Annotated in this window: 35 protein-coding genes, 1 pseudogene and 1 riboswitch; of the genes and pseudogenes, 25 read left to right on the forward strand and 11 right to left on the reverse strand. The window is 72.9% G+C overall.

The features are described from left to right. Together ACQRUO_RS19685 and ACQRUO_RS19690 are read right to left on the reverse strand one after the other, a co-directional pair. Nucleotides 1-241, reverse strand: a pseudogene (locus tag ACQRUO_RS19685) (hypothetical protein); the annotation flags it as partial. Beyond that, nucleotides 238-1,218 (reverse strand): aldo/keto reductase, encoded by a 981-nt coding sequence (locus tag ACQRUO_RS19690; RefSeq protein WP_428317284.1) that lies wholly within the window; start codon nucleotides 1,216-1,218, stop codon nucleotides 238-240. The gene ACQRUO_RS19690 and the pseudogene ACQRUO_RS19685, both read right to left, overlap by 4 nt. Before the next feature lie 445 nt (nucleotides 1,219-1,663). On the opposite strand from ACQRUO_RS19690, the gene ACQRUO_RS19695 reads away from it, so the two are divergent. The 5 genes from ACQRUO_RS19695 (at nucleotide 1,664) to mshC (ending at nucleotide 6,842) form a co-directional block, all read left to right on the forward strand. After that, nucleotides 1,664-2,710, forward strand: coding sequence for an LLM class F420-dependent oxidoreductase (locus ACQRUO_RS19695; protein WP_428317285.1), 1,047 nt, complete (start codon nucleotides 1,664-1,666; stop codon nucleotides 2,708-2,710). A gap of 205 nt (nucleotides 2,711-2,915) precedes the next feature. Then, a complete protein-coding gene (locus ACQRUO_RS19700; protein WP_428317286.1) occupies nucleotides 2,916-3,626 on the forward strand; it encodes a histidine phosphatase family protein in 711 nt (236 codons plus the stop codon). 200 nt (nucleotides 3,627-3,826) lie between these two features. Beyond that, entirely contained in the window at nucleotides 3,827-4,393 is a 567-nt protein-coding gene (locus ACQRUO_RS19705) for a DUF3090 domain-containing protein (protein WP_428317287.1), read from the forward strand. 161 nt (nucleotides 4,394-4,554) lie between these two features. Beyond that, the gene (locus ACQRUO_RS19710) at nucleotides 4,555-5,385 is read left to right on the forward strand and encodes an SCO1664 family protein (protein WP_428317317.1); all 831 of its coding nucleotides are present in this window, start codon (nucleotides 4,555-4,557) and stop codon (nucleotides 5,383-5,385) included. A 227-nt stretch (nucleotides 5,386-5,612) separates the two neighbouring features. Then, nucleotides 5,613-6,842, forward strand: coding sequence for a cysteine--1-D-myo-inosityl 2-amino-2-deoxy-alpha-D-glucopyranoside ligase (gene mshC, locus ACQRUO_RS19715; protein WP_428317288.1), 1,230 nt, complete (start codon nucleotides 5,613-5,615; stop codon nucleotides 6,840-6,842). A 121-nt stretch (nucleotides 6,843-6,963) separates the two neighbouring features. Here mshC and ACQRUO_RS19720 read toward each other — a convergent pair whose 3' ends face one another. The 5 genes from ACQRUO_RS19720 to ACQRUO_RS19740 form a co-directional block, all read right to left on the reverse strand. Continuing rightward, on the reverse strand, nucleotides 6,964-7,911 hold the full coding sequence (locus ACQRUO_RS19720) for a slipin family protein (protein WP_428317289.1): 948 nt from the start codon (nucleotides 7,909-7,911) through the stop codon (nucleotides 6,964-6,966). 368 nt (nucleotides 7,912-8,279) lie between these two features. Further along, nucleotides 8,280-9,347 (reverse strand): PAC2 family protein, encoded by a 1,068-nt coding sequence (locus ACQRUO_RS19725; protein WP_428317290.1) that lies wholly within the window; start codon nucleotides 9,345-9,347, stop codon nucleotides 8,280-8,282. 403 nt (nucleotides 9,348-9,750) lie between these two features. Next, a complete protein-coding gene (locus tag ACQRUO_RS19730; RefSeq protein WP_428317291.1) occupies nucleotides 9,751-10,596 on the reverse strand; it encodes an SGNH/GDSL hydrolase family protein in 846 nt (281 codons plus the stop codon). Nucleotides 10,597-10,640: 44 nt separating this feature from the next. Beyond that, nucleotides 10,641-11,441, reverse strand: a complete 801-nt coding sequence (locus ACQRUO_RS19735; protein ID WP_428317292.1) for a GNAT family N-acetyltransferase — start codon at nucleotides 11,439-11,441, stop codon at nucleotides 10,641-10,643. 119 nt (nucleotides 11,442-11,560) lie between these two features. Beyond that, the gene (locus ACQRUO_RS19740) at nucleotides 11,561-12,277 is read right to left on the reverse strand and encodes an HAD family hydrolase (protein ID WP_428317293.1); all 717 of its coding nucleotides are present in this window, start codon (nucleotides 12,275-12,277) and stop codon (nucleotides 11,561-11,563) included. An 81-nt stretch (nucleotides 12,278-12,358) separates the two neighbouring features. Beyond that, a riboswitch (ZMP/ZTP riboswitch) is annotated at nucleotides 12,359-12,445 on the forward strand. 28 nt (nucleotides 12,446-12,473) lie between these two features. Between ACQRUO_RS19740 and ACQRUO_RS19745 the strand changes: the two genes are divergently transcribed. Both ACQRUO_RS19745 and ACQRUO_RS19750 read left to right on the forward strand, forming a co-directional pair. Beyond that, entirely contained in the window at nucleotides 12,474-13,625 is a 1,152-nt protein-coding gene (locus tag ACQRUO_RS19745) for a phosphoribosylaminoimidazolecarboxamide formyltransferase (protein ID WP_428317294.1), read from the forward strand. 352 nt (nucleotides 13,626-13,977) lie between these two features. Further along, entirely contained in the window at nucleotides 13,978-14,604 is a 627-nt protein-coding gene (locus ACQRUO_RS19750) for a disulfide bond formation protein DsbA (RefSeq protein WP_428317295.1), read from the forward strand. 93 nt (nucleotides 14,605-14,697) lie between these two features. Here the strand turns inward: ACQRUO_RS19750 and ACQRUO_RS19755 are convergent, their stop codons facing one another. Then, nucleotides 14,698-15,822 carry a hypothetical protein gene (locus tag ACQRUO_RS19755; protein WP_428317296.1) on the reverse strand — a complete coding sequence of 375 codons (1,125 nt, stop codon included), beginning with the start codon at nucleotides 15,820-15,822 and terminating at the stop codon, nucleotides 14,698-14,700. A 161-nt stretch (nucleotides 15,823-15,983) separates the two neighbouring features. Between ACQRUO_RS19755 and metH the strand changes: the two genes are divergently transcribed. From metH to ACQRUO_RS19770, 3 genes are all read left to right on the forward strand, one after another. After that, entirely contained in the window at nucleotides 15,984-19,517 is a 3,534-nt protein-coding gene (gene metH, locus ACQRUO_RS19760; protein WP_428317297.1) for a methionine synthase, read from the forward strand. 91 nt (nucleotides 19,518-19,608) lie between these two features. Beyond that, nucleotides 19,609-20,313 carry an HAD family hydrolase gene (locus ACQRUO_RS19765; RefSeq protein WP_428317298.1) on the forward strand — a complete coding sequence of 235 codons (705 nt, stop codon included), beginning with the start codon at nucleotides 19,609-19,611 and terminating at the stop codon, nucleotides 20,311-20,313. Between the two features lie 269 nt (nucleotides 20,314-20,582). Beyond that, on the forward strand, nucleotides 20,583-22,205 hold the full coding sequence (locus ACQRUO_RS19770; RefSeq protein ID WP_428317299.1) for an ABC transporter substrate-binding protein: 1,623 nt from the start codon (nucleotides 20,583-20,585) through the stop codon (nucleotides 22,203-22,205). A 99-nt stretch (nucleotides 22,206-22,304) separates the two neighbouring features. Here the strand turns inward: ACQRUO_RS19770 and ACQRUO_RS19775 are convergent, their stop codons facing one another. After that, a complete protein-coding gene (locus ACQRUO_RS19775; protein WP_428317300.1) occupies nucleotides 22,305-22,976 on the reverse strand; it encodes a response regulator in 672 nt (223 codons plus the stop codon). After that, complete coding sequence (locus tag ACQRUO_RS19780) at nucleotides 22,977-23,933, reverse strand: RecB family exonuclease (RefSeq protein ID WP_428317301.1); 957 nt, start codon at nucleotides 23,931-23,933, stop codon at nucleotides 22,977-22,979. A gap of 180 nt (nucleotides 23,934-24,113) precedes the next feature. On the opposite strand from ACQRUO_RS19780, the gene ACQRUO_RS19785 reads away from it, so the two are divergent. From ACQRUO_RS19785 to ACQRUO_RS19795, 3 genes are all read left to right on the forward strand, one after another. Beyond that, nucleotides 24,114-25,364, forward strand: a complete 1,251-nt coding sequence (locus ACQRUO_RS19785; protein WP_428317302.1) for a site-2 protease family protein — start codon at nucleotides 24,114-24,116, stop codon at nucleotides 25,362-25,364. Nucleotides 25,365-25,452: 88 nt separating this feature from the next. Then, nucleotides 25,453-26,409, forward strand: a complete 957-nt coding sequence (locus ACQRUO_RS19790; RefSeq protein WP_428317303.1) for a tRNA (adenine-N1)-methyltransferase — start codon at nucleotides 25,453-25,455, stop codon at nucleotides 26,407-26,409. Between the two features lie 363 nt (nucleotides 26,410-26,772). Then, nucleotides 26,773-27,441, forward strand: coding sequence for a hypothetical protein (locus ACQRUO_RS19795; protein WP_428317304.1), 669 nt, complete (start codon nucleotides 26,773-26,775; stop codon nucleotides 27,439-27,441). 7 nt (nucleotides 27,442-27,448) lie between these two features. Here ACQRUO_RS19795 and ACQRUO_RS19800 read toward each other — a convergent pair whose 3' ends face one another. Continuing rightward, entirely contained in the window at nucleotides 27,449-27,745 is a 297-nt protein-coding gene (locus ACQRUO_RS19800) for a ferredoxin (protein ID WP_428317305.1), read from the reverse strand. Nucleotides 27,746-27,973: 228 nt separating this feature from the next. Between ACQRUO_RS19800 and arc the strand changes: the two genes are divergently transcribed. The 12 genes from arc to ACQRUO_RS19860 all read left to right on the forward strand — a co-directional run bounded on the left by arc (nucleotide 27,974) and on the right by ACQRUO_RS19860 (nucleotide 40,851). Next, entirely contained in the window at nucleotides 27,974-29,740 is a 1,767-nt protein-coding gene (arc, locus tag ACQRUO_RS19805) for a proteasome ATPase (RefSeq protein WP_428317306.1), read from the forward strand. A gap of 119 nt (nucleotides 29,741-29,859) precedes the next feature. Beyond that, nucleotides 29,860-31,371 carry a depupylase/deamidase Dop gene (gene dop, locus ACQRUO_RS19810; protein ID WP_428317307.1) on the forward strand — a complete coding sequence of 504 codons (1,512 nt, stop codon included), beginning with the start codon at nucleotides 29,860-29,862 and terminating at the stop codon, nucleotides 31,369-31,371. Between the two features lie 177 nt (nucleotides 31,372-31,548). Beyond that, on the forward strand, nucleotides 31,549-31,767 hold the full coding sequence (locus ACQRUO_RS19815; RefSeq protein WP_428317308.1) for a ubiquitin-like protein Pup: 219 nt from the start codon (nucleotides 31,549-31,551) through the stop codon (nucleotides 31,765-31,767). A 3-nt stretch (nucleotides 31,768-31,770) separates the two neighbouring features. Continuing rightward, nucleotides 31,771-32,331: an endonuclease VII domain-containing protein gene (locus ACQRUO_RS19820; RefSeq protein WP_428317309.1), complete on the forward strand. Its 561-nt coding sequence runs from the start codon at nucleotides 31,771-31,773 to the stop codon at nucleotides 32,329-32,331. Next, the gene (gene prcB, locus ACQRUO_RS19825) at nucleotides 32,316-33,158 is read left to right on the forward strand and encodes a proteasome subunit beta (protein WP_428317310.1); all 843 of its coding nucleotides are present in this window, start codon (nucleotides 32,316-32,318) and stop codon (nucleotides 33,156-33,158) included. Before ACQRUO_RS19820 ends, prcB begins: the two co-directional genes overlap by 16 nt. A gap of 70 nt (nucleotides 33,159-33,228) precedes the next feature. Further along, the gene (gene prcA, locus ACQRUO_RS19830; RefSeq protein WP_428317311.1) at nucleotides 33,229-34,005 is read left to right on the forward strand and encodes a proteasome subunit alpha; all 777 of its coding nucleotides are present in this window, start codon (nucleotides 33,229-33,231) and stop codon (nucleotides 34,003-34,005) included. Nucleotides 34,006-34,149: 144 nt separating this feature from the next. Further along, complete coding sequence (gene pafA / locus ACQRUO_RS19835; protein WP_428317312.1) at nucleotides 34,150-35,511, forward strand: Pup--protein ligase; 1,362 nt, start codon at nucleotides 34,150-34,152, stop codon at nucleotides 35,509-35,511. 154 nt (nucleotides 35,512-35,665) lie between these two features. After that, nucleotides 35,666-36,646, forward strand: a complete 981-nt coding sequence (locus ACQRUO_RS19840) for an FKBP-type peptidyl-prolyl cis-trans isomerase (RefSeq protein WP_428317313.1) — start codon at nucleotides 35,666-35,668, stop codon at nucleotides 36,644-36,646. Between the two features lie 152 nt (nucleotides 36,647-36,798). Then, nucleotides 36,799-38,133: an FKBP-type peptidyl-prolyl cis-trans isomerase gene (locus ACQRUO_RS19845; protein ID WP_428317314.1), complete on the forward strand. Its 1,335-nt coding sequence runs from the start codon at nucleotides 36,799-36,801 to the stop codon at nucleotides 38,131-38,133. A 188-nt stretch (nucleotides 38,134-38,321) separates the two neighbouring features. Next, nucleotides 38,322-38,690, forward strand: coding sequence for an FKBP-type peptidyl-prolyl cis-trans isomerase (locus tag ACQRUO_RS19850; RefSeq protein WP_428317315.1), 369 nt, complete (start codon nucleotides 38,322-38,324; stop codon nucleotides 38,688-38,690). A gap of 221 nt (nucleotides 38,691-38,911) precedes the next feature. Next, on the forward strand, nucleotides 38,912-39,901 hold the full coding sequence (locus ACQRUO_RS19855) for a helix-turn-helix transcriptional regulator (protein ID WP_428317316.1): 990 nt from the start codon (nucleotides 38,912-38,914) through the stop codon (nucleotides 39,899-39,901). 26 nt (nucleotides 39,902-39,927) lie between these two features. Next, nucleotides 39,928-40,851: a helix-turn-helix transcriptional regulator gene (locus tag ACQRUO_RS19860; RefSeq protein ID WP_428317318.1), complete on the forward strand. Its 924-nt coding sequence runs from the start codon at nucleotides 39,928-39,930 to the stop codon at nucleotides 40,849-40,851. Nucleotides 40,852-40,945: the final 94 nt, after the last annotated feature.

Here is a 40,945-nt window from a genome sequence, read left to right on the forward strand (position 1 = left end):
CGGCGGCCCGGTCACCCCGGCCCGCGCCCGCGCCCGCGTTCCCGCCACCGTCCCCGCCGTGCGGCGCGCCGCCACCGGCCGCGCCGACAGCCCCGCCGCCGGCAGCCTCGTCACCAGGGGCCCCGGCGCCGCCGGCCACCGCATCCTGCGCTTCCGCGTCCTGCGCCCCGGGCGACTCCGTGCGCGGCTCCGGCAGCGCCGCCTCCTGCGGACCCGAGGCCGGGTCGTGCGTCTGACTCACAGTTCGTTCCAGTCCTGATCAGGGTAGCGACGCACCGGCGCCGAGATGTCGTCGAGCGCACCGCGGATCTCATCCGGAAGCGTAAGCGCCTCCACCGACAGCGCCGCCTGCAGCTGCCCCGCCGTCCGCGCCCCGACGATCGCGGACGCCACCCCGGGCCGGTCGCGCACCCAGGAGAGCGCCACCGCCAGCGGGCTGCTCGCCAGGCCGTCGGCGGCGGTGGCCACCGCGTCCACGATCCGGCGCGAGCGCTCGCCGAGGTAGGGCTGGACGAACCCGGCCAGGTAGGGCGAGGCGCCCCGGGAGTCCTGCGGCACCCCGTGCCGGTACTTGCCGGTGAGCACCCCGCGCCCGAGCGGGGAGGAGGCCAGTAGGCCCACCCCGGCGTCCAGCGCGGCCGGCAGCACCTCCCGCTCGATGCCGCGCTGCAGCAGCGAGTACTCCAGCTGCGCGCCGGCCAGCGGCACCCGGCCGGGCCCGGCCTGCTGCCAGGTGGCGGCCTTGGCCAGCTGCCAGCCGCTGAAGTTGGAGATCCCGACGTAGCGGGCCCGGCCGGAGCTGACGGCCAGGTCCAGGGCGTGCAGGGTCTCCTCGACCGGGGTGCTCGGGTCGAAGCCGTGCACCTGCCAGAGGTCGACGTGGTCGGTGCCGAGCCGGCGCAGCGAGGCGTCCAGCGCGGCGAGCAGCCGGCCGCGCGAGGTGTCGAAGCGGCGCGGGGCGTCGGGGGCGCTGCCCGCCTTGGTGGCGATCACCAGGTCGGAGCGCGGGACCAGGCTGTCCGTCAGCCGGGAGAGCAGGTACTCGGCGCCGCCGTCGGCGTACACGTCGGCGGTGTCGACCAGCGTGCCGCCGGCGTCCACGAACTCCTTGAGCTGCTCGGCGGCCTCGTGCTCGTCGGTGTCCCGGCCCCAGGTCATGGTGCCCAGGCCCAGCCGCGAGACCCGCAGGCCGGTGCGGCCGAGATGACGCTGCTCCATGGCAGGAAGACCCCCTCGATCGTGATCTGGCCGCCGTCGTGGCGGCGTGGTTGCGACCGCACTGCCGCCCGGGGCACCGGCCGCGGCACCGGACCGGGTCCGCCGCCGCGTCGGCATCCGGGGTCGGGGTCGGGGTGGCGGTGCCGGGTGGCGTGCCGGGCGAAGTCCCGGGTGGGACGCCCGGACGGACCGCCGAACGGTCGGCGGAGCCGGGCCCGGACGGTCGGCAGGGCCGAGCGTAACGGCCTGCCGGCGGCCAGCCCCGCAGACCCGCAGGAGCGCGGGCCGAGGTCGCCGGGCCGGCCCTGCGGCGTCCGGGCGATGTGACCCGCGCCACAACTACCGGCCGGTAGCCCCGGCGGCACCACCGCACTACGCTCGGGGCGGCATCCCCCGATCAGCGGCTCTCCCTTCCCCCGGCAGCTTCCGAAAGGCGTGGCACGCTATGCGACTCGGCATCAACCTCGGCTACTGGGGACTCGGCCTGGACGCCGACAACATCGCCGTCGCCCAGGAGGCCGACCGGCTCGGCTACGCGGTCTGCTGGGCCGCCGAGGCGTACGGCTCGGACGCCGCCACGGTGCTCGCCTACGTCGCGGCGAAGACCGAGCGGATCGACGTGGGCTCGGCGATCTTCCAGATCCCGGCCCGCACGCCCGCGATGACCGCGATGACCGCCGCCACCCTGGACGCGCTCTCCGGCGGGCGGTTCCGGCTGGGGCTCGGCGTCTCCGGGCCGCAGGTCTCGGAGGGCTGGTACGGCGTCAGGTTCGACAAGCCGCTGGCCCGCACCCGGGAGTACGTGGAGATCATCCGCAAGGCGATGTCCCGGGAGCGCCTGGTGCACCAGGGGACCAACTGGACCCTGCCGCTGCCCGCCGGGCCGGGCAAGGCGCTGAAGCTGACGGTGCATCCGGTCCGCGAGCGGATCCCGCTCTACCTCGCCGCGATCGGCCCGAAGAACGTGGAGCTGGCCGGCGAGATCGCGGACGGCTGGCTCGGCCTCTTCTTCGCGCCCGAGCAGGCCGCCGCCTCGGTCGACCGGCTGCGGGCCGGGCGCGCCAAGGCCGGGCTCACGCTGGACGGGTTCGACCTCTGCCCCACCGTCCCGATCGCGGTGGGCGAGGACCTGGCGGCCGCCGCCGACACCCAGCGCGACCACGCGGCGCTCTACATCGGCGGGATGGGCAGCAAGGAGCAGAACTTCTACAAGCAGCAGGCCGAGCGGCTGGGCTACGAGCGCGAGGCGGCCGAGATCCAGCAGCGCTACCTGGCCGGCGACAAGCAGGGCGCGGCGGCCGCGGTGCCGCAGGGCTTCATCGAGTCCACTGCGCTGCTCGGCACCCGGGAGCGGATCGCCGACCGGATGCAGGCCTACGCGGCGGCCGGGGTCACCACGCTGACCCTCTCTCCGGCGGGCTGGACGCTGGCGGAGCGGGTGACCGCGCTGCGCACCGGGGTGGAGGCGCTGGAGCTGGCCGGCCTGGCCTGAGCCGGTCCCGCCTGAGCCGGTCCCGCCCGAGCCGGTCCCGCCCGAGCTGGCCCGGCCCGAGCCGGTCTCGCCCGAGCCGGGCAGTTGGGCCGCCGGGCCGCCGGGCCCGCGTCCCAGCGGCCCGAGCCGCAGCGCCCCGGGTCCCGCGGAGGCGAGCCCCTGGCCGCCCGCTCGGTCCCGGTGATCGACCCCGTAGGCTGGGGGCATGCCCACACTGCTGTTGGTACGCCATGGCCGGTCGACCGCGAACTCTGCTGGGATCCTCGCCGGTTGGACGCCGGGCGTGGACCTGGACGAGACCGGCCGGGCGCAGGCCGAGGCCCTGGTCGGCCGGCTGGCGGAGGTCCCGCTCGCGCTGGCGGTGAGCAGCCCGCTGGAGCGCTGCCGCCAGACCCTCGCACCGCTGCTGGCGGCCCGCCCCGAGCTCGGTGAGCCGACCGTCGACGACCGGCTCGGCGAGTGCCACTACGGCGAGTGGACCGGCCGGCCGCTCCAGGAGCTCGCCCTGGAGCCGCTCTGGCGCACCGTGCAGGACCACGCCTCGGCCGCCGCCTTCCCGGGCGGCGAGTCGCTGCGCGCGCTGAGCCACCGCACCGTGGCCGCGGTCCGCGAGTGGGACGAGAAGATCGCCGCCGAGCACGGGCCGGACGCGGTCTGGATCGCCTGCACCCACGGCGACGTGATCAAGGCGATCGTGGCCGACGCGCTCGGCCTGCACCTGGACCACTTCCAGCGGATCAACGTGGACCCGTGCACGGTCACCGCGATCCGCTACACCCCGCTGCGCCCCTTCCTGCTGCGCCTCGGCGACACCGGCGACGCCCGCGGCCTGCGGCCCAGGGTGCACCCGGCCCCGGCGGGCGGCGAACCGGCGGCGGGCGACGCTGTGGTCGGCGGCGCCACCGGGACGGACTGACCGCACGGCCTGACCGCACAGAGCACGGACTGACCGCACGGCGGGCCCCACACGGCGGCCGGGCCGCCGTACCGGTGGGCCGGGCCGCCGCGCGGGGGGTCGCCCGCGCGGCGGCGCCGAAGCCGTAGGGTGAAAGTGCGCGCCACCGACCCATGATCCGTTTCACACCCCTGATCCGTTTCAAACCCCGGAGCGAGAGAGTGCCCCGACAGGTCTTCTTCTACGACCAGCCCGAGCGGTTCGTGGCCGGCACCGTCGGCCAGCCCGGCTCGCGGGCGTTCTTCCTGCAGGCCAGTGCGCGCGGCCGGATCACCAGTGTGCTGCTGGAGAAGACGCAGGTGGCCGCGCTGGCCGAGCGGGTGGAGGAGGTGCTGGACGAGGCGCTGCGGCGCAGTGCCGGCCAGGCGCCGATCCCGGCGGTGGCGCCGGCCGACCTGATCGACACCGCACCGCTCGACCTCCCGCTGGAGCAGGAGTTCCGGGTCGGGACCATGGCGCTGGCCTGGGACGCGGGCGAGGGCTACCTGGTGGTCGAGGCCCAGGCGATGATCGAGGACGCCGAGGAGGACGAGAACGAGCTCGCCTTCGAGGACGACGAGAACGGCCCGGACATGCTGCGGGTGCGGATGACCGGTGCGATGGCCCGGGTCTTCGCCAAGCGCGCGCTGGACCTGGTGGCCGCCGGCCGCAAGCCCTGCCCGTTCTGCAACCTGCCGCTGGACCCCGAGGGCCACCTGTGCCCGCGTCAGAACGGTTACAAGCGCTGAACGCCGACCAGCGGTCCCGGACCGCGCCGGAGCCGGACGCCACCGGGCGCCCGGAGGCCGCGGTACCGGCCCCTGCCCAGCCGCCCGCCGCGCCGGCCGACCGCGAGCACGCCGACCCCGACCCCGCCGAGGACCCTGCCGAGGACCCCGCCGACCAGGACATACCCGAGGCCGACCCGGTCGCCACGGCCGCGCTGGCCGCCGACGTGCCGGCCGCGCTGGAGCTGCTGCGCTCCGGCGAGCTCACCGTGCACGGGCGGATCACCGACGCCTCCAACGCCGCGCTCTACTGCTCGGTGGCGCTGGACGGCAGCTCCGCGCTCTGCGTCTACAAGCCCGTGCGCGGCGAGCGCCCGCTCTGGGACTTCCCCGACGGCACGCTGGCCGGGCGCGAGGTGGCCGCCTACGAGCTGGCCGCGGCGACCGGCTGGGCGCTGATCCCGCCGACCGTGCTGCGCGAGGGGCCGTTCGGCCCCGGCATGGTGCAGATCTGGGTCGAACCGGACCCGCAGGCCGCGCCGCTGCTGGACCTGCAGGACCCGGCCGGACCGCAGCCGGGCTGGCTGCCGGTGATCGAGGCCGAGGTGGGGGAGGGCCGCACCGCGCTGCTGGTGCACCCGGACGACCGGCGGCTGCGCCGGCTCGCGGTGCTGGACGCGGTGCTGAACAACGCCGACCGCAAGGGCGGCCACCTGCTGCCGGCCGCCGACGGGCGGCTCTACGGCATCGACCACGGGGTGACCTTCGCGGTCCCCGACAAGCTGCGCACGCTGCTCTGGGGGTGGGCCGAGCAGCCGCTGACCGAGGAGGCGGTGGCGATGCTGGAGCGGCTGCGCGGCGAGCTCTCCGGTCCGCTGGCGGAGCGGCTGCGGCCGCACCTGACGGAGGCTGAGCTGACGGCCACTCGGGAGCGGGTGGCGGCGCTGCTGCGCACCGGGCGGCACCCGGTGCCCTCGGGCGGGTGGCCCTCGATCCCCTGGCCGCCGGTCTGACCTCCGCTCAGCCGAACGGCCCTGCCGCCTGCCCCCGGGCGGGCGGCTCCGGGGACGGCCCCGGGCACCCGGTCCCAGGAGCCGCGGTGCGCCTTGCGCGGCGGCTTCCCAGGTCAGCGCGGCCGGTGCCGGCCGGCAGGCGAACGCCAGTGTGAGCGAGCGCTCATTTCAGCCGATTCCGCATACTGGTTAGCCTTTCAAATGATCGCAAGGTTAGAGTCATTTTCATGCATGCCTGGCCCGCCTCCGAGGTTCCCGCCCTGCCTGGTCAGGGACTCCCCCTGCGCATCCACGACACCGCCGCGGGTGCGATCCGAGAGGTCGTGCCCACCGGCCCGACCGCCCGCCTGTACGTCTGCGGCATCACCCCGTACGACGCCACCCACCTGGGCCACGCCGCCACCTACAACACCTTCGACCTGATCCAGCGGGTCTGGCGCGACGCCGGCCACCAGGTCCACTACGTGCAGAACGTGACCGACGTGGACGACCCGCTGCTGGAGCGCGCGGTCGCCACCGGTCAGGACTGGACGAAGCTCGCCGAGCGGGAGACCGCACTGTTCCGCGAGGACATGACGGCGCTGCGGATCCTGCCGCCGGAGCACTACATCGGTGCGGTCGAGTCCATCCCGTGGATCGTCCCGCTGGTCAAGAAGCTGCTGGCGAGCGGCGCCGCCTACGAGCTGGACGGCGACATCTACTTCTCGGTCGAGGCCGACCCGCGCTTCGGCCAGGTCTCGCACCTCAGCCGGGAGGAGATGCTGCCGGTCTTCGCCGAGCGCGGCGGCGACCCCGAGCGGCCCGGCAAGCGGCACCCGCTGGACGCCCTGCTCTGGCTGGCGGCCCGGCCCGGTGAGCCGGCCTGGGACACCGAGCTCGGCCACGGCCGGCCCGGGTGGCACATCGAGTGCGTGGCGATCGCGCTGGAGTACCTGGACATGTCCTTCGACATCCAGGGCGGCGGCAGCGACCTCGCCTTCCCGCACCACGAGATGGGTGCCGCCCACGCCCAGGCGGCCACCGGCGTGCACCCCTTCGCGCACGCCTACGTGCACGCGGGCATGGTCGCGCTGGACGGCCACAAGATGTCCAAGTCCCGCGGCAACCTGGTCTTCGTCTCCACGCTGCGCCGCGAGGGCGTCGACCCGGCGGCGATCCGGCTGGCGCTGCTCTCGCACCACTACCGCAGCGACTGGGAGTGGACCAAGACCACGCTGGACGAGGCCGTCGAGCGGCTGGCCCGCTGGCGTGCCGCGGTCTCCCGCCCGGACGGGCCGTCGGCCGAGCAGCTGCTCGCCGAGGTGCGCGCGGCGCTGGCCGCGGACCTGGACGCGCCCGCCGCGCTGGCCGCGGTGGACCGCTGGGCCGCCGAGCAGGCCGCCGAGGGAGGCACGGACACCGGCGCGCCGGGCCTGGTCTCGCGCGCGGTGGACGCCCTGCTGGGCGTCGCGCTCTGACCGGTCCCGCCCGCTGAGGACGGGGGAGTCGACGCGACGGCGACGGATGCAGAGGGATGTCGACGGACGGCGTCGCGGTTCGCCGCGGCGCCGTCCGCGTGCGTCCTGGACCGAGCGCTGTTCAGGACGGCGGCCCGACCTGGTCCAACGGCGGCAGCGGGGGCACCTCCGTCGCCGGGACCTCCAGCTCCAGCGCCTCCTGACCGGGGATCTCCGCGACCGGTGCGGCGGGCTGCTCCGGCTCGGCGTCCGCCGCCACCTCCCCGTCCGCGCCGCCCAACCGGGCCTGGTGCAGCTCCTGGGTCCTGGTCGAGCTGTCCAGGAAGCGCAGCAGCTCGACCGGGAAGGGCAGCACCAGCGTCGAGTTCTTCTCCGCGGCCACCTCCACCACGGTCTGCAGCAGCCGCAGTTGGAGCGCGGCCGGGGTGCTGCTCATGATCGCGGCGGCCTCCGACAGCTGCTTGGAGGCCTGGTACTCGCCGTCGGCGGTGATGATCCGGGCCCGCCGCTCCCGGTCGGCCTCGGCCTGCCGGGCCATCGAGCGCTTCATCGACTCGGGCAGCGCCACGTCCTTGATCTCCACCCGGTCGATCTGGATCCCCCAGCCGAGCGCCGGGCTGTCCAGCATCAGCTCCAGGCCCTGGTTGAGCGGCTCGCGGTTGGCCAGCAGGTCGTCCAGCTCGCTCTTGCCGATGATCGAGCGCAGCGAGGTCTGCGCCACCTGGGAGATGGCGAACTGGTAGTCCTGCACGTTGACCGTGGCCCGGACCGGGTCGACCACCCGGAAGTAGACCACCGCGTCGACCCGGACGGTCACGTTGTCCCGGGTGATGCCCTCCTGAGCGGGCACCGGCATGGTCACGATCTGGACGTTCACCCGGCGGATCCGGTCGGCCACCGGCAGCAGCATCACCAGCCCGGGGTCGCGCACCTCCGCGCGCACCTTGCCGAACCGGAACACCACGCCGCGCTGCCACTGCTGCACCACGCGCACGCTCACCGCGGTCCACGCCGCGCCGAGCGCAGCGAGGCCCCCCAGCGCCCCCAACACCACATCCAGGATCAACATGGCTGATCACCTCGGCCCGCACCAGCCCCGGATCTCCACGGTACAGCGCGGCTGGGGCGGTGGGAGGGGCGCCGAAGGGCGGTCGTGACGGGGTGCGGAGGGCGGTGCGCCCGGGGTCGACGGGCGCCGCGTGGCGGTGGCCACCGGGCGGTCGGCCGCGCCGCCGTGCGGGCCGCCGGCGCACCGCGCGGCCGGTGTCGAGGTGGCCTGCGGGGCTGCCGCGGCGGCTGAAACTGGTCTAGACCCTTGACAGTCATCGGGCCCGACAGGTGCACTGGTTGCGGCCGATGACCGGCGGCTGCCCGACGCCGGTCATCGGCTCCCGGGTCGGGCCGGTCGCCGCTCCCGGCAGCGGAACTGGCGGTCCGTCAGCGGTTGGAGCCCCGCCCGTCGGCCCCCTCGCCGTCGGTGTCGGCGCCCTCGCCGCCGTCCTCGCCGGTGGGCTGCTCGCCCTGCTCCTCGTCCTCCGCCGGCCCTGGGCCGTCCACCGCCTCCGGCTTGGTCGGCTCGGCCGGGTCCTCGCCGGCGGCCGGCGGCTCGGTCGGACGCTCGGCCACGGCGTGCCCGGCCGGCGGCTTCTCGCCGCCGGGCCCCTGGTTGTCCCGGCGCCGCAGGTAGCGCTCGAACTCGCGGGCGATCGCCTCGCCGCTCGCCTCCGGCAGCTCGGCGGTGTCCTGGGCCTCCTCCAGCTGCTGCACGTACTCGGCCACCTCGCTGTCCTCGGCGGCCAGTTGGTCCACGCCCAGCTGCCAGGCCCGGGAGTCCTCGGGCAGCTCGCCCGGCGGGATCCGCAGGTCGAGCAGGTCCTCCAGCTTGTTCACCAGGGCCAGCGTCGCCTTCGGGTTCGGCGGCTGCGCGACATAGTGCGGCACCGCCGCCCAGAGGGTCACGGCGGGCACCCCGGCGTGCGCGCAGGCCTCCTGCAGCACGCCGACGATGCCGGTCGGGCCCTCGTAGCGGCTCTCCTCCAGCTCCAGCCGCCGGGCCAGCGCCGCGTCGGAGGTGACGCCGCTGACCGGCACCGGGCGGGTGTGCGGGGTGTCGCCGAGCAGCGCGCCGAGGATCACCACCAGCTCCACGCCGAGCTCGTGGGCGAAGCCCAGCAACTCGTTGCAGAACGAGCGCCAGCGCATGCTCGGCTCGATGCCGCGCACCAGGACCAGGTCCCGGGTGGTCGGCTCGGTCACCCGGACCACCGAGAGCCGGGTGGTCGGCCAGGTGATCCGGCGCACCCCGCCGTCCAGCCAGACGGTGGGCCGGTTGACCTGGAAGTCGTAGTAGTCCTCCGCGTCCAGCGCGGCGAACACCTTGCCGCCCCAGGTCTCGTCCAGGTGCCCGACCGCCGTGGAGGCGGCGTCGCCCGCGTCGTTCCAGCCCTCGAAGGCACAGACCATCACCGGGTCGATCAACTCGGGAACATCTTCCAGCTCGATCACCCAGCGTCTCCCTCCGGCCGGCCCGGCAGCGCCCCCGCCCGCGGACGGTCGCGGCCGGCCGACTGCCGACTGCTCTCCTCACCACGTGGAACGCTCTGTTCCACGGACCCTACCTGCCCAGCCTACGGGCTTTGATGCGCGCCGATCCCAACGGTCCGTATCCGGATCCGGCCCACCGTGACCGCGCTGCGGCCCTCCTGCGCGGGCCGTCCCCAAGCGGTCCGTTCCGCTCCGCCGCGGGTCGTCCGACTCCGCCGCGAGGTCGCCCCGCCCCGTCGGCGAGGCCACCGCTGCGAGCCGCCGGGGCCGGGCCCGGCCGGCGCACGCCGACCAGTCTCGACCCGTGCCCCGCCGCCCTGCCACCGGTTATCGAGCACGCCGGGCGCCGCCGCGCCCGTCCCGGTCAGGAGAGCGCCTGCTCGACCACCGGCAGGTAGCCGCGCTGCTGGCCCTCCGCGGTGGGGTGGAAGGACTCCCAGAGGTTCACCAGCTCGAGCCCGGCGATCCACTCGTGGCCCGCCCCCGCGCACACCTCGTGGCCGGCGAAGGCCGCGCGCGGATCGGCGAACCGGTCGCCGTGCGCGGCGGCCTGCCGGCCGATCAGCTCGTCCAGCTGGTCGGCCAGCCGGGCGAACCGGGCCCGACGCTGGTCCGTCCCGGTCCAGCAGGCCCCGGCCGGGTGCTCGGACAGCAGGTGCGGGTAGCCGGTGACCAGCACCGTGGCGCCCGGGGCCGCCCGGGCGATCGCGGCGAGCAGTTGGTCCAGCCGGCCCGGCAGCTGGTCGTTCATCAGCTGGGCCGAGTGGTCCAGTGCCTGGTCGCAGCGGGACTCGGTGGTCAGTGGTTGCAGGCAGGCCACCACCGCATCGCTGAAGTCGAGGTCGTTGCCGCCCACGGTGAGGGTCACCGTGCCGGTGCCGGCCGGCAGGAGCGGCAGCTGGTCGGAGCGCACCTGGTCGGTGGTCGCGCCGTAGCAGGCCAGGTCGAGGAAGGCGGCGCCCGGGTGCGCGGCGGCCCGGAGCGCCGGGTAGCCGCGGGTGCTGCGGTGGCAGTCACCGCTCGCCGGGTCGTAGGCGCCGGCCCCGACCCCGGCGGCGTAGGAGTCGCCGAGCGCGACGTAACCGGCTGCGGCCGGGCCGCCGGCCCGGCCCGCACGGCCGGCCGTCGCAGCCGCGGCGGGTGCCGCGGCGGCGAGCAGCAGGGGCAGGGCGGCGAGAGCGGTGAGCGCACGACGGCGCATGGCGATCATGGCGCCGCATCGTAGTCGAACGACGACGCTGAGTGTCCGATCTACTACGGTTGGTAGTTGAACGGTGTCGTGACGCTCAGCGCGGTGAAGCCCAGCCGGGCCAGGATCGGCCGGCTCTGGTCGGAGGCGTCCACCTGGAGGTAGCGGTAGCCGCGCTCGACCGCCAGCCGCGCCCGGTGCGCCACCAACGCCCGGTAGATCCCCCTGCCGCGCCACTCGGGCGCGGTGCCGCCGCCCCACAGCCCGGCGAACGAGGTGTTCGGCAGCAGCTCCATGCGGGCGCCGCAGACCGGCTCGTCCCCGGCCAGCGCGACCACCACGGCGAGGGTCTCCGGGGCGGAGTCCAGCACCTCCAGCAGGCTGCGCGTCAGCTTGGCGCCGTCGGTGCCGAAGGCCCGCCGGTGCGCCTCGCCGAGCAGCTCGATCGCCGTCCGGTCGGCCTCGGTGCGCAGCCGGATGCCCTCCGGCAGCGGGACCTCACCGGTCAGCGGGGCCGCCTCGGCCACCATCAGGGTCTCCGGCGGCTCGGCGACCAGGCCGGCGGCGCGCAGCCGGTCGGCGAGGTCGGCGGGTGCGTCGTGGCTGTAGTGCTTCCACTCGAACTCGCGGCCGAGCGCGCCGAAGTGCCGGATCTGCTCGGCGATCGCGGCGTCCGCGCTCCGCTCGTCCAGGTCCGACCAGAGCACGCCGCTCCAGCCGTTCGGGCCGCCGTCCTGCCGGACCACCGGGCCGACCTGCTCGATCACCGCGCCGGGTCCGTCCGGCGGGCGGTGCCGGCGGGCTTCGCGGTCGTAGGCGGCCAGGATCTCGTCCGGGTCGAGGCCCGGGTGCTTCGTGTTCGTCATCGGCGTCCACCCAACAGGTGCGCCGCCGGGGGCGCAACCGGATTACGCCATCGGGCCCAGCTCAGGGCCGCTGTCCGGGGCCGGTCCGCCGCCCGGGGCCCGCCCGTCCCCGGGCAGCGCTACCCCAGCACCGCGCGCAGCACCGCCTCGGTGTCCGCCAGGTCCGGCAGCACCACGTGCGCGCCCGCCGCGGCCAGCTCCGCCGCCGGCGACAGCCCGGTGGCCACCGCCACGCTGCGGGCGCCGACCGCCAACGCGGTGGCCACGTCACGCGGGGTGTCCCCGATGATCACCGTGTCGCCGCCGCGGAACCGGTGGCCCAGCACCCGCTCGGCGCGGTCGAAGGCGTGCGCCGGCAGCTCGGTGCGCTCCACGGCGTCGTCGCCGAACGCCCCGAGCCGCAGGTCCAGCCGGTCGCTCAGGCCGAGCGCGTCGAGCTTCAGCACGGCCAGCGGGTGCAGGTTCCCGGTGAGCACGGACTGGCGCACCCCGGGCCGGTCACCCAGCGCCGCCAGCGCCGCCGCCGCACCGGGCAGCACCCGCCCCTCGGCGGCCAGCTCCGCGGCCCGGCCGGTCAGCTCGGCCACCACCAGCTCCAGGAAGGCGGTGAGCAGCCCGTCGCCCGGATCGAACCCGTGCAGCCGCAGCACCTCGGCGGCCGCGGCCGGTTCGGTGCGGCCGGCGAACTGCCAACTCTCGGTGAGCGGCCGGCCGGTGGCCCGCTGGAAGGCGACGGCGTAGCTGCGGCGGCCGACCGTGCCGATGTCGACCAGCGTGTGGTCGATGTCCCAGAGCACCAGCAGTGGCGCGGTCCGGTCCGTGCTCCTGCGATCCATGCTGCGGCTCCCGTCGCTCGTCCCGGCCGCCCCGCCCGGCGCGGCCCGCCCTTGCCCGTCGGTGATCTCCTCCCCGATACTGCCACTGACCGCGACTGGCGAGGGTGGGATACCACCGGGGAGCGGCCGTTGCCACGATTGCGCGCGTCGACCGCCTGGGCGCTCCGGTCAGCCACCCGCTGCCAAGGAGCCCACCGTGCACCTGCGTCACGGCATGAACCCGCACCAGGCCGCCGCCCCCGTCACCCCGGTCCGCCCCGGCGACCAGCCGGTCCGGCTGCTGGCCGGCGAGCCCTCCTACATCAACCTGCTGGACGCGCTGAACGCCTGGCAACTGGTCAGCGAGGCGAGCCGGGCCCTCGACGGCGCCGTCACCGCCGCCTCCTTCAAGCACGTCTCCCCGGCCGGTGCCGCGCTGGCCGGCGAGCTGGACGCGGCGGCCGCCGAGCGCCACGGCCTCGACCCGGCCGCGGCCGGCGCGCTCGGCCCGGCCACCCGGGCCTACCTGCGGGCCCGGGACGCCGACCCGAAGTCCTCCTACGGCGACTTCGCCGCCCTCTCGCACCCGGTCGACGCCGAACTCGCCGAGCTGCTGGCCGGCGTGGTCTGCGACGGCATCATCGCCCCGGACTACGAACCGGCCGCGCTCGACCGGCTGCGCCGCAAGAAGAACGGGCGGTTCGTGGTGCTCGCCGCCGACCCCGACTACCGCCCGCCGGCCCGCGAGCTGCGCGAGGTCTACGGGCTGCGCCTGGAACAGGACCGCGACCGGGCCGAACTCTCCGCCGACCTGCTGCAGCCGGTGGTCGGCCCGGCCCCGGACCCGGCCGCGACGGCGGACCTGCTGCTCGGGCTCGCCGTGCTGCGCTACACACAGTCCAACTCGGTCTGCTACGTGCGGGACGGGGTCACGGTGGGGATCGGCGCCGGGCAGCAGTCCCGGATCGACTGCACCCGCCTGGCCGGGGCGAAGACCGACCTGTGGTGGCTGCGCCGGCACCCGGCCGTGCGCCGGCTCGCCTTCCGGCCCGAGGTGCGCCGCCAGGACCGGATCAACTGGCAACTGCGCTACCTGGAGGGCGAGCTGCCCGGTCCCGAGGTGCTGGCCGCCCCCGCACCCGAGCTCACCGAACGGGAGCGCGGCGACTGGCTGGCGCAGCTGGGCGGCGTCGCCTTCGTCTCCGACGGCGCGCTGCCCTTCCGCGACAACGTCGACCACGCGGCCCGGCACGGCGTGACCCTGATCGCCGAACCCGGCGGCTCCATCCGCTCCGCCGACGTCGAGGCCGCCTGTCGCGAGCACGGCATCACCCTCGCCCGCACGGGGCTGCGCCTCTTCCACCACTGAGGGTGCCGCGCCAGGAGCCCGGAACCAGCACGAACGTGCGCACAGTGGTGGCGGGTGTCCCGGTCACCGGCATCGCCTCCGGAAACGGCCGGATTTATTCCCTCGGCACCGACCGTAGGATCGATTCAGGACAGAATCGGCCCGGATTGCGCGGCATGATTCGAACGTGTTTCGAACGGGTTTGGCCACCTCGTTCCCCGTCCGCGTTCCTCCCGGGAGCGTCCCGCGACCCTCGCCGTCACCCACCGCCACGACCGCCGGACGCTACGACTGTCCGGAATTGACGAACCCAGCACGTCCCGGCGCCCCGCCGCACCCCGAACCGACAGGGGCGGGTCCTATGGTGGGGCGCATGACGACTGCCGAACAGAACACTCCTGCCAAGGTCGACTTCTACTTCGACCCGATCTGCCCGTTCGCCTGGATCACCTCCCGCTGGATCCTGGAGGTCGAGCAGCACCGCGACCTGGACCTGAACTTCAAGGTGATGAGCCTCTCCGTACTCAACCAGGGCCGCGAGGGCCTGCCCGAGCGCTACGTCGAGCTGCTGGACCGCGGCTGGGGCCCGGTCCGGGTCTGCATCGCCGCCGCCGAGCAGCACGGCCCCGAGGTGCTGCGCGACCTCTACACCGCGCTGGGCACCCGGATCCACAACGAGGGCAACAAGGACTTCGCCGAGGTGATCCCGGCCGCGCTGGCCGAGGTCGGCCTGCCCCTCGAGCTGGCCGACGCGGCCAAGACCGACGAGTGGGACGAGGCGCTGCGGCGCAGCCACCACGAGGGCATGGACCCGGTCGGCGAGGACGTCGGCACCCCGACCATCCACATCGACGGGGTGGCCTTCTTCGGCCCGGTGCTGACCGCGATCCCGCGCGGCGAGGAGGCGGTCAAGCTCTTCGACGGCGCCCGCCTGCTGGCGGGCTACCCGAAGTTCTTCGAGCTCAAGCGCACCCGCACCGGCGAGCTCGACTTCAACTGAGCCGTGCCCGATCCGCAGTGACCGAGCCGCCCCACCCCGGGGCGGCTCACTCGTTCCCGCACCCGCCCCCTCCCTCCCGCTCCCGCACCCGCCCTACTCGCTCGCGCACCAGTCCCGCCGGTACGCCGCCCAGTCCGCGGCGGTCGCCGTGAAGTCCGCGTACACCGCGACCCCGAAGGCCGCCCGCCCCGGCGCCTGCCGGCCCAGCCCCAGCCGCACGCCGCGGATCGCGGCCGGCACCGTCTCGGCCGACCCGCGGTGGCCCGGCTGGTCCTCCTCGTAGGCGGGCAGGCCCATCAACAGGTCCACCGAGGACGGGGTGACCTCCAGGGCCAGTTCGGTCTGCTGCGCCACGTAACCGGTGTAGAGCGAGGGCAGCGGCATCGCGGTGTCATAGGACATCACCGCCACCTGGTCCACCCGGCGCGCCACCTGCCCGAAGTAGGCCTGCGCCCACCACTTCGGGTGCCCGGCCAGCGTCCCGGCCACCGCGTGCAGCCCGGGCAGCGGATCGATCTGCGGGGTGGCCACCGAGAGCAGCGCGCCGCGCGCGGCGGTCAGCGCGTGCACCTGGTCGAGCAGCGCGAGGTAGCCGGCATCGCCGGAGTGCACCGGCTCCAGGTCCAGGTGCACCCCGGCGAAGCCGGCGTCCAGCACCTGCTGCACCGAGTCGCGGATCCGCTGTCGCACCGCCGGGTCGGACAGGTCCAGCCCCTGCTTCTCCGGCTCGACCAGGTCGCCCAGCCAGGCCTGCACCCGCACCCCGGGCAGCTCCTGGTGCACCGCCGCCAGCAGCGCGCCGGCCTGCGGGTAGCGGGTGGCGGGCAGGGTGCCGTCGTCGTCCAGCGGACCGGCGTGCACGTAGAGGTCACGGATCCCGCCGCGCACCAGCTGCGGCAGCGCGGCCAGGTCGGCGGGGCCCTTGCGGCCGTCCACCCAGGCGTGGCCGAGCCAGGCGGCGTCCTGCCCGCGGGTGCGGGCCTGCGGGTCGGGGGTGCCGGTGGCCGCCACGCGCAGCGCCACCGCGATCCCGGCCGGCGGCAGCAGCAGCGCAGCGACCAGGGTGAGGGCCGTCAGCACCAGGATCCGGCGCCGCCGCGACCACCCGCGCCACCGTCGGCGCAGTCGCCCCGAGCCGTTGCGGCCGCCTCCGGCCAGTCGCCGCACCGCCCGCCCGGACGCGCGCCACCAGCCGCCCCACCCAGTCCCCAACCGCATCGACCGTGTACTCCCGTTCGTTTCGAACGGCCCACGATACGCAACCGCCCACGATGCGGAATGGTCGAGAACCCGGGCGCAGCTGCGGCTACCCTGGCGGGGTGCACCCCCGATCCGAGGGAGCGCATAGCCGACAGCCGTCGCACCCAGGGAGTAGCCCCATGGCCACCAGTGTCTCCGCAGGCACCCAGTCAGCCGTCCACCAGGCCCGCGCCACCGCGTTGCGCGAGGCGCTCGCCACCAGGGTCGTCGTCGCCGACGGCGCGATGGGGACGATGCTGCAGGCGCAGAATCCGTCACTGGCGGACTTCCAGGACCTGGAGGGCTGCAACGAGGTCCTCAACGTCACCCGCCCGGACATCGTGCGCGGGGTGCACGAGGCGTACTTCGCGGTCGGCGTGGACTGCGTGGAGACCAACACCTTCGGCGCCAACTTCGCGGCGCTGGGGGAGTACGACATCCCCGAGCGGATCTTCGAGCTCTCCGAGGCCGGCGCCCGGCTGGCCCGCGAGGTGGCCGACGAGTTCGCCACCGCGGACCGCCCGCGCTGGGTGCTGGGCTCGATCGGCCCGGGCACCAAGCTGCCGACCCTGGGGCACACCACCTTCGAGGTGATCCGCGAGGGCTTCCGACTCAACGCGGCCGGCCTGCTCGCCGGCGGCGCCGACGCGCTGCTGGTGGAGACCAGCCAGGACCTGCTGCAGACCAAGGCGGCGATCCTGGGCTGCAAGGCGGCGCTGGCCGAGGCCGGGCTGGACGTGCCGATCCTGGCCCAGGTGACGGTGGAGACCACCGGCACCATGCTGCTGGGCTCGGAGATCGGCGCGGCGCTGACCGCGCTGGAGCCGCTGGGCATCGACCACATCGGCCTGAACTGCGCCACCGGCCCGGCCGAGATGAGCGAGCACCTGCGCTACCTGGCGAAGAACGCCAGGGCGGGCCTGTCCTGCATGCCGAACGCGGGCCTGCCGGTGCTGGGCAAGGACGGCGCGCACTACCCGCTGAGCCCGGCGGAGCTGGCGGACGCGCACGACACCTTCACCCGCGAGTACGGACTGTCGCTGGTCGGCGGCTGCTGCGGCACCACGCCCGAGCACCTGCGCCAGGTGGTCGAGCGGGTGCGCGGCCGGAAGGTCACCCCGCGCGCGCCGAAGCCCGAGCCCGCCGCGGCCTCGCTCTACCAGTCGGTGCCGTTCCGCCAGGACACCTCCTACCTGGCGATCGGCGAGCGGACCAACGCCAACGGCTCGAAGAAGTTCCGCGAGGCGATGCTGGCCGGCGACTGGCAGGGCTGCGTGGAGATCGCCCGCGGTCAGATCCGGGACGGCTCGCACCTGCTGGACCTGTGCGTGGACTACGTCGGCCGGGACGGCGTGGCGGACATGCGGGAGATCGCCGGCCGGCTGGCCACCGCCTCCACGCTGCCGATCGTGCTGGACTCCACCGAGCCGGAGGTGCTGCGCGCCGGCCTGGAGCTGCTGGGCGGCCGCGCGGTGCTCAACTCGGTCAACTTCGAGGACGGCAACGCCCCCGACTCCCGGTTCGGGCGGATCGCCGCGCTGGCCCGCGAGCACGGCGCCGGGCTGATCGCGCTGACCATCGACGAGCAGGGCCAGGCCCGCACCGCCGAGCACAAGGTCGAGATCGCCGAGCGGCTGATCGAGGAACTCACCCGGGACTACGGGGTCGAGGAGTCCTCGATCCTGGTCGACTGCCTGACCTTCACCCTGGGCACCGGGCAGGAGGAGTCGCGCCGCGACGGCATCGAGACCATCGAGGCGATCCGCGAGCTGAAGCGCCGTCACCCCGCGGTGCAGACCACGCTCGGCCTGTCCAACATCTCCTTCGGCCTCTCCCCGGCGGCCCGTCAGGTGCTCAACTCGGTCTTCCTGCACGAGTGCGTGCAGGCCGGACTGGACTCGGCGATCGTGCACGCCTCCAAGATCCTGCCGATCGCGCGGATCCCCGAGGAGCAGCGCGAGGTCGCCCTCGACCTGGTCTACGACCGACGACGCCCCCAGCAGGGCGACGAGCCGGCCTACGACCCGCTGCAGAAGCTGCTGGAGCTGTTCCAAGGCGTCTCGGCCGCCTCCAGCGCGGCCTCCAAGGCCGAGGAGCTGGCCGCGCTGCCGCTGGAGGAGCGGCTCAAGCAGCGGATCATCGACGGCGAGCGCAACGGCCTGGAGGACGACCTGGACCAGGCGCTGACCGAGCGTCCGGCGCTCGCCATCGTCAACGAGACGCTGCTGGACGGGATGAAGACGGTCGGCGAGCTGTTCGGCTCCGGCCAGATGCAGCTGCCGTTCGTGCTGCAGTCCGCCGAGGTGATGAAGTCGGCGGTGGCGCACCTGGAGCCCTACATGGAGAAGTCCGACGACCAGGGCAAGGGCACCATCGTGCTGGCCACGGTCAAGGGCGACGTGCACGACATCGGCAAGAACCTGGTCGACATCATCCTCTCCAACAACGGCTACACGGTGGTCAACCTCGGGATCAAGCAGCCGGTCTCGGCGATCCTGGAGGCCGCCCAGGAGCACAACGCCGACGTGATCGGGATGTCCGGGCTGCTGGTCAAGTCGACCGTGATCATGAAGGAGAACCTGGAGGAGCTCAACCAGCGCAAGCTGGCCGCCCAGTTCCCGGTGATCCTCGGCGGCGCCGCGCTGACCCGCGCCTACGTCGAGCAGGACCTGCACGAGATCTACCAGGGCGAGGTGCGCTACGCCCGGGACGCCTTCGAGGGCCTGAAGCTGATGGACGCGCTGGTCGCGGTCAAGCGCGGGGTGCCGGGCGCCACCCTGCCGGAGCTGCGCAAGCGCCGGCACGCCCGGGTCGAGGTCGAGGAGCCGGAGGAGCTCAACCTGGGGCAGATCCGCTCGGACGTGGTGGTGGACAACCGGCTGCCGACCCCGCCGTTCTGGGGCGACCGGATCGTCAAGGGCATCCCGTTCGCCGACTACGCCTCCTGGCTGGACGAGGACGCGCTCTTCAAGGGCCAGTGGGGACTGAAGGGCGCCCGCACCGGCGCCGGGCCCTCCTACGAGGAGCTGGTGGAGAGCGAGGGCCGGCCGCGGCTGCGGATGTGGCTGGACCGGCTGCAGACCGAGGGCTGGCTGGAGCCGGCGGTGGTCTACGGCTACTTCCCGGCCGCCTCCAAGGGCGACGACCTGATCGTCTACCACCAGGACGGCACCGAGCGGACCCGCTTCACCTTCCCGCGCCAGCGCCGCGGGCGCCGGCTCTGCCTGGCCGACTTCTTCCGCCCGGAGGAGAGCGGCGAGCGGGACGTCGTGGGCCTGCAGGTGGTGACCATGGGCAACCGGGTCTCCGAGGCGGCCAACGAGCTCTTCCAGGCCAACGCCTACCGCGACTACCTGGAGCTGCACGGCCTGTCGGTGCAGCTGGCCGAGGCGCTGGCGGAGTTCTGGCACGCCCGGGTCCGCTTCGAGCTGGGCTTCGGCGACGAGGACCCGCAGGACGTGCGGGACATGTTCCAGCTGAAGTACCGCGGCGCCCGCTTCTCGCTGGGCTACGGCGCCTGCCCCGAGCTGGAGGACCGGGCGAAGATCGCCGAGCTGCTGCGGCCGGAGCGGATCGGCGTGGTGCTCTCCGAGGAGTTCCAGCTGCACCCGGAGCAGTCCACCGACGCGATCGTCATCCACCACCCGGAGGCGAAGTACTTCAACGCGCGGTAACGCCCCGATCGCGTGCTGTTCGCCTCGGTGCGCGTATGCTTGACGGCCCCGCTCCTCCAGAGCGGGGCCGAACAGCGAAGGAGCGTGCCGCATGACCACCGTCGACACCACCGCCGTCGACCCCGGGGCGCTCGAGGGCCGCGGCCTGCAGGCGGTGCTGGTGGACATGGACGGCACGCTGGTCGACACCGAGCAGTACTGGTGGCAGGCCGAGGCCTCGCTCTTCGCCGAGCTCGGCCACCCGCTGGACGACACCCACCGGGCGCACGTGGTCGGCGGCCCGATGACCCGGGTGATCGACTACCTGCTCGGGGTCACCGGCCTGCAGCTGAGCCCGGCCGAGCTGACCGTGCGGATCAACGAGCGGTTCGTCGAGCTGCTGGACGGCGGTGCACCGCTGATGCCCGGCGCGGCCGAGCTGCTGGCGCTGCTGGCCGAGCACCGGATCCCGGCCGCCCTGGTCTCCGCCTCGCACCGGCGGATCATCGACCTGGTGCTGAAGAACCTCGGCGACCACCCGTTCGCCTTCTCCGTCGCCGGTGACGAGGTGGCCCGCACCAAGCCGCACCCCGACCCCTACCTGGCCGCGGTCGCCCGCTTCGGCGCGCAGCCGGCGCGCTGCGTGGTGATCGAGGACGCCCCGCTGGGCGTCGAGGCCGGCGAGGCGGCCGGCTGCCCGGTGATCGCGGTGCCCTCGGTGGCGCCGATCGCGGCCGCCGCCGGGCGCACCGTGCTGCGCTCGCTGACCGAGCTGGACCTGGACCTGCTGCGCGCGGTGGTCGCCGCCCGGGTGTGACGCTCGTCTCCTTTTTCGACCTCCGCGGCGTCGTCGCAGGTCAGCGCCCCGGGTGAAATCGGACATCAGTGCACAACTCGGCGGCACCCTCGCTTCCTTCGCATACTTCCGTGTTCGCCGGCAGCTCAACATCACCTCCCGGATGTGGCACGCTTGCGCGGTCTATCCCGACACGCCTGGGCAGAGCATTCGGTGCGTTTCCCTGATCCGGGGCCGTCCTGCGGCCTGCCCTCCGGTCCCCACGGCCGGTCTGCACCGAGAAGGTACGCATGTCTTCACCCATACGACGGGCGCCCGGACGCCTCGCGACCCTGGGGTGTGCGGCCCTGGTCGCCACCTCGCTGGCCGGCTGCGGTTCGGTCAAGTCCATCACCGGCGGCGGCAGCAGCGCTCCGATCACGGTCGGCACGATCAACACCACCAGCGTGCTCGACCCGGCCGGCGCCTACGACTTCGGCTCCTGGCTCATCCTGGAGAACACCTTCCAGGGCCTCTACAAGTTCCCGGTCGGCGCCACCTCCCCGCAGCCCGACGCGGCCCAGAACTGCCAGTTCAGCGCCGACGCGCTGACCTACACCTGCACCCTGCGCCAGGGCCTGACCTTCTCCAACGGCCACTCGCTGACCGCGCAGGACGTGGTCTTCTCGATGGACCGGATGAAGAAGATCAACGACCCGAACGGGCCGGCCTCGCTCTTCGGCACGGTCAAGTCCGTGGAGGCGCAGGGCGACCTGGGCGTGGTCTTCCACCTCACCCAGCCGGACGCGGTGCTGCCGGACAAGCTGGCCAGCGGCGCCGGCTCGATCGTCGACCACACCGTCTTCCCGGCCGACAAGGAACTGCCCAACGACCAGCTGGTCGGCTCCGGGCCCTACAAGATCGACTCGGTCGACGAGACCGCCGGCCCCGGCGGCGAGAAGGAGCCGAGCAAGGTCAGCCTGTCGGCCAACTCCAAGTACCAGGGCGACGACAAGCCGACCAGCTCGAAGGTCGCGGTCCGCTACTTCAACGACCGCACCCAGCTGAAGAGCGCGCTGGACAACGGCCAGGTCGACATGGCCGACAACAGCCTCGACCCGAAGGTGGCCGCCCAGCTCCAGCAGGCCCAGCTGGCCGGCACCGGCACCCTCAAGGTCACCAGCGTGGACAGCGCCGACAGCAGCATGCTGGTCTTCAACACCAAGGACCAGACCATGGGCCAGCAGGCGGTGCGCCAGGCGGTCGCCCAGCTGGTCGACCGCGACGCGATCGCCTCCACCGTGTACGCCGACACCGTGCAGCCGCTCTACTCGCTGATCCCGCAGGGCATCGCCGGCCACAACACGGCCTTCTTCGACAAGTACGGCCAGCCCGACGCCGCCAAGGCGAAGGCGATCCTGGCCGCGGCCAAGATCACCACCCCGGTCAAGTTCACCCTCAGCGTCACCGGGGCGACCGGCGGCTCCGGCACCACCACCTCGGCCATGCTGAAGAAGCAGCTGGAGTCCAGCGGCCTGTTCCAGGTCACCATCCAGCAGGTGGCCGACTGGGACGCGTTCCGCCAGGGCCAGCAGAACGGCTCCTACCAGGCCTACACGGTCGGCTGGAGCGCCGACTACCCGGACCCCGAGGACTTCGTGGCCCCCCTGGTGGTCGACGGCGGCGCCTTCCACAACGGCTTCGACGACCCGGTGATCAGCCAGCAGCTGCTCCCGCAGTCGCAGCGCCAGTCCGACCGCACCCAGGCCGCCAGCACCTTCGCCGCGATCCAGAACCAGCTGGCCGTGGACGTGCCGATGGTGCCGCTCACCCAGGACAAGGCGCTCTACGTCGCGCGCCCCGACATCACCGGCGTGGAGTCCGCGGTGGACGCCACCTCGATCATCCGGTTCGCGGACCTCGGCCGCAGCTGAGCCCACCCGCACCGCACGACGGCCGGCGGGCCGCCCGGAGTTCGCTCCGAGCGGCCCGCCGGCCGTATCGCATCCACCGCCCGCGGGCGGCGGCACCCGCTACATGGCGCCGGGCCGCACCAGCCCGCTCTCGTAGGCGAAGACCGCCGCCTGCACCCGGTCGCGCAGCCCCAGCTTGGTCAGCACGTGCCCCACGTGGGTCTTCACCGTGGTCTCGCTGACGAAGAGCTCGGCGGCGATCTCCGCGTTGGACAGCCCCCGGGCCACCAACCGCAGCACCTCCATCTCCCGCTCGGTCAGCGCCGTCAGCGCCGGCGAGGGCGCCTCCTCGCCGGAGGGCAGCCGGGTGGCGTACATGTCCAGCAGCCGCCGGGTGATCGAGGGCGCCAGCATCGCCGCCCCGTCGGCCACCACCCGGATCGCCTGCACCAGCTCCTCGGCCGGCACGTCCTTCAGCAGGAACCCGCTGGCCCCGGCCCTCAGCGCCTCCACCACGTACTCGTCGAGGTCGAAGGTGGTCAGCACCAGCACCTTCACCGGGCCGTCCCGACCCGGCCCGACGATCCGCCGGGTCGCCTCCACCCCGTCCATCCGGGGCATCCGGATGTCCATCAGCACCACATCGGGCTGCAACGCCCGCACCTGCTCCAGCGCCTGCTGACCGTCCCCGGCCTCGCCAACCACCACCAGATCGGACTCGGCCTCCAGGATCATCCGGAAGCCGGTGCGCAGCAGTGGCTGGTCGTCGACCAGCAGCACTCGGATCGCCACCTAGGACTCCTTGCTCGTCACGTCGCTCGTCCTGCCCGTCACTGTTCTCTCCTCCTGCGAACCCGGCGACCCCTGCGCCGCCGGTTGCGGTACCACCGGCACCGACCCCTGCGTCCGCTGCACCGGCAGCGGGTACGGCGGGGGAGTGCCGCCGAACTCCGGGCAGCTCGCCTGGTGGTCGCACCAGTCGCAGAGCCGGTTGCGGGTGGCCGGGAAGTCCCCGGTGGCCACCGCCCGCCCGATCGCCTCCCACAACGCCTGCAGCTTGCGCTCCACCGACCGCAGGTCCGCCTCGTCGGGGTCGTAGCTCACCACGTCCCCGCCGCCGCCCAGGTACACCAGCTGCAGCCGCTTGGGGATCACGCCCTTCCAGCGCCACACCACCAGGGCGTAGAACTTCATCTGGAACATCGCCTTGCCCTCGAAGTCCCGCGAGGGCGCCCGCCCGGTCTTGTAGTCCACCAGCCGCACCTCACCGGTGGGAGCCACGTCGACCCGGTCGATGTAGCCGCGCAGCTTCAGGCCCGACTCCAGCACGGTCTCCACGTACAGCTCGCGCTCCACCGGCTCCAGCCGGGTCGGGTCCTCCAGCCGGAACCACTTCGCGAGCAGCTTCTCCGCATCGCCCAGCCAGCCGGCCAACTGCTCGGCCGCCCCCTCCTGCGCCACCGGGAACAGCTCGGCCAGCTCCGGCCGCTCGCCCAGCAAGCGCTCCCACTGCGGCCGCAGCAGCGTCAACGCCCGCTCCGGCGTCCGCTCGGCCGCCGGATGGTCGAAGAGCCGCTCCAGCACCGCGTGCACCAGGGTGCCCCGGGTGGCCGCCGGGCTCGGCGGCTCCGGCAGCTTGTCGATCACCCGCAACCGGTAGAGCAGCGGGCAGGTCAGGAAGTCCCCGGCACGCGAAGGGGACAGCCCGCTCGGCGGCACTGCCTCGCGGGCGGTCTCGGTCTGCTGCATACCCCAGACCCTATGGGGTCGCGCTGCCATCCGGCTGCCAGACCACTCACAGCCCCGAATTCGGGTACAAGCTCTTCAAGGGGGCACACACGCCATGCGCTGCGAGATCACGTAGCGTGGGCACCCTCCCGCCCGTCAGGGCCGGGGCACAGGCGGGGACGACGACCTGAAGGGGTCACGGTGAGCGACACCACGGGGCAGCAGACCTCCCAGCAGCCACCGCGCCAGGACGACGGTGACCACCGCAGCGGCGACACCGGGCCCACCGAGCCCGTGCGACCGAACGGCGGCATCCTGATGGGCCGCCCGTTCGGCGTGCCCATCTACGTCACCCCCACCTGGTTCCTGATCGCCGCCCTGATCACCTGGCTCTTCGGCGACCAGCTCGGCGGCGTGCTGCCGAACCTCGGCTTCGCCCGCTACCTGATCGCCCTCTCCTTCGCCATCGCCTTCTACGCCTCCGTCCTGGTCCACGAGCTCGCCCACACCCTGGTCGCGCTGCGCTACAAGCTCGGGGTCCGTCGCATCCAGCTGCAGTTCTTCGGCGGCGTCTCCGAGATCGAGAAGGAGGCCGAGACCCCCGGCCGCGAGTTCTGGCTCGCCTTCGTCGGCCCGCTGCTCTCCCTGGTGCTCGGCGGGATCTGCTGGCTCTTCATCGGCCTCGACCTGGTCGAGGTGGAGACCGTCCCCGGCGTGCTGCTGGCCGGCCTGATGGTCGCCAACCTGGTCGTCGCCGTCTTCAACCTGCTGCCCGGCCTGCCGCTGGACGGCGGCCGGATGCTGCGCGCCGTGGTCTGGGGCATCACCGGCCGCCCGATGACCGGCACCATCGCCGCCGCCTGGGCCGGCCGGGTGCTCGCCCTGGCCGTCCTCTTCGGACTGCCGATGATCGGCGCCTCCCGGGCCGGCGGACAGCAGACCGGCGGCCAGGCCCTGCTCGACTCGGTGCTGGCCGCGGTGCTCGCCGTGGTGATCTGGAACGGCGCCGGCGGCGCGGTGCGCAACGCCCGGCTCAAGGAGGCGCTGCCCACCCTGGCCGTGCGCGGCCTGACCCGCCGCGCGGTCTCCGTCACCGCCGACACCCCGCTCGGCGAAGCGCTGCGCCGCGCCCGCGAGGCGCAGGCCGGCGCCGTGGTGATCATCGACGGCCGCGGCGAGGCGATCGCCCTGGTCAAGGAGGCCGCCGTGCTCCAGATCCCGGAACACCGCCGGCCCTGGGTGGCCGCCGGCGCCCTGGCCCGCTCGCTGGAGCCGGGCCTGCGGATCCCCGCCGAGCTGGACGGCGAGGGACTGCTGGAGGCGCTGCGCCGCACCCCCGCCAGCGAGTACCTGGTCCTCGAGCCGGACGGGCGGATCTACGGCGTGCTGGCGGTCTCCGACGTCGAGCGCCGCCTCAGCGCCGTGCTCACCGGCCGCCGGGTCGCCGCCTGACCTGCGCTGACCGCCCAGCCGACCCGGGCTCCCCGCCCGGCGGGCCGGCGGCACCGAGCGCACCCCGGCTCGGGATAGGATTGTCCGCATGTCCGAACCGACCGGTGCCACCCGCAGGCGGGGGCCATTCAAGGTCGGGGACCAGGTTCAGCTGACCGACCCCAAGGGCCGTCACTACACGTTCACGCTCGAAGCCGGGAAGAACTTCCACACCCACAAGGGTGCGTTCCCGCACGACGAGCTGATCGGCGCTCCCGAGGGCACCGTCGTGCGCACCACGGGGAACGTGCCCTACCTTGCGCTGCGCCCCCTGCTCCCCGACTACGTCCTGTCCATGCCGCGCGGTGCGGCCGTGATCTACCCGAAGGACGCGGGGCAGATCCTGGCCATGGCCGACATCTTCGCCGGCGCCCGCGTGGTCGAGGCCGGCGTCGGCTCCGGCGCCCTCAGCACCTACCTGCTGCGGGCCGTCGGCGACACCGGCATGCTCGCCTCCTACGAGCGCCGCCAGGACTTCGCGGACATCGCCCGCAGCAACGTCGAGCGCTACTTCGGCGGCCAGCACCCGGCCTGGAAGCTGACCGTCGGCGACCTGCAGGACAACCTGGTCGAGACCGACGTCGACCGGATCATCCTCGACATGCTCGCCCCCTGGGAGTGCCTGGACGTCGCCGCCAAGGCGCTGGTGCCCGGCGGCCTGATCTGCTGCTACGTGGCCACCACCACCCAGCTGTCGCGCACCGTCGAGGCGCTGCGCGACCACGGCACCTTCACCGAGCCGCAGGCCTGGGAGACCATGGTCCGCACCTGGCACCTGGAGGGCCTGGCGGTCCGCCCGGACCACCGGATGATCGGTCACACCGGCTTCCTGCTCACCTCCCGCCGCCTGGCCGACGGCGTCGAGCCGCTGCTGCGCCGCACCCGCCCGGCCAAGGGCGCCTACGGCGAGGACTACGACAGCGGGTCCCCCGCTCCGACGCTGGCCGAGCGCGCCGCCGCCCGGGCCGCCACCAAGGCCGCCACCCCGGTCATCGACCAGGACTGACCGGAGCCCGACCGCCCGCGGGGGGGGGGGGGAAAAAGTGGGGTTTTCCCCCCCCCCCCCCCCCCCCCCCCCCCTCCCCCCACCCCCCCCCCCCCCCCCCCCCCCCCTGCCCCCCGACCGGAACAGCGTACACCCCCACCCCGTGGTGCCCCACCCCCCCCGGGGTCCCCCCCCCCGCAGCCGTTCCCACCGCCGTTCCGCCGGCGGGATCCCACGTCTCCAGCACCGTTTCCGCAGCCGTCTCCCAGCAAGCGGTCAGCTCCCGAGCAGGACATTCCCGGGGGCGCCCCGGTGCCGCCCGCACCCCGCCCATGTGCAACGATGCTCCCCACACACGTTCACCCCGGCCGTGGAGGGGACCTCTTGCCGGACGCAGCGAACGCGGCGCTCGACCCGACCGACCTGGCCGACCACCCGGCCCGCCCCGCCGAGCCGGCCCCCGGGCCCGCCGCCGCCCGCTCGGGCCCGTGGCGCTGGGGCGCCGTGGCCGCCGCCTGCGCCGCCCTGGTCGCCGGCACGCTGGCCGCCGCACCGAGCGTCGCCAGCACCGCCGTGCCCGTTGGCACCGCCGGGGACGCCGCACCGGCCACCGGCGCCGACACCCCGCACGCCCTGCCCGCCGCCCAGGCCCCCGACCCCACCCGGGCCCAGCTCCCGCTGGACTGCGGGCCGATGCCCACCGCGGTCTCGGTCAGCTTCGCCGCCGACCTCGGCGACGGCACCCCCGCCACCGTGGTCGCCGCACACTGCCAGGCCGGCAGCGGCACCGCACCCGACGGCGTCTTCGTGCTCACCCCCGGCCCCGACGGCACCCCGCAGGTCCGCACCACCCTGCTGCGCTGGCAGGAGGGCTTCACCGTGACCCGCCTCGCCCTGCGCTCCGACGGCACCGTCACCGCCGCGGCCCAGGGCTTCTCCACCCCCGACGTGCCGCGCTGCTGCCCGGACCTCAACGTCCTCTTCGACTGGACCCGCCAGCCCACCGGCGACTACCGCCGCACCCAGCACACCACCCCCACCGCGGCCACCTGAGCCCTCCTCAGTCGGCGTCCGGACCGTACACCTCGACCCGGTCCGCGACCCGGCGCACGTGGATGCACTCACCGGGGCAGTCCTTCACCGAGTCCACCACGTCCTGAAGCAGCGTCAGCGGGACCGCCACCGCCGCCCCCGGCTCCTGCCGCAACTCCTCGTCCCCGTCCTTCACATAGGCCAGCCCGTCGATGTCCAGCTCGAAGACCTCGGGCGCGTACTGGACACAGATCCCGTCACCGGTGCACAGGTCCTGATCGATCCACACCTCGAGCGGCGCGGCGCCTTCCGTCCCACTGGTCACTGACATCGGTTCCTGCCTTGAAAACGGTCACGATCGGGTATTGACTCGCTCGACCCTACCCCCCGGCCGCTTTCCGAGCGTGTGCGGTGGGTATCTGCTTGCCGAGGGGAAGCACACACGGGTGAAGATCGGACACACCCCTTCCGTCTTTCTTGATCTAGGGGTTTACACGACCCCTGGTGCAGGTAGGGTCTGGAAGCATCCCGCTCCCCGGAGGAGGTGAGGACCGTGGCCGCCCACGATGACGACTACAACCGCAGTGAGGGAAAGCCCGCCCGTGGTTCCGACGAGGCCGCCCAGGTCTCGTACCTGGAGCAGGAGATCGCCGTGCTGCGTCGCAAGCTGGCCGACTCCCCGCGCTCTTCGAGGGTCCTCGAAGACCGGATCGTCGAGCTCCAGACCAACCTGGCCGGAGTGACCGCTCAGAACGAACGGCTCGCCGCCACCCTGCGCGAGGCCCGCGACCAGATCGTGGCCCTCAAGGAGGAAGTGGACCGGCTCGCACAGCCCCCCGCGGGGTTCGGCACCTTCCTCAGCGCCAACGAGGACGCCACCGCCGACATCTTCACCGGCGGCCGCAAGCTGCGGGTGAACGTCAGCCCCACCATCGACCTCGAGCAGCTGAACCGCGGGCAGGAGGTCCTGCTCAACGAGGCGCTCAACATCGTCGACGCCTTCGCCTTCGAGTCGATCGGCGACCTGGTCACGCTCAAGGAGGTGCTCGAGGACGGCGAGCGCGCGCTGGTCGTCGGCCACACCGACGAGGAGCGGGTGGTCCGCCTGGCCGAGCCGCTGCGCGAGGTGACCCTGCGCCCCGGCGACGCGCTGCTGCTGGAGCCGCGCTCCGGCTACGTCTACGAGGTCGTGCCCAAGGCCGAGGTCGAGGAACTGGTCCTCGAAGAGGTCCCGGACATCGACTACCGCCAGATCGGCGGCCTCGGCACCCAGATCGAGCAGATCCGCGATGCGGTCGAGCTGCCCTACCTGCACGCCGACCTGTTCAAGGAGTACGAGCTGCGCCCGCCCAAGGGCGTCCTGCTCTACGGGCCGCCCGGCTGCGGCAAGACGCTGATCGCCAAGGCCGTGGCCAACTCGCTGGCCAAGAAGGTCGCCGAGGTCACCGGGCGCCCGCAGGGCAAGAGCTACTTCCTCAACATCAAGGGCCCCGAACTGCTCAACAAGTACGTCGGCGAGACCGAGCGGCAGATCCGCCTGGTCTTCCAGCGGGCCCGCGAGAAGGCCGGCGAGGGCACCCCGGTCATCGTCTTCTTCGACGAGATGGAGTCGCTCTTCCGCACCCGCGGCTCCGGCGTCAGCTCGGACGTGGAGAACACCATCGTCCCCCAGCTGCTCGCCGAGATCGACGGCGTGGAGGGCCTGGAGAACGTCATTGTCATCGGCGCCTCGAACCGCGAGGACATGATCGACCCGGCCATCCTGCGCCCCGGCCGGCTCGACGTGAAGATCAAGATCGAGCGCCCCGACGCCGAGGCCGCCAAGGACATCTTCTCCAAGTACCTGAAGGCCTCGCTGCCCTTCCACCCCGACGACCTCAAGGAGCACGACGGCTCGGTGGAGGCCACCGTCGCCGCCATGATCCAGTCGGTGGTCGAGCGGATGTACGGCGAGACCGAGGAGAACCGCTTCCTGGAGGTCACCTACGCCAACGGTGACAAGGAAGTCCTCTACTTCAAGGACTTCAACTCCGGCGCCATGATCCAGAACATCGTGGACCGGGCCAAGAAGATGGCGATCAAGGACTTCCTCGACCACGGCCAGCGCGGCCTGCGGGTCTCCCACCTCCTCGCGGCCTGCGTCGACGAGTTCAAGGAGAACGAGGACCTGCCGAACACCACCAACCCGGACGACTGGGCCCGCATCTCCGGCAAGAAGGGCGAGCGGATCGTCTTCATCCGGACCCTGGTCACCGGCAAGCAGGGCGCCGAGTCCGGCCGCTCGATCGACACCGTCGCCAACACCGGGCAGTACCTGTAACAGCGCTCCAGGCACGACAGCCGCGGCTGGCGGACCGGACGGTCCGTCAGCCGCGGTGGCACAGCAGGGACGTCGGTGCCCCGCCCGGTCGGGGCGGGGCGGCGGGCAAGGAGGGCCGCATGACCGTAAGGCGCGTGATGGGCATCGAGACCGAGTACGGGATCTCCGTACCCGGACACCCCAACGCCAACGCCATGCTCACCTCGTCCCAGATCGTCAACGCCTATGCGGCGGCGATGCACCGGGCGCGCCGCGCCCGCTGGGACTTCGAGGAGGAGAACCCGCTGCGGGACGCGAGGGGTTTCGACCTCGCCCGCGAGGTGGCCGACGCGAGCCAGCTCACCGACGAGGACATCGGGCTGGCCAACATCATCCTGACCAACGGGGCCCGGTTCTACGTCGACCACGCCCACCCCGAGTACAGCTCGCCCGAGGTGACCAACCCGCGCGACGCGGTGCTCTGGGACAAGGCCGGCGAGCGGATCATGGCCGAGGCCGCGGCCCGCGCGCTGGAGCTGCCCAACGGGCAGAACATCCACCTCTACAAGAACAACACCGACAACAAGGGCGCCTCCTACGGCACGCACGAGAACTACCTGATGCAGCGGGCCACCCCGTTCGCGGACATCGTGCGCCACCTCACCCCCTTCTTCGTCTCCCGCCAGGTGGTCACCGGCGCCGGCCGGGTCGGCATCGGCCAGGACGGCTCCGCGCACGGCTTCCAGATCAGCCAGCGCGCCGACTACTTCGAGGTCGAGGTCGGCCTGGAGACCACGCTCAAGCGCCCGATCATCAACACCCGCGACGAACCGCACGCGGACGCCGAGAAGTACCGCCGGCTGCACGTGATCATCGGGGACGCCAACCTCTCGGAGATCTCCACCTACCTCAAGCTGGGCACCACCTCGCTGGTGCTGGCCATGATCGAGGCCGGCTTCATCGCCGTCGACCTGGCCGTCGACCAGCCCGTGCGCACCCTGCACCGGATCTCCCACGACCCGTCGCTGCAGTACCTGATCACGCTGCGCAACGGCCGCAAGCTCACCGCGGTCCAGCTCCAGATGGAGTACTACGAGCTGGCCCGCAAGTTCGTCGAGGACCGCTACGGCCACGACGCGGACGAGCAGACCAAGGACGTGCTGACGCGCTGGGAGGAGGTGCTGGGCAAGCTCGAGCGGGACCCGATGAGCCTGTCCAAGCAGCTCGACTGGATCGCCAAGCGCGAGCTGCTGGAGGGCTACCGCCAGCGCGACGGCCTGGACTGGGACAACCCCCGGCTGCACCTGGTCGACCTGCAGTACAGCGACGTCCGCGCGGAGAAGGGCCTGTACAACCGCCTGGTGGCCCGCGGCCGGTTCGAGCGCCTGGTCACCGAGGACGAGGTGCGCCGGGCGGTGCACCAGCCCCCGGACGACACCCGGGCCTACTTCCGCGGCCGCTGCCTCGAGCAGTACGCGGAGCACGTCGCGGCGGCCTCCTGGGACTCGGTGATCTTCGACCTGCCGGGCCGCGACTCGCTGCAGCGGGTGCCCACCCTGGAACCCCTGCGCGGGACCCGCAACCACGTCAAGGAACTCCTCGACCGCTGCCGCACCGCGGAGGAACTGGTGCGGGTGCTCAGCGGCGGGTGACCGGATCATGACGGGGCGTGAAACCGTTCCGATCGGGAATCATCCGGGTGAGGTTCCGGCGTTTCATCAAGTACCAGTCGTAACGGGCAGCGCCTCGCGCCACCCGGTGTACAGGGCCCGGACCAGCGGGCCCGGACCGATCAACCGTGCCAGACGAATGCGAGCGGGGTGAGGGACATGGCGACCAAGGACACCGGCGGCGGCCAGCAGCGGGCCAACCGCTCCTCGGAGGAGACCGAGGAACAGGCGGCCGAGGCCCAGCAGTCGGAGGAACTGCGCGAACGGCAGGAAAAGCTGAGCGAGGACGTCGATTCCGTGCTCGACGAAATCGATGAAGTCCTCGAGTCTAATGCCGAGGATTTTGTGCGTGGCTTCGTTCAAAAGGGTGGAGAGTAATTAGTGTCCGAATTGCATTCCGAGGCACATTGCTCGAGATGCAAGCAGATACTTCCGGCGGCTGATTTCGCAAGGAATCGGTCGAGGTGGAACGGGCTGCAGGCGATCTGTCGCGCCTGCAGCGCGTTCTACTATGACCAGCGTCAGCTGGCCAGGGGGAAGGTCCCGAAGCCGCGCGTCCATGTGCCTGAAGGTCACAAGCGGTGTGCCAAGTGCGAGCACATCAAGCCGCATGCCGAATGGGACCGCAATCGCCGCGCGTCGGACGGGCTCTCGGCGTACTGCAAGGCCTGCCGGAAAATCGACAATCGGCGCCGGCATTTCGAGAAGAACTACGGCATGACCGAAGCCGACCTCCAGGCCATGCTCGACACCCAAGCGGGCCGCTGCCCGATCTGTCTGGACAGGCCGGCAGAGCATGTGGATCACGACCACGAAACGGGTAGGGTCCGTGGCATCCTCTGTTTCGCGTGCAACGCGGCGCTGGGACAGATGAGAGACCGGCCCGACGCGCTCCGGCGGGCTGCCGACTACCTGGAAGGAATCGTGTGGAAGCCAACATGAGTGGCACCGGGCGTCTACCGGCTGCCTTCCTGACCCCGGGGTCCAGCTCGTTCATGGACTTCCTGGCGGCGCACTCGCCCGAGCTGCTGCCCGGGCGGCGGAACCTGCCCGAGGGCCTCACGATCGAGGCCCCGCACGGCACCACCATCGTGTCGGCGGTCTTCGACGGCGGCGTGGTGATCGCCGGTGACCGGCGCGCCACCATGGGCAACGTGATCGCCCAGCGCGACATCGAGAAGGTCTTCCCGGCCGACGAGTACAGCGCGGTCGGCATCGCCGGCACCGCCGGCCTGGCGGTCGAGATGGTCCGGCTGTTCCAGCTGGAGCTGGAGCACTACGAGAAGATCGAGGGCACCGTGCTCTCGCTGGAGGGCAAGGCCAACCGGCTGACCACCATGATCCGGGGCAACCTGGGGATGGCCATGCAGGGGCTGGCCGTGGTGCCCATGTTCGCCGGCTACGACCTCGACCTGGGGCGCGGGCGGATCTTCACCTACGACGTCACCGGCGGGCGCTCCGAGGAGCGCGGGTTCGCCGCCACCGGCTCCGGCTCGGTCTTCGCCCGCGGTTCGCTGAAGAAGCTCTACCGCAGCGACCTGACGGGGGACCAGGCCGCCACGCTGGTGGTCCAGGCGCTCTACGACGCCGCCGACGACGACTCCGCCACCGGCGGTCCCGACCTGGCGCGGCGGATCTTCCCGATCGTCTCGCTGATCACCGAGGGCGGCTTCCGCCGGCTGGCGGAGGAGGAGGTGGCCGAGATCGCGGTCTCGATCACCGACCACCGCCGCAACCAGCCGGACGGCCCGCAGGCCCCGCTCCTCTAGTCCGCCAGTCCGCCCCCCTGCCGGCCCGTCACGGGCCGGTGGGGCCCACAGCAGAAGGGATGACCAGCCGGTGTCCACTCCGTTCTACGTCTCGCCGCAGCAGGCCATGGCGGACCGCGCGGAATACGCCCGCAAGGGCATCGCGCGGGGCCGCAGCGTGGTCGTGCTGACCTACGCCGACGGCATCGTCTTCGTGGCCGAGAACACCTCCCGGGCGCTGCACAAGGTGTCCGAGATCTACGACAAGATCGCGTTCGCCGCGGTCGGCCGCTACAACGAGTTCGAGAACCTGCGGATCGGCGGCGTGCGCTACGCCGACCTGCGCGGCTACTCCTACGACCGGGCCGACGTGACGGCCCGCGGCCTGGCCAACGTCTACGCCCAGACCCTGGGGACGATCTTCTCCTCGGTGAGCGAGAAGCCCTACGAGGTCGAGCTGATCGTCGCCGAGGTGGGTCGCACCGCCGACGACGACCAGATCTACCGCCTCACCCCCGACGGTTCGGTGGTGGACGAGAAGAACTCGGTGGTGGTGGGCGGCAACGCCGACTCGATCGGGAACTACCTCGGCCAGCGCCACCAGAGCGGGATGGGCCTGGCGGCCGCGCTGAAGGTGGCCGTCGACTCGCTGGCCCGCGACCCCAACGGCGGCACCCCGCGCACCCTCACCCCGGAGCAGCTGGAGGTGGCGGTGCTGGACCGCAAGCGGCCGCAGCAGCGCAAGTTCAAGCGCATCCTGGGCGCCCAGCTCCGCCGGCTGCTGGCCGGCGAGGAGGCGGCCGCCGGTGAGCTCGGCGACGGCGACGAGCCGGACGCGGCGGCGGGTGGGGCGGCGGACGCCGAGTAGCGAGCGGTTCGCCCGACGGGGTGCGGCGCCCGGCGCGCCGCACCCCGTCGGCCTGCCCGTGGGTCACCGGCGGGACACGGATCGTGATCGCATTGGCACCCCGGAAGCGGTTTCAGATCGCCGCCGAAAGCGTAAAGTCCACACATGGACCGCCGAATTTTCGGGCTGGAGAACGAGTACGGCGTCACGTGTACGTTCCGGGGACAACGGCGTCTGTCTCCGGACGAGGTGGCCAGGTACCTCTTCCGCCGCGTAGTTTCCTGGGGACGCAGCAGCAATGTCTTCCTGCGCAATGGCGCCCGCCTGTACCTGGACGTCGGTTCGCACCCCGAATACGCCACTCCGGAGTGCGATGACGTCACCGAACTGGTGACGCACGACAAGGCCGGCGAGCGCATCCTGGAGGGCCTCCTGGTGGACGCCGAACGGCGGCTGCACGAGGAGGGCATCGCCGGGGACGTCTACCTGTTCAAGAACAACACCGACTCGGCGGGCAACTCCTACGGCTGCCACGAGAACTACCTGGTGGCCCGGCACGGGGAGTTCTCCCGGCTCGCGGACGTGCTGATCCCGTTCCTGGTGACCCGTCAGCTGATCTGCGGCGCGGGCAAGGTGCTGCAGACCCCGCGCGGTGCGGTGTTCTGCGTCAGCCAGCGGGCCGAGCACATCTGGGAGGGCGTCAGCTCGGCCACCACCCGCTCCCGGCCGATCATCAACACCCGCGACGAGCCGCACGCGGACGCCGAGCGCTACCGGCGGCTGCACGTGATCGTCGGTGACTCCAACATGTCGGAGACCACCACGCTGCTCAAGGTGGGCGCCACCGACCTGGTGCTGCGCCTGATCGAGGCCGGCGTGGTGATGCGCGACCTGACCCTGGAGAACCCGATCCGGGCGATCCGCGAGGTCAGCCACGACCTGACCGGTCGGCACCAGGTGCGCCTGGCCAACGGCCGGGAGGCGAGCGCGCTGGAGATCCAGGAGGAGTACTACTCGAAGGCGCTGGAGTTCGCCGACCGGAAGGGGCTGAACACCGGCACGGTGGGCCGGGTGCTGGAGCTGTGGGGCCGCACCCTGGAGGCGGTGCGCACCGAGGACCTGGCGAAGGTCGGCACCGAGATCGACTGGATCATGAAGTACCAGCTGATCGAGCGGTACCGGGAGAAGCACCAGATGAGCATGTCCAACCCGCGGATCGCCCAGATCGACCTCGCCTACCACGACATCCACCGCCGCCGCGGCCTCTTCTACCTGCTGCAGGGCAAGGGGCAGGCGCAGCGGGTGACCACCGACCTGAAGGTCTTCCAGGCCAAGTCGGTGCCGCCGCAGACCACTCGGGCCCGGCTGCGCGGGGACTTCATCCGCAAGGCGCAGGAGCAGCGGCGGGACTTCACGGTGGACTGGGTGCACCTGAAGCTGAACGACCAGGCGCAGCGCACGGTGCTCTGCAAGGACCCGTTCCGTTCGGTGGACGAGCGGGTGGAGAAGTTGATCGCCGGGATGTGATCCGGTGGCCTGCTGCCGGTGCGACGCGCCGGTGGCGGGTGAGAATGCGATTGCTCCGGTCGCCGCGGCCCCGCCTCCTCGGGAGGCGGGGCGCGCTGGTTCTAGGCTGATCACGTTTACTGATCCGTAAATGTGACTGACTGTGAGGACCGCCGTGCGCCGCAGAGCCGGGTTGCTCGTACTGCTGCCGATGGTGCTGCTGGCCGCGTGCAGCAGCAGCACCGCCGTGAAGAGCGGGCCGTCCACGCCGCCGACCAGTTCGGCGCCGAGCGTGCCGGCGCCGGTGGCGTCGGCTTCGCCGATGCCGCAGGTGAGCGGGGACTTCGGGAAGAAGGCCACGATCACGTTGAGCGGGCAGCCGAGCGGTCAGTTCGTGGTCAGCACGGTGAGCGAGGGCGAGGGTGCCACGGTCGCCAAGACCGACTGGGTGACCGTCAACTACACCGCCAAGGACTGGACCAGCGGCAAGGACCTGCCGAGTTCGTACGACGCGAACACGAAGCCGCAGCTCTACCAGGCCGGGATCGGGCAGCTGGTGCCGGCCTTCGACCAGAGCGTGGTGGGCAAGAAGGTGGGCAGCCGGGTGCTGGTGGTGGCGCCGCCGTCGGCGGCGTTCGGCAGCACCGGGAACTCGCAGATCGGGGTCGGCAAGGACGAGACCGTGGTGTTCGTGCTGGACATCATGGCGGCGGTGCCGCAGGACTCGGTGGTGACGGGCACGGTGACCCCGCCGCCGGCGAACCAGCCGCAGGTCAAGGACAACGGGAAGGCGGCGCCGACGATCACGGTCCCGGCCGGGGTGCCGGCGCCGACGTCGTTGCAGACCACGGTGCTGGTCAAGGGGGACGGCAAGCCGGTGCAGTCCGGTCAGACGGTGCTGGTGCAGTACACCGGGGTGCTCTACAGCAACGGGCAGCAGTTCGACTCCTCGTGGAGCCACGGCGGCGCGCAGGCGCTGCAGGTGGGGACCGGCAGCGTGATCGCGGGCTGGGACCAGGGGCTGGTGGGGCAGCCGGTGGGCAGCCGGGTGCTGCTGGTGATCCCGCCGTCGCTGGGCTACGGCGCGACCGCGCAGAGCGGAATTCCGGCCAACTCGACCCTGGTCTTCGTCATCGACATCCTGGAAGCTGTCTGACCAGGGTCGGCCGTTGCGGTGGGGCCCTGTCACGCGCGCGGGTGCTCGTGGTGTGTCATGCACACCCGGTGAGTGCCCGCGCTCATGGCGAGCTGACATACTGCTGCCGATTCGCACAGCGGCGAGCGACCTGATGGCGAGGATGGGGAGAAATGGCTGAGAATCCGTCGGGCCCGACCGAGGCCGACACCGCGAGCGGCCCGGTCGCCGATCCGGCTGCCCCCAGGCCGGGCGGTCCGCTGCCGGGCGACGGCGAGTCGATCGTCATCCCGCCGTCGATTCTCAAGCAGCAGGCGGGCTGGGCCAAGGAGGGCGAGGCCCGGGCGGCGGCCGGTGAGGGCAAGCCGGAGGAGCCGCAGATCTTCGCCTCCACGGTGCGCAAGCAGGACTTCTCCGAGGCCGACTACGAGAACGTGGGCGGCGGCGGCAAGCTCGGCGTGGTGCTGGGCGTGGTGCTGGCGGTGCTGCTGGCCGGCAGTGGCATCGGTCTGTACATCGTGAACAGCCACAACGACAAGTCGGCCAAGGCCTCCGACGCGGCGAGCGCGACCTCGCCCGCGTCCACCCCGCCGTCGCCGACCCAGGCCCCGGTGCCGCCGCTCAAGACCGACGCCAAGGTGCTGCCGACGGTGGCCGGTGACTTCGGCAAGAAGGCGACCATCACCCTCCCGTCGCAGGCCTCGGACGGCAGCTTCGTGGCGAAGCCGCTCTCCACCGGCAGCGGGGCGAAGATCAACAAGGGTGACTGGGTCTCGGTCGACTTCACCCTCAAGGACTGGCAGACCGGCAAGGACATCCCGGGCTCGTACGACCAGGGCAAGCCGCTGATCCTGCAGCCCGGCACCGGCCAGGTGATCCCGGCGATGGACAGCACGCTGGTGGGCCAGACGGCCGGCAGCCGGCTGCTGGTGGTGGCCCCGCCGGCCGCCGCCTTCGGCGACCAGGGCAACCCGCAGCTGGGCGTGGGCGCCAAGGACGACCTGGTGATGGTGATCGACATCGAGCGGGTGAACGCCCCCGACGCCCGGGTGAGCGGTGACATGACGGCCCCGCCGGCCGACTTCCCGCAGGTCAAGGTGAACGGTGCGAAGCAGGCCGACACCATCACCCCGCCGGCGAACGTGGCCGACCCGAGCGACCTGAAGACCGCGGTGCTGATCCAGGGCAACGGTCCGAAGGTGCAGAGCGGCGAGGAGGTCCTGGTCCAGTACACCGGGGCGACCCTGAAGGACGGCAAGAAGTTCGACTCCTCGGTGGAGAAGGGCCAGGCCTTCAGCTTCGTCACGGGTGCCGGGCAGGTCATCTCGGGCTGGGACAAGGGCCTGGTCGGGCAGAACGTGGGCAGCCGGGTCGAGCTGGTGATCCCGGCGGCGCAGGCCTACGGCGCGCAGCCGCCGGCGGGCAGCGGGATCCCGGCGAACGCCTCGCTGGTCTTCGTGGTCGACATCCTCGACGCGGGCCAGGGTTCCGGGGGCGGCGGCCAGTAGTGGCAGGATGGTGGCTTCCGGCCGCCGGGGCGACCCGCGGCCGGGCCTGAGACGCACGGGCGGCGGATGCCCGTACGGTGGGTTCCGGACGGAGCCTTCGTGCGGTGGGTCCGCCGCCGTGCTGTGTGGACTTGACTTGATTGGGCCGCCCGCGGGGCGGCCGATGAGAAGAGGCAGTTGTGACTGACATGACGAAGAAGCCCGAGATCGACTTCCCCGAGGGCGCTGCTCCCTCGGAGCTGGTGATCGAGGACATCGTGGTCGGCACCGGCGACGAGGCCAAGGCCGGCCAGACGGTCAAGGTGCACTACGTCGGCGTCACCTTCGAGACCGGCGAGGAGTTCGACGCCAGCTGGAACCGCGGCTCGGCCTTCCAGTTCCCGCTGGGTGCCGGCCGGGTCATCAAGGGCTGGGACCAGGGCGTGCAGGGCATGAAGGTGGGCGGCCGTCGCAAGCTGACCATCCCCGCGCACCTGGGCTACGGCAACCAGTCGCCGACCCCGGCGATCCCGGCCGGCTCGACCCTGATCTTCGTGGTCGACCTGCTCGGCGTCTGAAAACCCGTCGGTCCTGACCGGATCTGACGCTCCGTCGGCGCCGGCCGCGCCCCGCATCCGTGCGGGTCGTGGCCGGCGCCGACGCACACCGAGCAGCGCTATCCGATCTCGGCTTTCGCCGCAGGTCCCGCACCCGGTACGGTCGGGTCCGCCGGGTAGCGGACGTCGACCCGGCGCCCTGCGCCCGGCGTGGCGCCCGGCGGATGACAGAAGGGTCAGCGATGGCGATCGCCAAGGCAGAGCGGCTGATGAACCTCGCCCTGTGCCTGATGAACACCAGACGGCCGCTCTCCAAGCGGGAGCTGCGGGAGTCCGTCGAGGCCTACCGCGAGGCCTGGCAGTCCGGCAGCGAGGACGCCTTCAACCGGATGTTCGAGCGGGACAAGGACGATCTGCGCGAGCTCGGCCTGGTGATCGACGTCGACGAGAACACGCTCGACGGAGAGGCCGGCTACCTGGCCCGCCGGGACCGCAACCGGCTGCCGGAGATCGCGCTGGACGCCGAGGAGGCGGCCGCGCTGAGCCTGGCCGCCAAGGTCTGGCAGCAGGCCCGGCTCTCCGGTGCGGCCAGCGGTGCGCTGCAGAAGCTGCGGGCCGCCGGGGTGCCGTTCGACGAGGACGGTGCGGAGGGCCGGACCGCGCTGGAGCCCTACATCGCGGTGCGCGAGGCGGCCTTCGAGCCGCTGCTGATCGCCGCCCGGGACCGCCGGCCGGTCGCGTTCGACTACCGCAAGGCGGGTGCCGCGGCCGCCGAGCCGCGCGCGGTGGAGCCGTGGGCGCTGGAGTGCTGGCGCGGCCACTGGTACCTGGCGGGGTGGGACCGGGACCGGGGGGCGGTGCGGGTCTTCCGGCTCAGCCGGATCACCGGCAAGGTGCGCTCCCGGGCGGCCGCCTTCACCGCCGCGGTGCCCGAGCACGTGGACGTGCGCGCCTACGTGGCCACCTTCGCCGGCGAGGGCGCGACCGCCACGGCCATGGTGCGGCTGCGCCGGGGTGCCGGCTTCCCGCTGCGCACCAAGGCGCTGGCCACCAAGCCGGTGGACCAGGACTGGGACGAGCTGGAGATCCCCTACGGCCACGGCCTCGGTGCCGATCTCGCGGAGTACGGGCCCGACCTGGTGGTGCTGGGGCCCGAGGAGCTGCGGGCCGACGTGATCGACCGGCTGCGCGCGGTGGCCGGCCTGCCTGCTGCTGAGGGAGAACTGCGTTGAGCAACGCCATCGACCAGACCCGGCGGATGCTCTCGCTGGTCACCTACCTGCGCGAGCGTCCCGGGGCCGAGGTGGCCGAGGTGGCCCGGGCCTTCGGGATCACCGAGCGCGAGCTGATCGCCGACCTCAACGTGCTGCCGATGTGCGGCACCAGCTTCCGCGGCGGCGACCTGCTGGACATCGACACCGACGGCGAGCGGATCTGGTGGCACAACGTCGACGACGTGGCCCAGCCGCTGCGGCTGGCGGCCGACGAGGCGACCGCGCTGCTGGTCGCCGCCCGGGCCGTGGCCGGGTTGCCGGGGCTGCGCGAGCGCGACCGGCAGGCGCTCACCCGGGCGGTCGTCAAGATCGAGAACGCCGCGGGGGAGAGCGCCGAGGGCAGCGCCCGGGTCGGGGTGACCTTCGAGGCCGAGGGCCAGGTCTTCGCCGACATCGACCGGGCGATCGGCGAGGGCCGGCGGATCTGGCTGCGCTACTACTCGCACGGGCGCGGCGGCATGACCGAGCGTGAGGTGGACCCGATCCGGCTGCTCACCGAGGGGCACACCTACCTCGACGGCTGGTGCCGTACCTCGGAGGACCGGCGGCTGTTCCGGCTGGACCGGGTGGCCGAGATCAAGGTGCTGGACGAGCCGGCCGACCCGCCGCGGCTGGAGCCGCGCGACCTCTCCCAGGGGTTGGTGACCCCGGCCGCCGACGACCCGGAGGTGGTGGTCGAGGTCGGCCCGGCCGGCCGCTGGGTGGCCGAGTACTACACCCACGACCTGGCCGAGGAACTGCCCGACGGCGGCCTGCGGATCACCCTGCGCAGCTCCGACCCGGCCAGCCTGCGCACCCTGGCGCTGCGGCTGGGCCGGGACGGGCGGATCGTGGCGCCCGCGCCGCTGGCCGAGCAGGCCCGGGCGGCGGCGGTGGCGGCCCTGGCCGGGTACCCGGAGCTGTCATGACCGGTGACATGGTTCCCGGGGGCCTCGTCCCCGGGGCCCTCGTGCCCGGCGGCGCTGCCGCCGGGGCGACTGCCGCCGAGGCCGCCGGCGGCGG

This window comes from Kitasatospora sp. LaBMicrA B282 (assembly GCF_050325825.1).
GTDB lineage: Bacteria > Actinomycetota > Actinomycetes > Streptomycetales > Streptomycetaceae > Kitasatospora.

Excerpts from the sequence above, each read along its gene's own strand:
- ACQRUO_RS19860 (WP_428317318.1), top strand. The coding sequence starts at position 39,928 with ATGCTCTCGCTGGTCACCTACCTGCGCGAGCGTCCCGGGGCCGAGGTG.
- ACQRUO_RS19850 (WP_428317315.1), top strand. The coding sequence starts at position 38,322 with ATGACGAAGAAGCCCGAGATCGACTTCCCCGAGGGCGCTGCTCCCTCG.
- ACQRUO_RS19780 (WP_428317301.1), bottom strand. The coding sequence starts at position 23,933 with ATGCAGCAGACCGAGACCGCCCGCGAGGCAGTGCCGCCGAGCGGGCTG.
- ACQRUO_RS19815 (WP_428317308.1), top strand. The coding sequence starts at position 31,549 with ATGGCGACCAAGGACACCGGCGGCGGCCAGCAGCGGGCCAACCGCTCC.
- mshC (WP_428317288.1), top strand. The coding sequence starts at position 5,613 with ATGCATGCCTGGCCCGCCTCCGAGGTTCCCGCCCTGCCTGGTCAGGGA.
- ACQRUO_RS19740 (WP_428317293.1), bottom strand. The coding sequence starts at position 12,277 with ATGGATCGCAGGAGCACGGACCGGACCGCGCCACTGCTGGTGCTCTGG.
- ACQRUO_RS19855 (WP_428317316.1), top strand. The coding sequence starts at position 38,912 with ATGGCGATCGCCAAGGCAGAGCGGCTGATGAACCTCGCCCTGTGCCTG.
- ACQRUO_RS19790 (WP_428317303.1), top strand. The coding sequence starts at position 25,453 with ATGTCCGAACCGACCGGTGCCACCCGCAGGCGGGGGCCATTCAAGGTC.
- ACQRUO_RS19720 (WP_428317289.1), bottom strand. The coding sequence starts at position 7,911 with ATGTTGATCCTGGATGTGGTGTTGGGGGCGCTGGGGGGCCTCGCTGCG.
- ACQRUO_RS19845 (WP_428317314.1), top strand. The coding sequence starts at position 36,799 with ATGGCTGAGAATCCGTCGGGCCCGACCGAGGCCGACACCGCGAGCGGC.
- ACQRUO_RS19695 (WP_428317285.1), top strand. The coding sequence starts at position 1,664 with ATGCGACTCGGCATCAACCTCGGCTACTGGGGACTCGGCCTGGACGCC.
- ACQRUO_RS19700 (WP_428317286.1), top strand. The coding sequence starts at position 2,916 with ATGCCCACACTGCTGTTGGTACGCCATGGCCGGTCGACCGCGAACTCT.
- ACQRUO_RS19730 (WP_428317291.1), bottom strand. The coding sequence starts at position 10,596 with ATGATCGCCATGCGCCGTCGTGCGCTCACCGCTCTCGCCGCCCTGCCC.
- ACQRUO_RS19765 (WP_428317298.1), top strand. The coding sequence starts at position 19,609 with ATGACCACCGTCGACACCACCGCCGTCGACCCCGGGGCGCTCGAGGGC.
- metH (WP_428317297.1), top strand. The coding sequence starts at position 15,984 with ATGGCCACCAGTGTCTCCGCAGGCACCCAGTCAGCCGTCCACCAGGCC.
- ACQRUO_RS19750 (WP_428317295.1), top strand. The coding sequence starts at position 13,978 with ATGACGACTGCCGAACAGAACACTCCTGCCAAGGTCGACTTCTACTTC.
- dop (WP_428317307.1), top strand. The coding sequence starts at position 29,860 with ATGACCGTAAGGCGCGTGATGGGCATCGAGACCGAGTACGGGATCTCC.
- ACQRUO_RS19755 (WP_428317296.1), bottom strand. The coding sequence starts at position 15,822 with ATGCGGTTGGGGACTGGGTGGGGCGGCTGGTGGCGCGCGTCCGGGCGG.
- pafA (WP_428317312.1), top strand. The coding sequence starts at position 34,150 with ATGGACCGCCGAATTTTCGGGCTGGAGAACGAGTACGGCGTCACGTGT.
- ACQRUO_RS19735 (WP_428317292.1), bottom strand. The coding sequence starts at position 11,441 with ATGACGAACACGAAGCACCCGGGCCTCGACCCGGACGAGATCCTGGCC.
- ACQRUO_RS19770 (WP_428317299.1), top strand. The coding sequence starts at position 20,583 with ATGTCTTCACCCATACGACGGGCGCCCGGACGCCTCGCGACCCTGGGG.
- ACQRUO_RS19690 (WP_428317284.1), bottom strand. The coding sequence starts at position 1,218 with ATGGAGCAGCGTCATCTCGGCCGCACCGGCCTGCGGGTCTCGCGGCTG.